Raw genomic sequence first — 57,470 nt, forward strand, 5'->3', positions numbered from 1 at the left:
GATTATGTCACGCTGGGCGGTGAAGCGCGGGCCCGCGAGGCAGGCAAGCTACGCGCCGAGGGCAAAGCCTATGTCGTGCACGACGGCGACGTCATGCACTTCCTGCACAGCTAGGCCGTCGCTCTCCGCCGGGAGAGTCACGATTCAAACGCGGCCAATATCGGGCACGGCCCCTTGTCGCTCGCCGCACATTGGTCGGCGAGGCGCGCCAGCGCGGCGCGGGTTTCGGTCATCTGCGCGATCTTCTTGTCCAATGTTTCGATCCGCTGGCGCGCCAGCGCGCGGACACGGACGCGGTCGTCGCCTTCCTCGAGCGCAAGAAGCTCGGAAATCTCTTCCAGCGTAAAACCCGACGCCTGTGCCGAGCGGATGAATTTGAGGCGCCGGAGATCCTGATCTCCATAGCGGCGAACTCCCCCGCCCCATCCGTCACCGCCGCTGCGCACTGGCGTGCCCATCAAACCGCGCCGCTGATAATAGCGCACCGTCTCGACCCCGACGCCGCCCGCGTCCGCCAATTTCCCGATCGTCAGTCGCATCGCTTGACTCCGTACCATGGTACAGACGCTATATGAGCGGCATGTCGAAGAAAGCCAAGAGCGCCACTCTTTATCGCATGGTCATGCCCGGCCATGTCTGCCCCTATGGCCTGAAGGCCAAGCATCTGCTCGAAAGCCGAGGTTTCGCAGTCGATGATCATTGGCTGACGACGCGCGCAGAGACCGACGCCTTCAAGGCCGAGCAGGACGTCAAGACCACGCCCCAGACCTTCATCGATGGCGTGCGCATCGGCGGACACGACGATCTTCGCCGTCATTTCGGCCTGAAGGTCGCCGACCCGGATGCGGCGAGCTATACGCCGGTGATCGCCCTCTTCGCGATGACGGCGCTGATGGCGCTCGCCGCAAGCTTCGCGGTGGACGGGAATGCCTTCACGACCCGCGCAGCCGAGTGGTTCATTTCGTTCAGCATGATCGTCCTCGCGCTGCTCAAGCTTCAGGATCTCGACAGGTTCGCAACGATGTTCCTGAACTATGACCTGCTCGCGCGCCGCTGGGTTCCCTATGCCAGCCTCTACCCTTTCGCCGAGGGGCTGGCGGGCGTGCTGATGACCGCGCGAGTCCTTCCATGGTTGTCGATCCCCGTCGCGCTGTTCATCGGCGGCATCGGCGCCGTATCGGTGTTCAAGGCGGTCTATATCGACAAGCGCGATATCAAATGCGCCTGCGTCGGCGGCAGCAGCAAGGTGCCGCTTGGCTTTGTCTCGCTGACCGAAAACCTGATGATGATCGCGATGGCGCTGTGGATGCTGCGGATGGGCCTGTGACGTCCGCACCTTTTCCCCTGGCTATACGCCGTGCTAAGGCCGTGGCGATGTTGCGCCACTTGTCCCTGCTGTTGTTCCTGCTTGCGCTGGCGTTGCCGGCCCTGACCCCGTCGGCGCAGGCAGAGGCATCGACGCCTGCCGCGAATTGTCATGATGCGATGCCGGCAGGCGCACCGCATCAAAGGCCCGATGGCGACGGCGGCAAGGCGTCGGGCCATGTCTGCATCGGCTGCGTGGCCCATCCGGCCGCCGGAGCGCTCGTTGCGCCGCCTCGCTTCGGTTCGATTTCCCCGCATATCACCACCATCGCGGCGCTCGCCGGAGCCGACATCATGCCAGGCACACCTCCCCCACGAACCTGACAAGCCGGAATTTCCCATTCTCGCTTTTGTCAGGATATCAAGATGTTGAAATTGCCTCTGTTGGCGGGCGCGGCCGCGTTCGCCGCCCTTCCCCTGTCCGTGTCCGCGCAGGACCATGGCGGCCACGATCCCCACGTCGATCATCAGGAAACGGAACCGCCCTCGCCGCCGCCTGCCGAACCTGAGGGCAGCGACGATATATTCATCATGCACCATCCGCCGCGGCCGCCGATGACGATGCAGCCGGTGACGGTCGTCGGCGACGCGCACGGGAGTCATGGTGCGCGCGCCGATGTCCCCGGCGAAGGTTCGGGCACCGCGCGCCTGCCCGCCAATGAAGGCGGCCACAGCGGTTTCCATATCGATGGCGGCGACGACTGGATGCTGATGGCGCACGGCTTTGCCTGGGGCGTCTATAGCGACCAGTCGGGTCCGCGCGGCGATGACAAGGCCTATATCCAGTCCATGCTGATGCTCTCGGGCGAGAAGACCACCGATTGGGGGCGCATTCAGTTCAAGTCGATGATGAGCCTCGAGCCGCTGATGTCGAATCGCGGTTATCCCAATCTTTTTGCAACCGGCGAGACAGCGGGTGGCGAGCCGCTCGTCGACCGCCAGCATCCGCACGACCTGTTCATGGAATTGACCGCACGCATCGACGTCGATGTCGGCGCCAATGGCGAACGGCTGTTCCTGTATGGCGGTCCGGTCGGCGAGCCCGCGATCGGACCGAGTGCGTTCATGCATCGGGGCAGCGCGCGCTATAATCCCGAAGCGCCGATCACCCATCATTGGTTCGATTCGACGCACATCACCTATGGTGTTGCGACGGCGGGCTTCCAGAACCGCCAGTTTCAGCTGGAGGGATCGGTGTTTACCGGGCGCGAGCCCGACGAGCGGCGCTGGAACATCGAAAAGCCCCGCTTCGATAGCTGGAGCGTCCGCGGCACCTGGACGCCCTCCCCCGCATGGGCGCTTCAGGTCAGTCACGCCCGGCTGAAGGAACCCGAGGCCCAGCATGCGGGCGAAAACGAACATCGCACGACGGCGAGCGTCCAGTTCGCAAACGGTCACGGCCTGTCGGCGACCGCGGCGTTCAGCGCCAAGAACCGCGACCCCGGCGACACGCTCACCGCGTGGCTTGCCGAAGTGAACTGGGATCTGGACGATCATCACACGCTGTTCGGTCGGATCGAGAATGTGAAGAACGACGAACTGTTCATCGACCATCACGATCCACTGCACGACGTGCCGTTCCGCGTGACGAAATTTCAGGCTGGCTACGCTTATCGCGTTCCGCTCGCTGGCCCGCTGAATCTTGCGTTCGGCGGCACGCTGGCGGGGTTCGACAAGCCACGATTGCTCGACACCGCCTATGGCAAGAGCCCGATCGGTGCGACGGTCTTTGCACGGCTGAGCATCGGTCATTGATGTAACGCATGGCTGGGCTATCTGGGGGTAGCCGATTCGCCCCAACGGAGCCCAGCCATGCTGAACCGCCGCCATTTCCTTGCCACCGCCACGCTGGCGGGCCTGTCAGCCCCCGCGATCCTGCGCGCCGAGGCGGGCTTTTTTCGTGACTTTCCCTTCAGCCTTGGCGTCGCGGCGGGCGATCCGGCGAGCGATGGCTTCGTCATCTGGACGCGCCTCGCGCCCGACCCCATGGCACCGCACGGCGGGATGCCGCTGGTCAACATCCCGGTCGAATGGGAAGTGTCCCCCGACAGCGGCTTTCGCGAAATCGTGGCGAAGGGCACCGAACTCGCGCGGCCCGAGCTGGGGCACAGCGTCCATGTCGAGGTTGCCGGCCTGCTGCCGGCCCGGCCCTATTATTATCGCTTCACCGCCGGCGGCGAACGCAGCCTGCGCGGACGGGCCCGCACGCTTCCCGTCGTCGGCGCCGAGGTCGACGCCCTGAAGTTCGGCGTCTGCGGATGCCAGCATTATGAATCGGGATTCTACGGCGCCTATCGCCATCTGGCGCGCGAGGACCTGGCCTTCGTCTACCATTATGGCGATTTCATTTATGAGTATCAGCAGGATTACCTGTTCCCCGACGGCCTTCCCGTCCGCCCGGTCCGCAAATATGCGCTTCGCGGTTTGCAGGACCTTGGCGATTTCCGCACCGCTTACACGCAAACTTTGCTCGACATCGACATGCAGGCGGCGCGGTCGGTTCATGCCTTCGTTTCCAGCTTCGACGACCATGAAATCCGCAACGACTGGGTGTCGGTCTATGACGACTGGAAGCTCGACCTCGACGGCAACGACCCCGACGCCCCGCCCCCCGAAGTGTTCATGCTGCGAAAGCAGGCGGCCATGCAGGCGTGGTACGAACATATGCCGGTGCGCAAGGCGTTGCTGCCGCGAGGCGGGATGATCAACGCCCACCGCGAGCTGCGATACGGCAACCTCGTTTCGATGCAGGTGCTCGATACGCGGCAGTATCGCGACAACCAGCCATGCGGCGACGGCTTCAAGCCCGCCTGCCCCGAAGTCTATTCCAAGGACGCGCAGGTGCTCGGCAAGGCGCAGGAAGACTGGCTCGCGAAAAACCTGGGCAAAGGCGGCGCGACGTGGAACGCGATCGCGCAGCAGGTGACGATGATGGCGCTCGACCGCCGTCGCCGCGAGGACGAACCGAAAAAGATACTGAACCTCGATAGCTGGCCGGGTTATGAGGCGCCGCGCGAACGCATCCTGTCCCGTTTCGCGGGATTGAAGAACTGCGTCGTGCTGACCGGGGATGAGCACCAGAATTTCTGCGGCGACCTGGTCCTGAAGGACAAGGTGGTCGGCGCCGAATTCGTCGGCACCTCGATCTCCAGCGGTGGCGACGGCAGCGATCTGCGCAAGGGAACCGACGTGTTCCTGAAGCTCAACCCCGAGCTGAAGTTCGCGAACGACCAGCGCGGCTATGTCGTATGCGACGTCAATCGCGAGGCGTGGCAGACGCACTTCATGGTCGTCGACAAGGTGACGACGCCGACCAACACATTGTCGAAACGCGCCACGGGCGTGGTCGAAAATGGCGTCGCGGGGATCAGGATGGCCTGACGTCCGCGCGACGCGCCGTCAGCGGAGCAGCGCCATCGCGCGTATCTTGTCCGACGGCGCGTTGGCGATCTGCAGCAGGTAGCGGCCCGGCGTCACATCGAATTCCACCATCTTGCGGATGCCCGAGCAGGCAGGTCCGTGCCCATGCGTCACCGATTTCACGATCGCGCCCTCGTGCACCAGATCGATCCAGGCCCCGCCGTCGAGCGCGACGACAAGGCGTCCGGCCTTCTTCACGTCGATCGGAACCATGCCGCCGAACTTGGACACCTCGGGCTCCCGTTCGGGCGCGACCCAATAGCGCAGGCTCTCGGTCCGGTGCAGCGACAGTTCGGTGCGCGCGGCACCGAGTGCCGGCCAGCCGATGTCGCGCGGTTCGCCATAGCCATAGATGGTCTTGCCCGACACGTTCCGCGACCAGTCGGCGAGATCGGGCGGCAGGACGGGCTTCGCCGGACAGGCGGGCCCGGCGTTTGCCGGCGCCTTTTTGGCCGGCGCCGCGAACGTCGGAAGCGCAACCGAAACGGCCAGCATCAGGGCAGCAACGCGAAGCTTCATCCTATTTCCTCCCGAACAGTTTCTCGACATCGTCCATCGCCAGCTTCACCCATGTCGGCCGGCCGTGGTTGCACTGCCCCGAATGCGGCGTCACTTCCATCTGGCGCAGCAGCGCGTTCATTTCCGGCACGCTCAATGTCCGTCCTGCGCGTACCGAACCATGGCAAGCCATCGTCGCGGCGACAAGCTCCAGCCGTTCGGTCAGGCCGAGCGCGGCGTCATAACCCGCAAGGTCGTCGGCGATGTCCGTGACGAGCTTGCGACAGTCGATCGCGCCGAGCATCGCCGGCGTTGCCCGGACCATCACCGCCGCCGGTCCGAAGCGTTCGAGTTCGACGCCCAGCGCCGCGAGTTGCGGGGCGGCAGCCTCGAGGCGGTCGCACGCCGGTTCGTCGAGTTCGACGACCTCGGGAAGCAGCAGCCCCTGCGAAGGAACCGCCTGCCCGCCCATCCCGCGGCGCAATTGTTCCAGTACCAGCCGTTCGTGCGCCGCGTGCTGGTCGACGATGACAAGACCATCCTCCGCCTCGGCGACGATATAGGTCCTGGCGATCTGCCCGCGCGCGATACCCAGCGGATGCTGTTCGACTTCGGGAGGCGGCGCGACCGCGACTTCGGCGCGGCCTGCCAGCGGCGCCGCCGACGCGAAGGGGACGAGACGGTCGTAGACGCGCGCCACATCGTCCGCGGGGGGAGCAATGTCGGTACCGAATAGATGCACCGCAGGCTCGGTGCGGCGGCCAAACAGGAAACCCGTCGCGGGATCCGGGGCGACCGGTTCCTGCTGCCAGGCCGCAAGGGCCGCCTCGGCAGGGCGCTGGACACTGCGGAAACCCTGTTCGTCGAGCGCGCGGCGGAGACCGCCGACGATCATGCCGCGAATAAGCTGGGGATCGCGGAACCGGACTTCGGTCTTGGCAGGGTGGACGTTCACGTCGACCTCGGTCGTCGGCACGTCGAGAAACAGGGCGACGACGGGATGCCGATCGCGGGCCAAGAGGTCGGCATAGGCCCCGCGCAGCGCACCGACGAGCAGCCGGTCCTTCACCGGGCGTCCGTTGACGAACAGATATTGATGATCTGCGATGCCGCGATTGTAGGTCGGCAGGCTGATCACGCCGCCAAGATGCACCTCGCCGCGGTCGAGATCGACGCCGATGCTGTTCGTGGCCAGTTCGCGCTGGGTCAATGCCGCGACGCGCGCCAGCCGATCCTGCCCGCCCTGCACGTCGAGCACGCGGCGCCCGTCATGTTCGACCACGAAGGCGATATCGGGCCGCGCCATCGCGAGCCGCCTCACGACGTCGAGGCAGGCGGCATATTCGCTGCGCCCACTGCGCAGGAACTTGCGCCGCGCGGGCACGCGCGCGAACAGATCCTCGACGACGACGCGCGTTCCCTTCGCCAGCGCAGCCGGGCCTTCGGCGGCAACCGCGCCATTGTCGACGACCCTCCTCCAGCCATCGCCGCCCGCCACCCGGCTTTCCAGCGTCAGCCGCGCGACGCTGGCGATCGAAGGCAGCGCCTCGCCGCGAAAGCCCAGCGTGGTCACGTCTTCGATCGCATCGTCAGGAAGCTTCGACGTCGCGTGCCGTTCGAGCGCCAGCGCCATGTCGGCGGCGGTCATCCCGCACCCGTCATCCTCGACTTCCAGCCGCGAAATTCCGCCTTCGGCGATTCGCACCGAAATGCGAGTCGCACCGGCGTCTATGGCGTTTTCAACCAGCTCCTTGAGCGCTGCGGCGGGTCTTTCAACCACTTCACCGGCTGCGATCCGATTTACGAGCTTTTCCGGCAGGCGGCGTATTGACATAAACGCTCTCCTAGCGCAGTCGGACGCAAATCGCGACCCACCCGCACAGCCTGATCATTTTGTCCAGCCAGCCCCTAGCGGACGAGCCGGAATCTCCCTCCCCGATTGATGCTGTCGCCGGCCGGACACGCGGATGAAATCACGACTGGGGCGTGTCCGTCAGGGACGCAGCTTCGATGACAGGAAGCAGTATAGATGTCCTTCTTTTCCCGCTGGCTCAAATTCAATTCCCAAGACATGGCGATCGACCTCGGCACCGCGAACACCGTTGTTTACGTGCGCGGCAAGGGTATCGTCCTGAACGAACCCTCGGTCGTCGCGGTCGAAACGCTGAACGGCATCAAGCGCGTGAAGGCGGTCGGCGACGACGCGAAGCTGATGATGGGCAAGACCCCCGACAGCATCGAGGCGATCCGCCCGCTGCGCGACGGCGTGATCGCCGACATCGATGTGGCCGAACAGATGATCAAGCACTTCATCACCAAGGTGCATGGCGGCAAGCCCAACGCCTTCCGCAGCCCCGAGATCGTGATCTGCGTGCCTTCGGGCTCGACAAGCGTCGAGCGCCGCGCGATCCGCGACGCCGCGTCGAACGCGGGCGCCAGCGAAGTGTGGCTGATCGAGGAACCGATGGCAGCCGCGATCGGCGCCGACATGCCGGTCACCGAACCGATCGGGTCGATGGTGGTCGACATCGGCGGTGGCACGACCGAAGTCGCGGTGCTGTCGCTGCGCGGCCTCGCCTACACCACCTCGGTCCGCGCGGGCGGCGACAAGATGGACGAGGCCATCGTCTCTTATGTCCGCCGTCACCATAATCTGCTGATCGGCGAATCGACGGCGGAGCGGATCAAGAAAGATTTCGGCATCGCGCGTATTCCGGCCGACGGCACGGGCATGACGATCCACATCAAGGGCCGCGACCTTGTGAACGGCGTTCCCAAGGAAATTTCGATCAATCAGGCGCAGATCGCCGAGGCGCTGTCCGAACCGATCGGCACGATCGTCGAAGGCGTCCGCATCGCGCTGGAAAACACCGCGCCCGAACTGGCCGCCGACATCGTCGATCAGGGTATCGTCCTGACCGGCGGCGGCGCACTGATCGCGGAACTCGACGAACTGCTGCGCGATGCCACCGGACTTCCCGTCACGGTGGCCGAAGACCCGCTGACCTGCGTCGCGATCGGCACCGGCCGCGCGATGGAGGATCCGGCCTTCCGCGGCGTGTTGCAGCAAGCCTGATACGCTAGGCCTGCATCATGGTCCGCCCGGCACATCGGCGTCCGGGGCAATCCCGAAAGGCCCAGTACAGCCTGTTCGTCGCCTATGTCATCGCGGTGACAGGGGCGGTAGCGGGTTTGTTGCTGGCTGTCCTTTCGGTGGTCGATCCCGTGGGTTTCGCCCAGTTGCGCGTCGCCAGCCACGAGGTGACCGCGCCGATCGCGCGCGTCAGCCGTTCAGCGATCGGATCGATCTCGGGAATCGACGATGCCGTGTCGGCCTATGTCGGTGCGGGGTCGCAGAACAGGCGCCTGCGCAAGGAACTGGCCGCAACGCGGCGGCAACTGGTGGCCACCAGTTCGCTGCAGGAAGAGAACCGCCAGCTCAAGGCGCTTTTGAAGCTGCAGGAAACCGACAAGACGGCGATCGCCAACGGCTATCTGCTGACCTCCACCTCGACGAGCAGCAAGCGGATCGCGCTGCTCAGCATCGGACGCAACCTCGGCGTCGCATCGGGGCAGCCCGTGCGCGGCGCCGACGGGCTGATCGGCCGCATCCTCGGATCGGGTCCGTCGGTGTCGCAGGTGCTGCTGATCACCGACATCGACAATATCGTCCCCGTTCGCCGCGCACGCGACGGCTTGCCTGCGCTGGCCTATGGCCGCGGCAACGGTGATCTCGACATCCGGACGCTCAATATCGCCAACAACCCGTTCAAGCCCGGCGACATTCTTGTCACCTCGGGTACCGGTGGCCTGTATCCGCCGAATATCCCGGTCGCGATCGTCGTGCGCCGACAGGACGACGGCGCGCTTGCCCGCCCGCTCGCCGATCCGGCAAAGGTCGATGCAGTATCGGTGCTGCGCCCCTACACACCCGAAAATGCCGAAGCCCAACTGGCGCCGGCCCCCGACGCCGTCCCGGAAGTCCCGAAGGCACCATGAACCAGAAGGGGCCGCGCCTTGGCGAACCGGCATCGCTGTGGCGGATGCGTCTGGTGCCGATCATCACCGTGATGCTTGCATCAGCGCTTCCGCTCATGCTCCCGCTTGTCGCGAGTTCCCCGGTATTGCCGCCGCTTGGCCTGTTGTTTTTTCTAAGCTGGCAGTTGCTGCGGACCGAAATGTGGCCGGTATGGGTCGGGCTGCCGCTCGGCCTGTGGGACGATCTGTTCAGCGGTGCGCCGATCGGTACCGCAGTCTGCCTGTGGACCGCAGCGAGCATCGCGATCGCATACGCCGCGCAGCGCATCTATTGGCGTGGCTTTTTCCACGATTGGGCGATCGGGGCGTTGCTTGTCGCGATCATTCAGGCGCTCGCCGCGCTGCTCACGCACCCACATGCCTTGACTGGCCGCGTTGTGGCGCTCGTCGCGCCGCAGATCATCGTTTCCATTCTCCTCGTCCCGCTCTTCCTTCGCCTCACCGGGAAGTTTGACAATTTCCGCCTGAAACGTCGATAAAACGCCCCCACATGTTCGGTAAGAAAAGCCCCCCCATTACCGAAGCCTGGCGAGGCTTCACCTTCACCCGCCGCGCACTCGTCGTCGGCGGGGCGCAGGCGGCGGTCGGCGTCGCCCTCGCGGCGCGGATGACCTATATCTCGGTCATCGACAACGAACGCTATGTCCTTGAATCGGAGAGCAACCGGGTCAATCTGACCCTTGTTCCCCCACGCCGCGGCTGGATCGTCGACCGACACGGCAAGGCGCTTGCCAACAATCGCGTATCGCTGCGCGTCGACATCATTCCCGATCGCCTGCACAATAAGGATCTGGTGCTCGGGCAGTTGAGGACGCTGCTGCGGCTCGACAATGACGCGATGGACCGCATCGAACGCGACCTCAAGGCCGCATCGGGCTTTCAACCGGTCGCGGTCGCCGAGGACATGACCGAGCAGGAATATAGCTCGATCCTCGTCCACCTGCCCGAACTTCCCGGCATCGCGCCACAACGCGGCTTCGCGCGCAATTACCCGACCGGCGCTGCGGTCGGCCACCTCATCGGCTATGTCGGCGCTCCGACCGCAGAGGAATATGAGAAGGTAAAGGACCCGCTCTACATCACCCCCGGCTACAAGACCGGCAAGGACGGGCTGGAGAAATATTTTCAGGAGATGCTGCGCGGCAAGCCTGGCGCCAAGCGCGTCGAGGTCACCGCGCGCGGCAAGGTGGTGCGTGAACTTTCGACCCAGCCCGATACGCAAGGCAAGACGGTCCATCTGACGATCGATGCCGACCTCCAGGAGTTCGTCGCCCGCCGCATGGGTCCAGAATCCGGCGCAGCGGTCGTCATCGATACGCTGACCGGCGACATCCTTGCCTTTGTTTCGATGCCGAGTTTCGATCCGAACAGCTTTTCCGACGGCATCAGCAATTCGGAATATAGCTGGCTGCGCGCGGACGATCACCAGCCGCTGATCAACAAGGCCACGCGCGGCCTTTACCCCCCGGGATCGACGCTGAAGCCGATGGCGGCCATCGCGGCGATCGATCATGGCATCGACCCCAGCGAACGCCACACGTGCATCGGCGGCTATCGGCTCGGGAGCCGCTTCTTCCGCTGCCTCGGTACCCATGGCAGCGTCGACATGCCCACCGCAATCATGAAAAGCTGCAACAGCTATTTCTATTGGGTCGCGCACCGGCTGGGGTATGATGCCATCGCGCCGACCGCACGACTGACCGGCCTGGGCGAGGAGTTCCAGCTTGCCGGCAGCAACCAGCGCTTTGGCACCGTTCCCGACAGCGCGTGGAAGATGCGCAAATACGACCAGCCATGGTCAGCCTCGGATTCGCTGAATGCGGTGATCGGTCAGGGGTATGTCAGCGTGAATCCGCTGCAGCTCGCGGTCATGGCATCGCGCATCGCATCGGGTCGCAAGCTCTATCCGCGCCTCGTCAACCGGCATTTCAAGAGCGATCCCCTTCCCTTTTCCGCCGACGCGCTCGCAACCGCACGGCATGGCATGGATCTGGTCGTCAACGGACCGGGGGGCACCGCCGGGCGCAGCCGCCTGCCGCTCGACGGCATCGCAATGGCGGGCAAGACCGGTACCGCGCAGGTCAGGGGTCTCAATACCGGCAACGGCAAAGGCGGGACATGGCGGTTCCGCGACCACGGTCTGTTCGTGTGCTTCTGCCCGGTGGACAACCCGCGCTACGCCGCTTCGGTCATCATTGAGCACGGCATGGGCGGCAGCCGCGCCGCCGCTCCGGTCGCCAAGGACATCTTTACGTTCATCTACGACCGCGAAAAGGGCATGGAAGCGCTCGAAACCTTCGAGGCCGGCTGGGGCGGCACCATCAAGGAGCGCATGGACCGCAGCTATGCCGCATGGAAGGCCGGCATCGCGGCGCCCGATCCGGGGCTGGCGCAATGATCCCCGTTCCACCCGCCATTCAGCGCTTCCCCTGGAAGCTCATCGCGGTGCTGAGCGCCATCACCGGGTTCGGCCTGCTCGTGCTCTATTCGGCCGCGGGCGGCAACTGGTCGCCCTGGGCATGGCAACAGGGCGTGCGCTTTCTCGTGTTCCTCAGCGTCGCGCTGGTGATCGGGCGCTTTCCGATCCGGATCTTCGAGGATTTTGCCTATCTCGGCTATCTGGGTGTCCTGTTTTTGCTGATCGCGGTCGAATTGCTCGGTTTCGTCGGTGGCGGCAGCCAGCGGTGGCTCAACCTCGGCTTCATGAACCTTCAGCCGTCGGAGTTGATGAAGGTCGCCATCGTCATCGCTCTGGCGCGCTTCTACACCCAGCTTCCACCGGGAAATACCCGCACATTCACGGCATTGTGGCCAGCGCTGGCGGCGATCGGAACCCCGGCGGCGCTCGTGATGCTGCAACCCGACCTTGGCACCGCGCTCGCGATCTGCATTGGCGGCGTCGTCGTGATGTTCGTTGCCGGCCTGCCCTTCTGGTGGTTCGGTAGTGCCGCCGCCGCCGGGCTCGCCGCGCTGCCGATCCTCTTCTCGATGCTGCACGACTATCAGCAGAAGCGCGTCCTGATCTTCCTCGACCCCGAAAGCGACCCCTTGGGCGCCGGCTACCACATCAGTCAGTCGAAGATCGCGATCGGTTCAGGCGGAATCGGCGGCAAGGGGTTCCTGAACGGCTCGCAAAGCCATCTCGACTATCTGCCCGAGGGGCATACGGACTTCATCTTCGCTACCATGGCAGAAGAATGGGGATTGATCGGCGGGTTGGGGCTGCTCTTTGCCTTCTTCCTGCTGCTTCGCTGGTCGACGCGCGTCGCGATCAAGGCGCGCACGCGCTTCGGCCAGCTCACCGCCGCCGGGCTGACGATGACGATCTTTTTCTACATCGCGATCAATCTGTCGATGGTGATGGGAATGGCGCCCGTGGTCGGCATTCCGCTGCCGCTGTTTTCCTATGGTGGTTCGTCGATGCTGACGATCATGACCTGCGTCGGCATCATCCTGGCGATCGAGAACGACAGCAAAACCGGCACCCGCCGCTTTCACTGACAAAAAACTTGCGCCTGCCCATTGCCATCCCTGCAACACCATGATAGCGGGCCGCTCTCTTCACGAGACAGGGCACCACCCTCCCCTCGCAAAGAGTGCCGCAAACCGGCAGTGGACGCATAGCTCAGTTGGTAGAGCAGCTGACTCTTAATCAGCGGGTCCTAGGTTCGAGCCCTAGTGCGTCCACCATTTCATACCCGCTACAACAGATATTTGTTCGGGCACGAGCGATCCTGCATGCTGCCCATGAGCGCCTGATCTTGTCTTGCGGCGCGCTCCCCTCGCAAGTCATGGCGAGTGGTGACGGGATATAGGCGTGAGTGTCGAATATCCGTTCGCTTCGACTGCGATGCCAGATCACGCCCGATGGAAACCAGCCTTAGGCACTGCGGACAATGTCACCCGAAGAGAGCAAACAAAAGCGTCATTAAAGGGTCGCAGTCCCGTCGATCGGAGCGCGCCCCGCAAACTGCCGGATACATGCCGGTTTATTGAAGCTCTACTCATCATTTTCCGGATTTCCTCTTGTTTATCCTCTCCGAAACATGATTAGTGGGTTCGATGACGACGATGGAGCCAGGTGCTGGATTTTCTTCCCTGACCGACAAGCAGGCGGCGGTGCTCGATCTGCTGGCCGATGGCCGCACCTCAAAGGAGATTGCGACCGTTCTCGACCTCTCCGAATCCGCTGTCAATCGCCGTATCGAACTGTTGCGCACCCGCTTCGGCGGCATCACCCGGCTTGAGCTTGCCCGTCGTTATCGCGACTGGACCGTGACCGAAACCTCGCCGGAAACGGGCCTTGCGGGGGGTGTAGAAAGTGACAGGCAAAGTCTCCCTCTCGCCGCAATGGCCGTCAACGATCAGAAGCTGATCGAGGACGGCCAGAGTTCCGGGCTGGTATTCAGGGACTCGCTTGCGATTTCGGTCGATCAGTCTTGGAATCCCGCGACCGAACCGAAGGTTGTCCCCAGGGTGCTCGACGGCGAAGATGCCGTGCTGACCCGTGCTGCTGTCATCGCGATCATCCTTGTCGGGATCCTCGCGAGTCTTGTCCTCGGCCTCGCCGCCGCCGGATCGCTCACGGAAACGCTCGGACGCTAACCGCCCCTGCTCGACTGCAATGAGCCGGCGACGAGCGCCGGCTGCGGGGAAAAACGATGATAGCCGCTGTTTCAGCTTCGAATATCCGCGACCTGATTGATCCCGCCGACCCGGACAATGTCGGACACCCCCTGACGGCGACACGCCATCTTTCGTCAGGCATGGCGGCGCGGAATTTGCCGTCGCGCCGTACCTGACGCCGCCGCGACGCGAAGCGACCTTTCGACATGGGTTGGATGTGGATTTTCAGTACCGTCACGACGCTGCTGCTGGTCGCAGCGGCGCTTCGTTGGGGCGCCGGTCCGGAGCGCATCTGCGTCGCTGTCATCATCGCCACGAACGTCGGCGACCATATCTATCACTTCGTGGTCGCGCGCGACGCGATCTACACCTCGGTCGATATCGGTCACCTTGTTCCCGACCTGTTTGCCGCCGCCATCTTCACCGGCGTCGCGCTGCGGGCGAACCGGGTTTACCCTCTATGGATTTCCGCATTCCAATTCGTCTCCGTCATTTCTCATTTCGTCCGCGAAGTCGACGGACATATGGGGATTCTGGCGTATGCGATGATGAACTACATGCCCGCCAACTTCATCCTGCTGATCATGGCGGGGGGAATATGGGCACACGCGAGGCGCGAAAGGCGTTACGGGCCGTACCGGCAGTGGCGGACCTCATCGAACCCTTTGCCGGGGACGTCGCCGAAATCGCCGCCGACCGGTTGATCCGTCATTTCGGTACGCTCGCCCACGCACTCGCCGCCACGCCCGAACAACTGGCCAGCGCCCTCGAAGGCAATCGCCGTCTTGCGGTATCGATTGTCGCGGCGCGAACATTGTTCGAAGCCGGGCTGCGCGAGCGCGTATCGCGAGAGCCCGTGTCGGTCAGCAATCCCGCCTTCCGGAAATATCTGCGCTTCCTCATCGCCGGGTCGGCCACCGAGCGCCTGCACGCGACCTTTCTCGCGCGCGACTGCGGCTATATCGCCGACGAACAAATCGCCGACGGCACCACGGGCGAGGTCCAGGCCAATTTGCGCCGACTGCTTGGCCGCGCCTTCGATCTTGGCGCGCACGGAATCATCCTTGCGCACAACCACCCGTCGCAATCGGCCGAACCAAGCGTCGACGACATCGCACTGACGCGGACGATCGCACAGCTCACCAAATCCGTCGGCATCCAACTTCTCGATCACCTGATCGTCGGCGGCAAGGACATCGTCAGCATGAGGCAAAGGGGACTGATATAATGGGTCAACAGACATCCCAGCAGATGGACACGACACTGGACGCGCCACCGCGCACCGCCAATGCGCCTCCACTGCAGTCCGGAGGTGAAATCGATGAAAGCCGGCTCGCGGCGGTAGCGCAGGCGGAATATGCCGGGCGGCGGCGGCGCGACGGATTATTCCCTTCGGGTATCTTCGCCGAACCGGCGTGGGATATGTTGCTGGATCTTTACATCCAGGAGCATCTGAAGCGCCCGGTGAGCATCCACAGCCTGTGCATCGCGGCGGCCGTTCCCCCAACCACGGCGCTGCGCTGGATCGGCAGGCTGGTCGATTGCGGCCTGATGACGCGCGAGCCATCGCAGCGTGACAATCGGGTCGTCCATGTCGCGCTGACGGCCACCGGGCGCAGCGAAATGGTGCAATATCTGCGTAGCCGGCTTGCGTCGAATGACGCCGGGCAAACGCGGGGAGGCTGACGCCGCCCTCACAGGCTCCATCGGTCGGTGCTGGATTGCCGCTTGCCGCGTCGCACAGCACCGCTAAGGGCAATGGCATATTGCCGTTGCACGACAGGACAGGAGCCATATGCCCGAGCCATCGCACCCGGAAATCCGCGAGTCCGTCCGCCGCCTTTGCGCCGAATTTCCCGGACCCTATTGGCAGGATCTCGATCGCAGCCGTACTTATCCGACCGCGTTCGTGCGCACCCTCACCGAAGCGGGCTTTCTTTCGGTCCTGGTCCCCGAAGAATATGGCGGCGCAGGTCTCGGCCTTTCGGCGGCAACCGCAATCCTAGAGGAAATTCACCGATCGGGCTGCAACGGCGGTGCCTGCCACGCGCAGATGTACACGATGGGCACGATCCTGAAGCATGGATCGGCCGACCAGAAGCAGCGCTACCTTCCCAGCATCGCCAGCGGCGCGCTTCGCCTCCAGGCTTTTGGAGTTACCGAACCCACCAGCGGCACCGACACGACCCGGCTCAAGACCTTCGCGCGCCGCGACGGCGACGATTATGTCGTGAACGGCCAGAAAATCTGGATCAGCCGTGCGGAACACAGCGACTTGATGGTCCTGCTCGTCCGCACCACGCCGCGCGAGGATGTCGCCAAATCGTCGGATGGCATGAGTGTATTGCTGGTCGATATGCGCAACGCGGTCGGCAACGGGCTGACCATCCGTCCCATTCGCACGATGCTCAATCATGCGACGACCGAACTGTTCTTCGATGATCTTCGCGTTCCGGCAGCCAACCTGATCGGCGAAGAGGGCAAGGGATTCAAATATATCCTCGACGGCATGAACGCCGAACGCATCCTGATCGCGAGCGAATGCATCGGCGACGGGCGCTTTTTCATCGACCGTGCCGCCGCTTATGCCTCCAGCCGCGAGGTGTTCGGGCGCCCGATCGGTGAGAATCAGGGCATTCAGTTCCCTATCGCGCGTGCGCACGTCCAAATCTCCGCGGCGGCGGCGATGGTCGATCAGGCGGCCGCGATGTTCGAAGCGGGGGAGCCCTGCGGGACCGAAGCGAACATGTCGAAGATGCTCGCGTCCGAAGCGAGCTGGTATGCCGCCGACATGTGTGTCCAGACGCACGGCGGCTTCGGCTTTGCCGAAGAATATGACATCGAGCGCAAGTTTCGCGAGACGCGGCTCTATCAGGTCGCGCCGATCAGCACGAACCTGATATTGAGCCACGTCGCGACGCACGTTCTGAAGCTCCCGAAGAGCTTCTGACGCGCGCTTCGGCGGCGCCGATCAGTGCCGCGACAACTCGTCGCGGCCGACGACCATGTAGTGGACTTCGTCAGGACCGTCGGCGAAGCGCAGGTGACGCACGTCGGCATAGAGTTCGGCGAGCGGGGTCCAGTGCGAGATGCCAGTCGCGCCGTGGATCTGGATCGCCTGATCGATGATCTGGCAGACCTTTTCGGGGATCATCGCCTTTGCCATGCTGACCCACACGCGCGCCTCACGGTTGCCGAGCAGGTCCATCGCCTTTGCGGCCTTCAGCACGATCAGGCGCATCGCCTCGATATCGCAGCGCGCGCGTGCGATGACTTCCAGATTCTTGCCGAGTTGCGACAGCGGCTTGCCGAAGGCGACACGTGAGTTGCCGCGCTTGACCATCAGGTCCAGCGCGACCTCGGCCTTGCCGATCGTGCGCATGCAGTGATGGATGCGGCCCGGCCCGAGGCGCAGCTGCGAAATTTCGAAGCCCCTGCCCTCGCCGAGCAGGATATTCTCGCGCGGAACGCGGACATTATCGAAGCGCATGTGCATATGACCTTGCGGCGCGTGATCGGCGCCGAAGACGCGCATCGGCCCGAGCACCTTCACGCCGGGCGTGTCCATCGGCACGAGTATCTGGGAATGCTGGCCCTTGCGCGACGCTTCGGGGTTGGTCTTGAGCATACAGATCAGGATTTTGCAGCGCGGATCGCCGGCCCCGCTGATGAAATATTTCTCGCCATTGATGACCCACTCATCGCCTTCAAGACGCGCGCTCGTCTCCAGATTGCTTGCGTCCGACGACGCGACGCCAGGTTCGGTCATGACATAGGCCGAACGGATTTCGCCATTGAGCAACGGCTTTAGCCAGCGCTCCTTCTGTTCGGGCGTGCCGACCATTTCGAGCACTTCCATATTGCCGGTGTCGGGCGCCGAGCAGTTCAGCGATTCGGACGCCAGCGGCGATTTGCCGAGTTCGGCGGCGATATAGGCATAGTCGAGATTGCTGAGCGGGGTGCCGGTGTCGCCGTGCGGCAGGAAGAAATTCCAGAGACCCGCAGCCTTCGCCTTGTTCTTGGCGCCTTCGAGAAGTTCGAGCTGGCCCGGCGCCCAGCTCCAGCGGTCCGCGCGGTTCTCGCCCAGCCGGAAGAACTCCTCGGTGATCGGTTCGACATTCTCGGCAATGTGGCGCTTCACGGCATCGAAGAGCGGCTGCGCTTCCTTCGACATGCGCAGGTCGTTGAGCTCGGCCTGAAGTTCGATTTCGGTCATGGACTATATCTCCGCTGAAAGTTGCGGCGATGCTAGCGTCGCTCTATCATCGAAGAAAATGATAGGGTCGAATATCTGATATTCAGAATTCGAATGACTATGTCGCCGTCAGTTCATCGACGATGATCGTCCTCAGCCAGGCGAGACCGGGGTCGGCTGTCGCGGCCTGGTGCCAGTAAAGATAGCTTCCCCCCTGCTCTACCGGCAGCGGCAAGTCGAGAAGCTGCATCGGCCACATCGCATGGAGTACCCCGGCATGCGAACGCGGTAACGAAAAGAGCATGTCCGATGCAGCGATGATCTGCCACGCGGTAATCGCGTGCTGGCAGCGTACCGCGACGCGGCGGCCGAGGCCCATACGCTCCAGAGCCATATCCTCGATCCCCGGGCCGTGCGGACGTGCAGTCGCGACGACGTGATCGAGCGCCAGATAGGTATCGAGATCGATGGCGCCGTCCACGCGCGGATGCCCCCGGCGCGCGACCACGACGAGAGGTTCGGTGCCGAGATAATGGCGGCTGAGGCGGTCGTCCGCAGGCAAACCCACGTCGAGCGCCAGATCGAGATCGCCGTTCGCGAGCGCCATCACGAGATCGCGGCGCCGGAAGGTCACGCTGGCGAGCGCGACATGCGGCGCTTCGCTCCGGACGCGCCCGACAAGCGACGAAAAGCGCGGCATCTCGCCGGAGAGCCGGACGCCGATGCGGAACTCGCGCGTCGATTGCGCCGGATCGAAGGATGCCGCCGCATCGAGCGCAGCGTCGAGCCCGCGCAGAGCCTCGCGCACCGGCCCGGCGATCGCACGCGCCGCCGGCGTCGGCACCAGCTTGTTGCCCTGCCGCACGAAAAGCGGGTCGTCGAACGCATCGCGCAGCTTTGCCAGCGCATGGCTGATCGCCGGCTGCGACAGGTTCAGATGTCGCGCGGCCGCCGACACACCGCCCTTCGCGTGAATGGCGTCGAACACCTGCAACAGGTTGAGATCGAAGCGCGCCAGTCGCCGCATCATTTCACCTGCCGTTTCTCGAGCTTCCGCGCCAGCGTGCGGCGGTGCATGCCCAGCCGCCGCGCGGCCTCCGAAATATTGAAATTCGCTTCGACCAGCGTCTGGTGGATATGCTCCCACTCCACGGTCTTGATCGACGAGGGCCGCGCGTCGAGCGGGGTGTCGACGTTGCCCTCGGCGCGGTCGAACGCGGCTTCGATATCGTCGGTATTCGACGGCTTTGCGAGATAATAGGATGCGCCCAGCTTGATCGCCTCGACAGCGGTCGCGATGCTCGCAAAACCGGTCAGCACGACAATTCGCATCGCGGAATCGGCCGCGCGCAACATGCGCACACACGTCAATCCCGATGCGTTGCCCAACTTCAAGTCGACGACCGCATAGGCGGGCCGCCAATCCGCCAGCAGCGCCTCTGCTTCATCGGGGCTTGCCGCGACCCGTACCGCATATCCCCGCCGTTCGAATGAGCGCCGCAAGGTTCGCGCAAAGATGTCGTCATCCTCGACGATCAGCAACTGGCGCTGTTCGCTCATACCCGCCCTCCGTCCGCGGACACCGCGGCCAGCGGCAACATGATACGAACCACGGCTCCCCCGGTATCGCGGTTCTCGGCGCTCGCCCAACCGCCCAGTTTGCGCAGCACATTGACGAGCAGGAACAGTCCCAGTCCGCCCCCCGGTCGACCTTTCGTCGAACGATAGGGCTGGCCGAACCCCTCTAGCATGGTCGGGCCGAACCCGGGACCGCGATCGGCAACCTCGATCACGGCCGTGTCGCCATCCCGCGATGCGGCGAGCCCTATCCATTCGGGAGACACTTCAGCGGCATTGTCGATCACGTTGCCGATCACCTGACGCAGCGCCGGGTCGGAAACGATCGCGACGTCCGCGCCGAACCGGTCGTTGAATTCGAAGGTTCCTGCGAAGCGGCCTGCATAATCTCGGATGATCGAATTGAGAAACCCCCGCATCGTCGTCATTTCGGGGGCGATACCGCGCGCTTCACCCGCCGACATCAATATTCCGCTGACGATCGTCTTGCAGCGCCGGACCGCTGCGTCCATTTCGGCGAGATCGTCCTGAAGCTCCGGCGCCCCGGCGGGGCCCTGCGCGCCCTTCCAGTCGCCGATCAGCACCGACAATGTCGACAAGGGTGTGCCCAATTCATGCGCAGCGCCAGACGCGAGAAGTCCCATACGCACAATATGGTCCTCCTCGGCCGCGCGCTGGCGACTGGCGGCGAGCGCGGCGTCGCGATCGCGCAAATTGCGGCTGATCCGCGTCACGAACGCGACGAGCAACACGGCGATCAGCAGGAAACAGACAAGGCTGCCCTTGAGATAGAGCGCCATGGGATCGGCGGCGTAGGGCGGCGGCAGGACGAGCGGCGTCGGATCGATCGCGAGGACGCCGATCGCGACAATCGCCGCAGCGACGATCGCCCATGACGAAGCCGGCGCCAGCAGGATCGCGCCGATCACCACCTGCAGCAGGAAGAGCGACGCGAACGGGTTCGCCAGCCCACCGCTGTGATAGAGTTGCCAGCCCAGCGCAGCGACGTCGAACAGCAACGCCGCCGTCAATTCGGCATTGGTCACGGCGCGGCCTCGTCGCAGCAATTCGAGGCTTGCGAAGTTGATCGCGATCAGCACCGCGACGGCGGCGATCAACGGCGCCAGCGGCAGGCGAATGCCCATCAGGTCCAATACCACGGCGATCGTCAGGAGCTGCCCACCAACGGCGAGCCAGCGCAACTGGATCAGCAACGCCATGTTGCGCCGACCGGCATGCGCCTCGGCAGGGACGGTCGGCAGGGTCGTCGGACGGATCATCAATCCCGCATATGCCAGAGCCGTCCCACGAAAAACAGGCAGAGCGCACAAAGCGTAAACCAGGTGAGCGCATAGATCATGTGATTGTCGGGAAAGCGCACCACGGTCAGCCCGCCGACCGGATACCCGCCAGGATTGGGTGCGGCGTCGGCATCGATGAAGTAAGGCGCGGTACGGCGCAGTCCGCGCGCCTTGGCTATGGCGGCAACATCGCGCGAGTACCACCGCCCCGCCGCCGGGTCGTTCACGCGCAGAAACGCTCCCCCCGGTTCGGACACGCGCAGCAGTCCGGTCACCTTCGTCAGGCCGGCGGCATTGCCCGGACGGCGCGTTGCCGGGCTGCGCTTGTCCCCCGGAACGAATCCGCGATTGACGATCACGGTAAAATCCGGCGTCTCAAATGGCGTCAGGACCCAATAGCCCGCGCCGCGATCGGTTACTGCCTGCACGAAGGTTTCGCGATCGTGCCGGAAACGTCCGGTCGCGCCGACCCGGCGGTAGGCATCGTTCGCAGCCGTGATCCGCGGCCATAACGCGGGGCCCGGCGCCGCGACCGGCACGGCATGGATGCGCGCATCGACCGCCGCGATCAGGTCATGCTTCCACGCCCGCCGTTCGAGCTGCCAGACGCCGAGCGCCGCCAGGCAGGCCGCTGCGACAAGCGCCGCGGCGGCAAAAGCCGCGCGGCGGGCGCGCTTCACGGCAACTGGCTCGTGTCGTGCATCGGCGGCATCATGTTGGTGTTGAGGTGATGCATCACCCAGAGCGACCCCGCGAGCATGATGACGACGACGATCACGGTGAAGAGCAGCGAAGTCAGCGACCAGCCGCCTTCTGCCTTTGGCGTCATGTGGAGAAAGAAGACCATGTGGACGACGATCTGGACCATCGCGAGGATCATGATGATCGTAGCGGTCGCAGCCGCGCCGAGCGGACGCTCCATCACCAGCCAAAAGGGTATCGCGGTCAGGATCACCGAAAGGACGAAGCCGATGGCGTAGTCGCGCATCGATGCGTGCGGCATCTCGATCTCGTGATGCCCGTGGGCCGCGTGATCGCTGGGATCGGCGCTCATCTTAGCACTCCCATCAGATAGACAATCGTGAACACGCCGATCCAGACGACGTCGAGGAAGTGCCAGAACATCGAAAGACACATGACGCGGCGTCGGTTCGCGGCCCCCAGCCCATGCTTGCCTAGCTGAACCATCAACGTCACCAGCCAGATGATGCCAAAGGTGACGTGCAGTCCGTGCGTACCCACAAGCGTGAAGAAGGCCGACAGGAAAGCACTGCGCTGGGGCGTCGCGCCGATCTCGATCAGATGGTGGAATTCATACAGTTCGATCCCGAGGAACGCGAGGCCGAACAGCCCGGTGACGGCGAGCCATATCTGCGTGCCTTTCACCCTTCCCCGCTGCATCTGAAGAACCGCGAAGCCATAGGTGATCGAAGAGAAGAGCAGCATCGCGGTGTTGAGCGCGATCAGCTTCAGGTCGAACAGATCCTTGGGCGCCGGTCCGGCAGCATAATTGCCGCCCAGAACCGCATAGCAGGCAAAGAGGATCGCAAAGATGAGGCAGTCGCTCATCAGGTATATCCAGAAGCCCAGCATCGTGCTGTGCCCTTCGGGATGCGGGTGTTCGTCGAGGTTATAGAACTCGACGGATTGGTCGGCGGCGATCGTCCTGGCAGTCATCGGATCAGGCTCCCGCGGCAAGTTGACGGGTCCGCGCATCCTCGACCGCGGCCACGGTCGCCGCCGGGATGTCGAAATCGCGCTTGTAGTTGAAGCTGTGATAGATAGCGCCGACGATCGTCGCGGCAAAGCTGACCGCCGCGAGCCACCATATGTGCCAGACGAGTGCGAACCCCAACACCAGGCTGAATCCGGCAAGGATGATCCCCGCGCCGGTGTTGCTGGGCATGTGGATGTCGCGGAAGCCCCCGACCGGACGCCGGTGCCCGCGCCGCTTCATGTCGTGCCACGCATCGAGGTCGTGGATCACCGGCGTGAAAGCGAAGTTATAATCGGGTGGCGGCGAACTGGTCGCCCATTCCAATGTGCGGCCGCCCCACGGATCGCCGCTTTCGTCTGCCAGTTCCTTGCGCCGCCAGATGCTGACGCCGAACTGGATCAGCATCGCCGCGATGCCCACCGCTATCACGGCTGCGCCGATCGCGGCGATCACGAACCATATCTGGAGGCTCGGGTCGTCAAACACCCGCATCCGTCGCGTCACGCCCATCAGGCCGAGGATATAGAGCGGCATGAAGGCGAGCCAGAAGCCGACCACCCAGCACCAGAAGCTGATCTTGCCCCAGAAGACATCGAGCTTGAAGCCGAACGCTTTCGGCCACCAATAGTTGATCGCCGCGAACAGGCCGAACAGCACGCCGCCGATGATCACATTGTGGAAATGCGCGATCAGGAACAACGAATTGTGCAGCACGAAATCAGCGGGCGGCACTGCGAGCAGGACGCCGGTCATGCCGCCTACGACGAAGGTCAGCATGAAGGCGATCGTCCACATCATCGGCAGTTCGAAGCGGATGCGGCCGCGGTACATGGTGAACAGCCAGTTGAAGAGCTTTGCCCCGGTCGGGATCGAGATGACCATCGTAGTGATGCCGAAGAAGCTGTTGACGCTCGCCCCCGATCCCATGGTGAAGAAATGGTGCAGCCACACGATGTACGACAATATCGTGATGCAAACGGTCGCATAGACCATCGACGTATAGCCGAAGAGCTTCTTTCCCGAGAAAGTGGATGTGACTTCGGAATAGACTCCGAACAGCGGCAGCACGAGGATGTAGACCTCCGGATGCCCCCAGATCCAGATCAGGTTCACATACATCATCGGCGATCCGCCGAGGTCGTTGGTGAAGAAGTTGGTGCCGACATAGCGGTCGAGCGTGAGCAGCGCGAGGGTCGCGGTCAGGATGGGAAAGCTCGCCACGATCAGGATGTTCGAGCAGAGGCTGGTCCAGGTGAAGACAGGCATCTTCATCAGCCCCATGCCCGGCGCGCGCAGCTTCAGGATCGTCACGATCAGGTTGATCCCCGACAACGTCGTCCCGACACCGGCTATCTGGAGGCCCCAGATATAATAATCGACGCCGACGTTGGGGCTGTAGGCGATCCCCGACAAGGGCGGATAGGCGAGCCAGCCGGTCTGTGCATATTCGCCAACGAACAGCGAGATCATCGTCAGCACCGCGCCCGACGTCGTCATCCAGAAGCTGAAATTATTGAGGAAAGGAAAGCTGACGTCGCGCGCGCCGATCTGGAGCGGAACGATGTAATTCATCAAACCGGTGATGAACGGCATCGCGACGAAGAAGATCATGATCACGCCGTGTGCGGTGAAGACCTGGTCATAATGGTGCGCAGGCAGATATCCCTCCGATCCGCCGAACGCCATCGCCTGTTGCAGGCGCATCATGATCGCGTCGGCAAAGCCGCGCAGGAACATGACGAGGCCGAGGATCATGTACATGATCCCGATACGCTTATGATCGACGGTCGTGAACCATTCGGTCCACAGATAGCCCCAAAGGCGATAGCGCGTGATCAGGGCCAGCACGACCAGACCGCCAACCGCGACGCCAAGGAAGGTAAAGATCAGGATCGGTTCGTGGAGCGGCAGGGCATTCAACGACAGCTTGCCGAGGAAAGGACCAGCTTCGGGTGCAGGATGCGGGGTCATGGCGGTCTCTGGCTCGCGTTCAGGACATCGGACGGGGCGAAGGGCTGGACAGTGCCGTACGCTCTGCCGCCTTGTTCGGATGCGGCAGCCCCTCGCCCTTCAGCGGCGCCGGGTTGACGGGCGTTGCATCGGGGCGGTCGGCCGACACCATCGCGGCGCTGCACAGGGCAGCGACATACCGAATGCTCCATCCGACAGAGCCGGGATGTCCGCGACCCGCATATTTGTCATAGGTGACGTTGCGGACATTGCCGATGCCCGCGACGCCGGCGCCGCCCTTGGCGTCGATCGCCATCATGTCGTGCATGCACATCTTGCCGGGTTCGACGCACATGTTGACGACGGCGTCAAAGAGTTGCGGATCGACGGCGGCGAAGCGACGCACCGGCTCCTTCTCGCTCGGCTTTTCCAGCTTGAGATAAGTCCTACGATCGAGCTCGCCCTGCGGCGAGGCCTTGGCGGCCGCGATCCATTGGTCGAACTCGCTCATGGGAAGGCTCTTCACCTTGAAGCGCATGTTCGAGAAACCCGCGCCCGAGTAATTGGCCGAAAAGCCGTCGAAATTCCCGGTCCGATCGAACACGCCATGAAGCTTTGTTTCCATGCCCGGCATTGCGTAGATCTGGCCCGCAAGCGCCGGAATATAAAAGCTGTTCATCACCGACGAGGAAGAAATGCGGAAGCGAATGGGGCGATTCACCGGCAACGCGAGTTCGTTCACCGTCGCAACCCCCTGTTCGGGATAGATGAACAGCCATTTCCAGTCGAGCGCGACGACCTGAACGTCGAGCGGCTTGACGTCCGCGGCGATCGCCTGCCCCGGCCCCGTGCGCGCCAGCGGCCGATAGGGGTCGAGCAGATGCGTGGCGACCCAGGTGACCGCGCCCAGGCAGATGATGATGAGCAGCGGCGCCGACCAGATCACGAGTTCGAGCTGGGTCGAATGATCCCAGTCGGGTTTGTAGGTCGCGTCCTTGTTCGCCGCGCGATAGCGCCAGGCAAAGAAAATCGTCAGCGCCATCACCGGAAGGATGACGAGCAGCATCAGCACGGTCGAAATGACGATCAGGTCGCCCTGCTGGCGCGCGACGTCACCCGCCGGATCGAGCACGACCAGATCGCAGCCGGCAAGTAGCGGCAGCGTGCCGAGCACCGGCAACCACCGGAGTCGGGTCCATGAAGGGGAGAGCTTCGTTGGCATGGTGCGCGCCTAGGCCTCCTTGATTTCAGTTCACATAGGACATTTTGTCCAATCCACTCGCCGCCGCCAATCGCGCAGGGGCGATTTCATAAAGGGCGCGTTTGCCCTATGATCGACTCGTGCCGCGCCCTTCTCCGCTTCCGGGGGCGCGTCCGCTGCAGGACCTGTACCATGTCTGCCGAAACCGCCACGACCGAAGCCGAACGCGATGCCCGCGCATTGCACGACGACGGCCACCCCATTGCGCCGGCCGAAATCGCGATCGGGGTCATCATAGGGCGGACGTCGGAGTTTTTCGACTTTTTCGTTTATGCGATCGCATCGGTGCTGGTTTTCCCGAAGCTGGTGTTCCCCTATCTCGACCCGCTGACCGGAACGCTCTGGTCTTTTGCGATATTCGCGCTCGCCTTTGCCGCGCGCCCGGTCGGCACGATGATCTTCTCGTCGCTCGACCGAGTCTATGGTCGCGGTGCGAAGCTGACCGTCGCGCTCTTCCTGCTCGGCGGATCGACCGCCGCAATCGCATTTGTGCCCAGCTATGAGTCGGCCGGAATCGGTGCCGCCTTGCTGCTGGCGCTGTTCCGCATGGGTCAGGGCGTGGCGCTTGGCGGGTCGTGGGACGGGCTGGCGTCCCTGCTCGCCATCAATGCACCGGAAGGAAAGCGCGGCTGGTACGCGATGATTCCCCAACTTGGCGCTCCGCTCGGCCTGATCGTCGCCAGTCTGCTGTTCATGTTTCTGATCGCGGCGCTGCCGGCCGAAGATTTCCTCGACTGGGGCTGGCGCTATCCCTTCTTCGTCGCGTTCGCGATCAACGTCGTCGCGCTCTTTGCGCGCCTGCGCATCGTCGTCACGCCCGAATATGCCCGCTTGTTCGAGGATCGCGATCTCGAACCCGCCCGGCTGACCGAGACGCTGCGGTCCGAATGGCGCGTCATCATCATGGGCGCCTTCGCCCCGCTCGCCAGCTTTGCGATGTTCCACATGGTGACGGTGTTTCCGCTATCGTGGGTGTTCCTCTTTACCGAGGAAACCCCGGTGCGTTTCCTGATGATCGAGGCGGTCGCGGCGATGGTCGGCGTCCTTGCCATCATTGCGTCGGGCTATCTTGCCGACCGGGTCGGACGCCGCACGCTGCTTGCGGCAACGGCCGCCGCGATCGCCGCCTTCAGCGGTTTCGCGCCGCAGTTGCTCGCCGCCGGCGAAACCGGCGAAGCGGTGTTCATGATCCTCGGCTTCCTGATCCTCGGCCTGTCCTTCGGCCAGTCATCGGGCGCGCTGTCATCGAACTTTTCGCCGCGCCATCGCTACACCGGGTCGGCGCTCACCACCGATCTTGCCTGGCTGTTCGGGGCAGGCTTCGCGCCGATGGTCGCGCTCTGGCTATCGAGCGAATTCGGACTCCTCGCAGCGGGGGCCTATCTGTTGTCGGGAGCCGTTTGCACGCTCGTCGCACTGTGGCTGAACCGCGAACTGGCGCGAACGATTGACTGATACCGCGAAGAGGATCGCTGGCGTTGTGCTGGCCGGCGGCCGCTCGTCGCGCTTCGGCAGCGACAAGGCCGAGGCCGTGTTTCGCGGGCGCAAGCTGATCGACTGGTCGATCGCCGCTCTGAACCCGCATTGCGACATGATCCTCGTGTCCGGACGCGACCATTCCGCCTGTCGGCGCGTCTCCGACCGACCCGAAAATGGGCTCGGCCCGCTCGGCGGACTGGCGGGTGCGATGCAGGCAGCAGGGGCCGCCGGCTTTACCCACGTCCTGTCGCTCCCCTGCGACACCCCCGACGTACCGGAGGCGCTGCTCGAAGACCTCTGCCGATCGAACGGCGCCTATGCCGCCGCCTCGCCGGTGATCGGGCTGTGGCCAACGGTCGATGGCGAACGGCTGGAGGCGTGGCTGGCCGAGGGGCGGCCCAAGGCCGTGCGTGCCTGGGCCGAAGCAAACGGTTATGTGGCGGTTGCCTCCGGCCCGATCCTGAACATCAACCGCATCGCCGACATGCCGGACCGTCAATAGGCGGTCGGGGGAATTTATCGGCCACCCGGGCATAGCCGGTTGCCCCGAATCATGCGCACCGATAGGTGCGGAAGCCGTGAACAGCAGCATCGAAATTGGAACCGACGACCGGGGCGCAGCCGTTCACGTCAATGTGCAGGAACTCCTCGCGACGCGCCTGCTCGTCCAGGGTAATTCGGGATCGGGAAAATCCCACCTGCTTCGCCGACTCCTCGAAGAAAGCGCCGGCCTCGTCCAGCAGATCGTGATCGACCCCGAGGGCGATTTCGTCACGCTCGCCGACCGATACAGCCACATCGTGGTCAACGCCGGCGACTATAGCGAGCGCGAGATCGCGGCGGTCGCCGCGCGCATTCGCGAACATCGGGCGTCGGTGATCGTCGCGCTCGATACGCTCGACATCGAGGCGCAGATGGGGTGTGCCGCGATCTTTCTGAACGCGCTGTTCGATGCCCCGCGCGAGCACTGGTTTCCCGCCCTCGTCGTGGTTGACGAAGCGCAGATGTTCGCCCCGAGTGCGTCGGGAGAGGTGTCCGATACCGTTCGCCGTGCGTCGTTGGCGGCGATGACGAACCTGATGTGCCGCGGGCGCAAGCGCGGCCTCGCGGGCGCGATCGCGACGCAGCGGCTGGCCAAGCTCGCGAAGAATGTCGCCGCGGAAGCAAGCAATTTCCTGATGGGCCGCACCTTTCTCGACATCGACATGGCACGCGCGGCCGACCTGCTCGGCATGGAACGACGGCAGGCCGAAGCGATCCGCGACCTTGAGCGCGGGCATTTTCTGGGGCTCGGTCCCGCGATCTCGCGGCGTCCGGTCGCGGTGAAGATCGGATCGACCGAAACCGCGACGCGCGCGGGAACGCACAGCCTGCTCCCCCTTCCCAGCGCCGAACCGCAGGACATGCGCACGATGCTCTTCGCCGAGTTGGAGACGCAGGCGCCGCCCGCGCCGTCCCCGCCCTCGAAGCCCGTGGCGGCCGACGATCTCATCCGCCAGTTCGCCGAACGCGAGCTGGACGAGGATATTGCCGCAGGCGAGCCGCCGCAGGCGGTTGACGCGCACGATACCGAGCCGGTGATCATAACCGCGCTGGCAGAGATGCTCGCCGACCCCGATTGCGCCTTTCACCCCGAATCCTTTCTCTATCAGGACTTCTCGGTGCGCTGCCGGATGCAGCGGCTGGCCAAGGTTCCGCTCGATCTGGCGCAATTTCGCAGGCGCTTCGCACTTGCCAAAGGCGGCGTCTTCGACCCCGCCGACGAAAAATGGCGCGAGCTTCTCGATGCCGCAAGCCGACTGCCCGACGACATGCTGGCGCCCTTCGTCGCGATCGCCCGCGCGGCCATCGAGGGCGCAGCCTGCCCCGACGACGACGCGCTCGGCCGCGCCTATGGCACCCGGTCGCCGGGCCGTATCCGCCGCCTTGTCGAATATATGGAAAAGCAGGGCGCCATCGTCGTGCGGTCGGACTTCGGCGGCAGGCGATCGATCGGCATCCCCGAACTCGGGCTCAGCACCGAAGCCGAGTGAGACCTATCCGAGGAGCCCGGCCACCTGCGCCAGCACCCAGAGGCCGATCACCAGAAACAGCGCCGCCGCAACCATCCGCACTTTCTTGAGGTCGACGCGCTTCAACAGCTCGTTCCCAAGGAAAATCGCCGGAACGTTGGCGATCATCATGCCCAGCGTCGTCCCAGTCGTGACCGCCAGCACATTGTGATATTGCGCGCCGAGCGCAATCGTGGCGACCTGGGTCTTGTCGCCCATCTCGACCAGAAAGAAGGCGACCAGCGTGGTCAGGAATGCGCCGAAGCGCGGCTTCGGCGCTTCGTCATCCTCGAACTTGTCGGGAATCAGCGTCCACGCCGCCATCGCCACGAACGACAGTCCGATCGCATAGCGGAACACGGGGCTGTCGAGGAACGCCGCAGCAGACGCACCGAGCAGCGCGGCCAGCGCATGATTGGCAAGCGTCGCGAACAATATGCCGAGGATGATCGGTACGGGTCGGTTGAAGCGCGTGGCGAGCAGGATAGCAAGCAACTGAGTCTTGTCGCCGATCTCGGCAAGCGCCACGACGGCGGTCGAAGTCAGGATGGCTTCCATGGGATCTGGTACTCCGGGGCCGGGCGGCAGGCAATTCCAACGGACATCGTACCCTGCCGCCCGGCCCGGACAGAAGGTTCGATGCCATTGGTCTCGCCCAAACGGTCTCCCGTTTCCACCGCACCACGGCCTCTCGACCGAGTATGTTGACGCGATGGCCCGTCCCTGACGGACGGCTGGCTACTCCCCAGATGACGCAGGCGGGTTAGACGCCTTCGCGGGTGCTGGCAAGCTCGAAGCGGCGGCTGCCTTTTCGGATTCGGCGATGTCCGCATCCATCGCCTTCGCCCGAAGCTCGATATCCTTTGCCGCCTTGTCGTAGCGTTCGTCGAACGACGGTGCCTCGTGACAAGCGGCGAGCAGGAACGGCAACAGAACGACGAGCCGACGCATCAATAATCCTTGCGATATCGGACGCTGAGGTTCGACTGCCCGCCCGCCGCGCCGGTCTGGCTGAGGATCGACAGCGCCGGCGTCAGGCTGATCTCGAGCTGGGTCGCGGTGTAGCCGCGGGCATCGGTGATCACCTCGAGGTAGATGTCCTTCGAGATATATTGCCCGGCAGCCAACGCCGTTCCGCGCCCGATCGTGTCGTCGGGGCCCAGAATACGCAGCCGATCGATCCCCGTCGCCGAACGCAGGGCGCCCAGCGGGCTGAGACCGCCGCTGCCCCCGCGCAACGAGTTGAGCGATGCGGCAAGCTGAACCGCCTGAAGCGGCGAGAGCGTCGTCACCGAATCCCCGAACAGAATGCGGGAGACGATTTCGTCCTGCGGCAACCCGGGCACGCTGGAGAAGGTGATCTGGGGGTTTTGTGCACGACCGGAAACGTTGATCGTCACCGTCACTTCCTCGATCGATTCGCTCGCCACCAGCCGGAGCGTCGGATCGAAGGCGTCGCCTGTGGGGAAGCTGACGCGCCCCTCTTCCAGTTCGAACGACCGGCCCGCAAAGCCCAGGGTGCCGCGCACCAGTTCGATCTCGCCGCTGACGCGCGGCGCCAGGGTCGTGCCCGTCAGCGTGACATCGGCCTGCCATTCGGATTCAAGACCCATGCCGCTGACATAGATCTCGTCGCCGGCGCGAAGATGAATGTTGAGCCGGATCAGGTCGAACAGGCTGCCACCGACCGCCTCCAGCCCGTCGCCGCTGATGCGCCGTCGTCCCGTCGGCGGCTTGCGGCGAACACCGGTCAGCACAGGCACGCTCGCCGCCCCTTCGCGCACGATGCGATAGCGGGTTTCGGGCAAGCGAAGGTCGCCCGACAGCAGCGCTGCCTGTCCGGCGACCTTTTCGAGCGTCAGGTTGCCGGTGGCGCGCGCAGCGAGATTTTCGCTCCGCGCCAGCCGGGCATTGTCGAGCGTCACCGCGATGTTCATTGGATAACCGTCGGCTTCGGCCAGGCTGACATATCCCTTCGCCTTTACCGTGCCGTCGCCGGCCGTCGCGGTCAGGTCATCGATCTCCAGTCGATTGCCGGTGAAGCGGCCGTTGACGACCATGTTGGTGAGCCGGGTGCCGTAGGTCTGATTTTCGTAAATCATGCCGTTGCCGCGCACGACACCTTCAAGGCACGGGTCGCTGACCCGGCAGCTGAAATCGGCCGCCACCGCGATCGGCCCCGACAAGCCCTGATCGGCGGGGCCGAAGAAGGAATAGAGCGTGTCGGCGGGGCCGTTGTAGCGTACTCCGCCGCCGAGCGGAGCCGCACGAAGCCGCGTCGTCCAATCGCCCGCTCCCGGTCCAAGCGGGCGCAGCGACGCCTGCATACGGCCAATCACCGAACCGCGCTTGCGGATCACCGCGCGCGCCTCGCCGCCGTCGCTGAGCAGCTTGCCCGCAAAGGTGATATCGACGGGCTGGCTGACCGACGCCGCCGTGGTGCGCGTAAAGCCGTCTATCGTCAGCCGTGCATCGGCCCGTGGAAAGGCGTCGGAGTTCGCCTGCTCGAAATCGATGCTGCCCGTCGCGCGGCCACCGAGACCAAGACCCGGGTAAACCGAATTGACCAGCGCCATGTTCGCGCGGTCGAGGCGGCTCTGGATCATGATACCCTCGCCAAAGCGGCCCGCGACGCGCGCGCTGCTGCCCCGGCCCAGATCGACGGTCGTCGGCAACAGTTCATATCCGTCGCGACCGGGAATGATCCGGGCGGGCGTCGTGGTGCGGAAATTCACCCCCGTCGCCCGGCCCTGCACCGATGCGCGCCAAAGTTCGGGAGTCAAGTCGGCATTCGCGGCGATCCGGAACGGCACGCCGCTTGTCCCTTCAACGAGGGCCTGCGCCTGTCCCCTGCCATCACGATAGTCGATCTTCACGCGCCCCACCGCAATGTCATAGGTGCGGATTTGGGTGTCGGCGATCTGGATATCGGCAACGACATGCGGCCGGTCATAAAGCGTCACGTCGGCATCGACGATCGCCGACCCGATTGCGAGTTTGGCGGCACCGGGTAGCACGACATTGTTGGCCCGCACGTTGATCGCCGCGGCCTGATATTGCCCTGCCGCGCTGAGGCGGACGATCCCGCCAAGTCCCTGTCCAGCCGCGTCGAGCTGTCCAACGAACGGGCCGGCGCCGCTTTTCACGAGCCGGCCATAAAAACCGATCCCCGACAGATCGCCGCGCTGGATGTCGATGGTAAGCGGTCCCGCCGCGGTCAGCAGCACGACGTCGGCGGACAGCGGGCCATAGTCGGTCTCGCCCGTCGCCGCGAGGCGATACCCGTTCGGTGCGCCGTTGATTTTTGCCACCAGATTGGCGAGCCCGATGCCCAGGCCGGGACGGTCGGCCGTTACCACTGCCTGCGGGTCGCTGATCGTCCCGGCCAGCTGGACGCCAATGGGACCATAGTCGGTCGAATTGGCACGCGCCGTCAGGTTGATCTGGCCGCTGGGTGCATAACTGCCCTGCCCGCCGCTGACGCGAAGCCGCGGCGCCGTAATCCGCAGATTCTGAAAACGAATGATGCCGTCGGTTCCGTATCGCACGTCGCTCGACGCCGTGGCATTACCACCCAGGAAGTCGCGCACCCCGGAATTGAACAACCTCGTCGAACGGGCCCGGACACGGCCCGCGATCTCGAACCCGCCGCGCGGCGCGGTCTTGAGGTCGGCGTCGGTATCGATGTCGAAAACGCCAACGCTCTCGACCCGGTAGTCGTTGATCCGTCCGTCGATCGCGCCGGTGTAGAAGCCCTTGTTCAGGTCGGCGATCACGATCGCCTTGGCGTCGATGCGCGGCGAGCGGAGGCGGAGATTGTCGCTGAGGACGCGGCCGTTCGCATAGGCCAGATCACCGTCCAGTCGCACCTGAACCAGCGTTCCGCCCGCGACGGTGTCAAGCCCGCGAATGCGCGCCGCCCGGCCCGCAACCGGGATGACGATCTGATCGGTATCGACGCGCGCCTTGCCTGCAAGGCTCAGCGTCTCGACGACGATGTCGTTGACCGTGAGACTGTTGGCATTGGCCTGATAATCGACCCTCGGCAGGTCGAAGGCGCCGTCGAGCGTCGCGGTCGCGCGCAGACCGTTCGCGCGAACGGTGGGCGCAATCGCATTCGGGCGCAGTATGTTGAGCGCGAGCTTCAGCCCTTCATAGCGACTGTTGCCGAGATCGATCCGGCCGCTGACACCGAGCTGGGCCGCGTCGGATGCAAAGCGGCCGTCGAGATCGGCCTTGCGCTCGTTCAACCGGGCGGAGAGGTCGATCGCGGTTTCGGGGCCGAGGACACCGGCGACCGGCCCATCGGCGATCAGGCGCGATGCCTGTGTGCTACCCTTGATCGCGAAGGTCCCGTCCCGCGCGGTCAGCGCAAGCCGCGCCAGCGGGTCGGCGCCGAGATTCGCGACCAGCTTGCCATTCCACGCTTTCCAGTCGCCCCGTCCGTCGAGCGTCGCGGTCAGCGGTTCCTTGAACCCGCCCAGCGCGGCCAGCACGCCACCCTTCGGCGCCGTCATGTCGAGCTTCATCGCAAGCCGGTTTTGGTCGGGCACGGCGTCAAGCAGAAGGTTCAGCGTATCGCCCTCGCCGCCGCCGCCCGCAATCGTCCGGGCATCGGCGGTAACCTGTGCGCGGCGATCGGCGATGGCGACCTTGCCGCTGAGCGTCGCGACCTGCCGTCGGCCGGCGACTGCTGGTGCGAAGACAAGACGATCGACCTGAACACGCGCAATGTCGATATCGAGATCGGGAAGCAGCGGCTCACCCGTGTCAGGCACAGGCTTGAACGCCGGAATCTTCTCCATCACCAGCGTTTTTGCGGTTGCCGAACGCACGTCCACGTGGTTCGACAGATACGCGAACGGCCGCCAGTCGATACGCAGTTCGGGCGAGCGCAAAAAGACGCCCTGCGGATCGGACAGCGTGAAATCGCGAATGACCATCTCGCCATATAGCGATCCGTCGAGCCGGCCGATGCCGATCCTCATCCCGTTTTCGAACCGATATTTCTCGATCTGGTTGGCCACGAACCGCCGCCCGGCGTCGCTGTTCAGGCCGACCATGAACAGCGCAACCAATGCGACGAGGCCGAGGATCGCGATGCCGACCCACCTTGCCACACGCCGCGGCCACGACGGCTTCGTCGTCGTCGGCTCGCTTTCGGCCGCCGGGGCGCTGCCTTCCGCCATCAGAACGCTTGTCCGATCGAAACATAGACGCTGATCCGGCCTTCGCCGGGTTGCCGGTCGATCGGTGTGGCGACATCAAGCCGCATCGGACCGAAATTGGTGTAGAAACGTCCGCCGATCCCGGCACCGAAACGCAGGTTGTCGAAGGTCGGGGTCGATCCGCGATAGACCTGCCCGGCATCGACGAAGCCGACGATCCCGAAATTCCCGAAGCGATAGCGCGCCTCGAACGCCGCCTCGTTCAGGCTGCGGCCGCCGATCGGATCGTTGTTCGGGTCCTTGGGGCCGAGCTGCTGGTAACCGAAGCCGCGCACCGATCCGCCGCCGCCAGCATAGAAGCGCCGCGAGGGGGCCAGCCGCTCGCGCGCGGCACCGAGGATCGATCCGACCCGCACCCGTCCGGCAAGCACAATATTGTCGGCGACGGGATAATAGCCGCTGACATCGACCTGCGAGCGCGCATAGGGTGAAAAACGCCCAGCCAGCGAACCCTCGGGCTGAACCCGGGCCGTGACCCGGAACCCTCTGGTCGGGTCGAGCAGACTGTCGGTGCGATCGATGCCGACCTGACCGAGCAGGCCGAAGATCGTGTAGAAATCCCGGTTGCGCGCTCCAAGCGCAAAATCATAATCATCCTCGCTCGTCGCGAGCAGCTCGGCGCCAAAGGCATAGGTCAGCTTCTTTTGCCAGATCGGCGTCGAATCGTAACTGATCTTCGCCGCGACGCGGCCGGTGATCGCCTCGAATGCGTTGTAGTTGCTGCGCGTCGCTTCGGACACTAGCTCGAAGGTGCGATCGCGCCGACCCGCGTTCGACCGGCGCAGCGTGACGCCGACACCCTGTTCCTGCGTCCCCACCACCGCCCGCGCGATCAAGGCACCTTCGGGCGGGAAGAAATTGCGATGGGTCCAGCTCCCCTCAAGCCGCAAACCCTCGCCGGTCCCATAGCCGGCCGTCGCTGCGATCGTGCGCGGGGGCCCCGCTTCCTGCGTGACCATCATCGTCACATATTCGGTACCGTCACCCGCGCTTTCGCCCGTCTTCTGCGGTTCGACGGCCACAGCCGAAAAGAGTCCGGTGGCGACGAGGGCCTGGCGCAGATCGTCGGCCATGCGGCTGTCATAAAGGTCGCCGCGCTTGAACCGGGCCAGTACGCCGACATGCTTCGCATCGAATGCAAGCTTTCCGGTGGTTTCGATCCCGCCAAAGCGGCCGCGCGGTCCGATTTCGATTGGCAGGGTGTAGACACCGTCGCCCGTTGCGCCGTCGAGCAGGATATCCCGCTGTCCGACAATCGCGAAGGGATAGCCTTCCTCGGGCAGTTTCAACGCGATCGCAGCCTCGGCACCCTGCACGCGCTGCGCCACGATCGGTTCACCGACCGCAAGCGGGAAATTGTCCTGAACCAGCGTCGGCGGGACCGTCGGCGCGGCGTTGAGAATGATATCCGAGAATTTGTAACGAACACCCGGCTTTACGTCGATGACGGCGGTGACCGGCTGCCGTCTTGCGTTGGCGCCTTGCGCCTGATCACTGCCCGCCGCATCGCGGTCACTGCGATCGATCCGCGTTTCCACAACGCCGTCATAATAGCCCTCCGACGCCAGGATGCGCTGCATCAGGTCGGCGTCGGCGGAAAGACGCGCGCGCACCATCGCGATATTGTCCGCCTTGCCATCACCGTCATAAAGTGCCGAGAGGCCGCCAAACAGGTCGGCCAGATCGACGTCGGTGCTGTCGTCGGCACTTGCGAGCCCGGTAACCTGAACGCTGTAGGGTACGGCGCGATTATCGCCGGCATCTTCGGGCTCGGCGAATTCCACCGGGACGATGTTGAAGCTGTCCAGCGGCGGCAGCGGCGCCGCCAGCTCGGCGTCAGTGATCGGTGCATCGCCGATCGCCTCGACCGCGTCTCCATCGGCAAGTGCCGGAACCGGCGCGCCGTCGATCGTGGGCACGTCTCCACCCGTTGTCGAATCGGCGGTAGACACGCCATCCGATTTCGCCACACGCGCCTTGGCCGCTTCGGCCTGCCGCTTTTCGAATTCCGCGATTGTTTCGAGCGGCTTGTCGAGTTCGGGGTCATTGTCGGCGCTGATTGCCGGTATCGCATCCCTGAATTCATCGTCCGGGATGATCGGCGCCACTTCGGGAAGCTGCGCTCCCGGCGGAGGCGGCGTTGGCGCGGCGATATCCTCCACCGGCGAGGCCGCGACGGTCGGCACCACCTTCGGAGGCTCGACCTGCTGTGCAGACACAGCGGCGGTATGAACAAGACAGAGAAAGGAAGCCGAAAGCGTCAAAAGCCGGCGAATCGGCCGGCCACGCCGATACACGGCACAGGATGGTTCAGGACAGTACATCAGTCGGCAGCCGCTTGCGCATCTGTGGCTTGCCCGGCTGGAGCGCGCAACCCGTTTTTGTAGCGGTAAAGTCCCGAAACGACGCCATATAGCCGGCTACCCCATCCCGTTGCTGGTCAACCAACCAACGAGCATGGGCCCGTGCAGTTCCGTAGGGCAACGGCATGGCGGGCGAATTGCGGGGCGACGCGCGGGAGCTCGACCCTGGGGTCAGGACCCTAGCTGTCGGCTCCGAACAGGTCGCGGCTATAGACCTTGTCGGCCACGTCATCGAGTTCTTCGGACATGCGATTGACGATGATGACATCGGCTTCGGCCTTGAAGGCCGCAAGATCGCGAACGACGCGCGAATTGAACAGATGATCCTCGTCGAGCAGAGGCTCGTATACGATCACCTCGATGCCCTTGGCCTTGACGCGCTTCATGATGCCCAGAATGCTGCTCGCGCGAAAATTGTCCGACCCCGACTTCATCGCGAGACGGTGGATACCCACGACCCGCGGACGACGTTTCAGGATTTCCGACGCGATGAAATCCTTGCGTGTCGTGTTCGACGACACGATCGCCGCGATCAGATTCTGCGGCACTTCCTTGTAATTGGCCAGCATCTGCTTCGTATCCTTGGGCAGGCAATAGCCGCCGTAGCCGAAGGACGGGTTGTTGTAGAAGCTGCCGATGCGAGGATCGAGGCACACGCCCTCGATCACCTGGCGCGAATCCACGGCATGCGCGGCGGCATAGGTATCGAGTTCGTTGAAGAAGGCGACGCGCATCGCAAGATAGGTGTTGGCGAACAGCTTGATCGCTTCCGCCTCGGTATTGCCGGTCTGCAGCACCGCCGCATCGGGTTTGAGCGACCCCTCCAGCAAAAGCTGCGCAAACTCGCTCGCGCGCGGATGCGTGTTGCCGACGATGATACGCGAGGGATAAAGATTGTCGTGCAGCGCACGCCCCTCACGCAGGAACTCGGGTGAAAAGACGATCGAGTCCGACCCGGTCTCGGCGCGCATCCGCTCCGTAAAACCAACAGGAATCGTCGATTTTATGACGATCAGCGCCTGCGGCGCGAGCTTCAATGCGTCGGCGATAACCGCCTCGACCGTGGTCGTGTTGAAATAATTATTGTCCGGATCATAGTCGGTCGGCGTCGCGACGATGACGAAATCGGCGCCAGTGTAAGCCGCCTCGCGGTCGGTCGTCGCGATCAGGTTCAGGGGTCGGTTCGCTAGATAATCCTCGATCTCAGGATCGGCGATCGGCGATGTCTTCGCGTTGAGCTGTTCGACCTTGCGCGTATCGATGTCGAGCGCGACGACCGCGTTACGCTGTGCCAGCAGCACGGCGTTGGACACTCCGACATAACCCGTTCCGACGACGGTGATCTTGACTGGGGGCAATGATGTTTCCTCTGAAGGCTGGTGCGGCGCCGTCCCTAGCAGGGGGGCGCGTTCGGCTCAACCGATCAGGTTCCGCAAAAGGTCTTGTAGGGCCCGAATTCCGACGGTGCAGCACCTGCGAACAAGGCCCAGACGGGGCGCGGAACATAGGGATGACGCACGACCTCAAGCAATTCGAGCCATGGCGCGAGGTCGCCGGCTTCGGCCGCGCCCAGCGCCGCTTCGACCAGATGGTTGCGCGGAATATAGACCGGATTCACCGCATCCATCGCGTCGGCGATTTCAAGCGGGCCGATCTCCTCACGTTCGATATGCTGCCACCATTCCGCGATCCACGGCGCCATCGCGTCGGGCGCCGACGACAGGCGTTCGAGCAGGCTGCCATCGCCGCGCAGCAGCATCGCAAGCGCGCGAAAGAAGGACGTAAAATCAATACCCTGAACCTCCAGGGCGTCGAACAGATTGTCGATCAGGGCGGCGGTATCGGTCCCCTCACCCAGCCCCAGCTTGCGGCGGAGGCGCGCGTGCCAGACCGCACGGAACCGGTCCGGAATCTCGTTGACCAGATCCTTCGCGGTTTCGACATCCGCCGGATCGACCGCATGGATTGCCGGCAGCAGAGCCTCCGCAAAGCGCGCCATGTTCCAATGGAGGATCTGGGGCTGTCTGCCATAAGCATAGCGACCATTGGCATCGATCGAGCTGAAAACGGTATTGACGGAAAAGCGATCCATGAAGGCGCATGGCCCGTAGTCGATGGTTTCCCCGCTGACCGCGACATTGTCGGTGTTCATCACGCCGTGGATGAAACCGATGCCGAGCCAGCGCGCGACGAGATCGCATTGCAGGCCGATGACGCGATTGAGCAAGGCAAGATGCGGGTTTGCGGCCTCCGACAGGTCGGGGAAATGGCGGCGGACAACATAGTCCGACAATTGCACCACGTGATCGACACCGAAATGGGCGGCAAAAAACTGGAAGGTTCCAACGCGGATATGGCTGCTCGCGATACGCGTCAGCACGGCGCCCGGATGCGCCTGTTCGCGCTGGACCCGGTCGCCGGTCGCGACCGCCGCGAGCGAGCGCGTCGTCGGAACATCCAGCGCCGCCATCGCTTCGGACATCAGATATTCGCGCAGCACCGGTCCGATCGCCGCCTTGCCATCGCCGTTGCGTGAAAAGGGCGTGGGCCCCGACCCCTTGAGCTGCACATCGAACCGGGCGCCATCAGGGGCGACCAGTTCGCCAAGAAGCAGCGCGCGGCCATCGCCAAGCTGCGGCGAAAAATGCCCGAACTGATGCCCCGCATATGCGAGCGCGAGGGGATTTGCGCCTTCAGGCGCCTCCTCACCCGAAAATATCCGCGCGAGCTGTTCATCGGCGGCGGCGCCAACCTCGATGCCCAGCCGCTCCGCAAGCGCATGGTTGAAAATCAGGAGCTTCGGCGCCGAAGGCTTGGCCGCTTCGGCGGGCGCATAGAAGCCCTCCATGCTGTCGTGAAAGCTGTTGTCGAACGCGAAATCCATGACGCCCTATTTCGAGCGTCGGCGCCGTTTATGCAAGAGGCTGGACGGCTTGTCCGGACGGACTCAAATAGCGGCGTCCTGCCTCGTTCTGCCCTCAGCGGGGCGCAAGACCGCCCCTGACGCTGTCGAATTCCGCCGCGACGTGCCGGGCGTAGGGCAATCCGTCGCGGCAGATCGAGAGTGAATGTTCGTCCCATGCGACGAGGCCACGGCGTTCGAATTCGGCGACCGCGTCGCGCACATTCGCAAATTCGGTCTGCTCCACGATGGTGCGGCCCGCGCACAGCAGGTCGCGAATGTGCCGAGCCCGCCGTTGCTGGCCGCCATCGACCCGAACCCCGCGCGCGGCGGCGAAGCGGCCTTCGTTGACAAGGTCGCGATAATGGCCCGAACGCTTTTCGTTCTGGACCAGAAGGTCGGGAAATTTGCTGATCGCACTCGCCCCAAATCCCAGCAGAACGGGGGCGTCATCATCGGTAAAGCCCTGAAAATTGCGGTTGACCCGCCCCTGTTCCGCCGCGGCCGCAAGCGGATCGTCGGCCCGCGCGAAATGATCGAAGCCGACAGAAACATAGCCCGCGTCGGTCAGGCGCCGATATCCCAGTTCCGCCTGTTCGAAGCGTAACCGGGCGTCGGGAAGGTTGCGGTCGTCGATGCGGCGCTGGCGTGGGATCATCTGCGGAAGATGGGCATAACCGAACAACGCGATCCGGCTGGGCGCCAGTCGGATGGCATCGTCGAGTGTCGAATCGAGGTCATCCAGCGATTGTTCGGGCAACCCGTACATAAGGTCGAAGTTGATCGCTTCGATATCGCGTAACCGCAGCGAGGCCACGACACGTTCGATATGCGACAGTGGCTGGATCCGACCGATGGCCTGCTGGACGTGCGGCGCAAAGGTCTGAACGCCCAGGCTGACCCGCGTCACATTTGCCGCTGCAAGGACGAGCGCCCATTCGGACGAAAAGCCTCTGGGGTCGAGTTCGATCGAAATTTCAGGCCGATGCGCGTCGAACACCGTCAGGGTACGATCGAGCAGACGGACGAATTCGACCGGCGCGAGCGCGTTGGGGCTGCCGCCGCCAAAAGCGATGCGCCCGACCCGGCCCCGCCCGCCCAGACGTTTCGCGACCATGGCGATTTCCGCGCGTAGCACCGTCAGATAGTCGGTGAGCCGCTGGCTGCGGCCGGCGGCGCCGGTGTTGCATCCACAGTACCAGCAGATCTGTTCGCAGAAGGGGATATGGATGTAGAGCGAGACGGGCGTCGCTGCCCCGACGGTATCGAGCGCGCGGGCATAGTCATCGGCGGCGACCGCCTCCTCGAATTCCATCGCGGTGGGATAGCTGGTGTAGCGCGGCACCGGCTTGGCGAGCAGATCGGGATGATAGGACCACATGCGATGTTCTTATGCCGGGCGGCACGGGGCAACATTGATCGGGATCAACGCGATGCACATTCAGCAACAGTTACGGCGAGGATCGCCGTTCTTTCCGCGTCGTTCCGCGACGACGTGACACGCCTTCGCGCATTCGCGCCGCGGCTGGGGAGTCAGGGGCGACCCCGGCACGATCATCAGGTGCATGGCACCCCCGCACGCCCGGATCGTCAGCGCGCGCGCCTCGCCGATTGTCGGCGACTGCATCAGCGCAGCCGCTGCCAGCATGGCGGCGCTCCGGCGAACCGTCATGCCTCCCCCTCCTCTTCGTCCTCGACAAAAATGCGCAGCGCTGCACCGTCGAGGTCCTCAAGTTGTCCCGATCGCAGCGACCAGAAGAAGGCGACGAGGCCCAACAGGCCGAGGCCGAGCGCAATCGGGATCAGGAAGACGAGGCCATTCACCGGATTGCTCGTTTCAGTCGCAGGGCGTTACCGACCACGATCAGCGACGAACCCGACATGGCGATTGCCGCCACAAGCGGCGTGACAAGACCCATGAAAGCCAGCGGAACCGCGACGACGTTATAGCCGATGGCCGCCATGAAATTCTGCCGGACGATCGCCTGCGTCCGCCGCGCCATGCGTATCGTATCGACCACGGGCATCAGCCGGTCGCCAAGGAAGATGCAGTCGGCGGCATTCTTTCCCACATCGCTTGCCGATCCCGGCGCCATCGAAGCATGGCCTGCGGCCAGAGCCGGTCCGTCGTTGAGACCGTCGCCGAGCATCAGGACCTTGTGCCCCAGGCCGGCCTGACGTTCGATTGCGGCCAGCTTGTCCTGCGGGCTCATCGCCGTCTGCGCCGTAAGGCCCAGCGCGCGCGCGACGGGCGCAACCGCTTCGGCCCGATCGCCCGACAGGATCATCGCATCGAGCCCCTCGCCGCGCAGAGCGTCAATCGCCGCGTGGGCGTCAGGACGCAGGCGATCGGCGAAGCGAACGACTGCGACCGACTTGCCATCGACGGCAAGTTCGGTCGCAAGCGCATCGCCGACATCGCCGCCTTGCGGGCGCCCCAGCGTCACGATGCTGCCGGCCCACCGCGCCTCGACCCCGAACCCGGGAGTTTCGCGAAGCGATGTGACCTCGACCGGCCGCGTATCGCCCGCCGATATCCCCCGCGTCAGGGCTTCGCTGAGCGGGTGACGGCTCGCCTGCGCCAGAGCGAGGATCAGCGACTTGATCCCGATGTCGAACCGGTCAAGGTCCACCGCCTCCGGCCGGCCCAGCGTCAATGTGCCGGTCTTGTCAACCAGCGCAAGATCGACCTCGGCCAGCCGTTCGAGCGCCGAACCGTCCTTGATCAGTACCCCGCGTCGCATCAGGGCGCCCGCTGCGACGATTTGTGCCGCAGGTACGGCAAGGCCGAGCGCGCAGGGACACGTGATGATAAGGACTGCCGCGGCGATCAGCAGGCTGTGATGCCAGCCGGCGCCGGCGATCATCCACCCCGCGAACGCCATGATGGCGAGGCAGTGCACCGCTGGCGCGTAGAGCCGCGCCGCGCGGTCGGCGATGCGGACATAGCGCGATTTTCCCTGTGCGGCTTCGCCCATCAGGCGCGCGATGTCGGCGAGCGCGGTGTCGCCCCCCGCCGCGGTGACGCGAACATGGACGGGCGCATCGAGGTTGAGCGTACCCGCATGAACGCGGTCGTCGGGATGAACCGCCTGCGGCGCACTTTCGCCGGTCAGCAGCGAAAGGTCGAGCCGACTGGATCCACCGACAACAACCCCGTCCGCGGCCAGTCTTTCCCCCGCGGCGACGAGCATCACCATGTCGGGTTCGATGACGGTCGCATCGACCCACCGGCTGCGGCCGCCGCCGTCGATCACCATCGCCCCGGTTCCCATGTTGCGAAGCAGCGCCGTGACGCCGCCCCGCGCGCGGTCGCGCATCACGCTGTCGAGCCATCGCCCGCAAAGAAGGAAGAAGAGCAGCATCGCGGCACCGTCGAAATAGGCGTGCGGGCCGCCTGTCGCGGTTTCATACAGACTGATCGCGCAGACAAGCAGGACGCCGATGCTGATCGGCACATCCATGTTGGTCCGTCCGTGCCGGACCGCGCGCCAGGCCGAACGAAAGAAGGTCCGTCCCGCGTACGCCACCGTCGGCAGGGCGATCAGCGCCGACAACCAGTGAAAAAGATCGCGCGTCGCACCCATCGCGCCCGACCAGACCGACACCGACAGCAACATGATATTCATCATCGCAAAGCCCGACACGGCAACGGCGCGCAGCAATTCGCGGCTGGTTTCCGCACCGGGATCGGCGTCGTCCGGCGTCTTGCCGATCGGGTGCGCCTCGAAGCCCAGCGTGGTGAATGCCCCGATCAGGTCGGGCATCTCGGCATCGGGAAGGCACGACAGATGGACGCGCTTTTCCGTGAAATTGACGCGCGCTGCCGCAATGCGCCGGTCGCGCAGCAATCCCTGCTCCAGCTTCGCGATACAGCCCGCGCAGCGGATGTCGGGGACGGCGAAGTCGCGTTCGATCAATACTGCGGCCGTCATTGCAGTTCCTCCCGATAACGGGCCTCTTCATTGCCGTGGCGGATCGTCAGGTCGAGCCGCCAGCGCCCGGCGGGAATGGCGGTACGCGAGCGCAAACCGCCGTTCGGTTCCAGTTCGAAATGCATGGCGCGCGGCTGGACGCGGCCGAGCGGATGACTGAGCGTCGCGACGACCTGCAGCGGATGGAGCGGAACGCCATCCTTTACGATCAGCAGCTTGACGTGGCGGTCTGCATCCACACCCACCGACCGCTCCCAGCCGAGCCGATCCTGCGCCGCAGCCCGTGCAAGCCATTCGTTATAGTGCTGGCTCGCGACATAGCTGTTGTCGACCACCGTGCCGCCGAAGGTCGACAGCGCATAGCTTGCCATGATGATGTTGACCGTGATCACCACCCCGAAGAAGGCGACCAGAATCGCGGCCATATGCCGACCGGTGAATATCCGTTGCGTGCGCTTGTCCGTCATAGTCCCGTCTCCGGCCGGTCGAACTGGATGATGTCGTTATCGCCGCGCGGATCATCGTCGAGCCCGCGCACCGCGATGGTGAAGTCCTGCCGTTCCGGCCCGGTGGCCGGCGCGGCAACGAACAGCTTCACCGGCGTGACGCTGTCGGGCGCAAGCGAGAGGCGCAGGCTCTGCCGTGCGGTCTCGCGTGATCCGGCCGGAGTCCAGAGCTGCGCGCCGCGCAGCCCGCTGACGCGGATCTCGACGTCGCGCGGACGAAGCTCCATGTTGCGCAGTTTCAATGTATAATTGTTGCGGATCGATCCGTCGGAAAGCTGGATGTAAAGCGGGCTGCGCTCATGCTGGACGGCAAGGTCCAGCCTTGTCCGCTGGCCGAGCGTGAACAGCATCGCGAGCCCGATCGCTCCCCAGATACCGAAATAGACGAGCGTGCGCGGGCGCAGCAACGTCTTGCGGATCGGCGGAGCAACCCCGCCCGCCTTCTCGATCGCCGCATCATCGAGCGTGCAATAATCGATCAGCCCGCGCGGACGACCGACCTGCGCCATCACGCTGTCGCAAGCGTCGATACAAAGCGCACAGGTGATGCAGCCGATCTGCGGTCCTTCGCGAATGTCGATCCCCGTCGGGCACACCGCGACGCACTGGTTGCAGTCGACGCAGTCGCCAAAACCGCCGGGCTTCTTCTCGGCCTTCTTGACGCTGCCGCGCGGCTCGCCGCGCCAGTCCTTGTAGGTCACGAGCAGCGATTTTTCATCCATCATGGCCGTCTGGATGCGCGGCCACGGGCACATATAGATGCACACCTGTTCGCGCAGGAAACCGCCGAGGACAAATGTCGTCGCGGTCAACACCGCCACGGTGACATAGGCGACCGGCGCAGCCTGCCCGGTCCAGAAATCCTGCGTCAGCGTTGGCGCGTCGGCGAAGTACATGATCCACGCGCCGCCGGTCCAGAAGGCCACGATCAGATAGATCGCATATTTGAGCACCCGCTTCGCGATCTTTTCGACCGTCCACGGCCCGTTCGCGAGGCGGATCTGCGCGTTTCGGTCGCCGTCGATCAAACGGTCGACATGCTGGAACAGGTCGGTCCACACCGTTTGCGGACAGGCATAGCCACACCACGCACGCCCGACCGCGCTGGTAACGAGGAACAGGCCGATCCCCGCCATGATGAGCAGGCCCGCGACGTAATAGAATTCATGCGGCCAGATCTCGATCTGGAACATGTAGAATCGGCGATTGGCCAGATCGACCAGCACCGCCTGATCCGGCGCATGCGGACCGCGATCCCAGCGGATCCACGGGGTCGCGTAATATATGGCCAGCGTGACCGCCATGATCGCCCATTTGAAGCGCCGGAAGGGACCGTCCACCTTCTTGGGGTAGACGCCCTTCCGTGCTTCATAGAGCGCGGCAGGCGGCGGGACCTCAGGGTTGGCCATCGACCTTCTGCCCTTCAGGAGCCGGCACCGGCGTCTTTTCCCCGCCGCCTAGCGAATAGACATAGGCGGCGAGCATCTTGATCGTCACCGGATCGAGCCGTGCGCCCCAGCGCGGCATCACGCCGTTGCGGGGTTGCGTGATCGTCGCGGTCAGGCTGGCGCCGTCGCCGCCATAGAGCCAGATCGCGTCGGTCAGCTTCGGCGCGCCGACCTGACGTCCACCCTGCCCTGCCGGCCCGTGACAAACCGAACAATTGGCCTCGAAGATCGCGGCACCTCGCGCAGAGGACGCACCGGGCTTTTCCTGATGGCTGATCGTGCGGACGAAGCTGACGACGTCGGCGATCTGTGCGGGTTCCAGAATGCCGTCGCGGCCAAAGGCCGGCATCTGGCTGGTCCGGGTCGCCTTGTGATCGGGATTCCGGATGCCATGGGTGATCGTATATTCGATCGTGGCGAGATCGCCGCCCCACAGCCAGTCGTCATCGGTCAGGCTGGGATAGAGCTTCCTGACCCCCGCGCCGCCGGCACCATGACACTGAACGCAATGCACGCGAAAGGCCGCGCCGCCACCCTGCACGGCAGCCTGCATGAGTTCAGGCTTCGCGGGCAGATCGGTGATCGCGGTCGCGGCAATCGCGTTCATCACCGGCGCGCGGCGCTTGGCATCGGCCTGCATCTCCTGCTCCAACTGGCCGCGGCTGCTCCAGCCGAGCACGCCCTCGGTCGCGCCATGGACCATCGGCCAGGCGGGGTAGAGAATGACATAGGCGATACCCCAGACGATGGTCGCGTACAGCGACCACAGCCACCAGCGCGGCATCGGCGTATCGAGTTCCTCGATCCCGTCCCATTCGTGCCCGACCGTGCTGGTGCCGGTCGCTTCGTCGATGCGCTTTCCTCCGGCGGATTTCAAAAGATCGTTGGTGTCAGCCATGGTCGTCGTCCTTGAAAATTATCATTGCGGCTTCGTCATGGTGACGACGGGCGCCCTTGCGGAAGGGCCAGGCGATGAAGACGACGAACATCAGGACCATGACGAGCAGGCCCCAACTGTCGGCGAAATGCCGGATTTCATCGTAGCTCATCGCGCGGCTCCCGATACGGCGTCGGGGGCGTGCGCCTGCTCTTGCGGCGCGGCCTTTTCGACATCGACAAGCGTGCCGAGCATCTGGAGATAGGCGATCAGCGCGTCCATCTCTGTCACCCGATCCGGATTGCCGTCGAAATCGCGCACCTGCGCCTTGGGATAACGTTTGACGAGATCGCCAGCGCCCGCCTCCGGATCGGCCTGCGCCCGGATATCCTCGTTCGCCTTCGCGATGTCCTGCTTCGAATAGGGAACGCCGACGCGGTACAGCGCGGTGAGGTCGCGCGCCATGTCTCCGGCCGCCAGATCGCGATCGGCGAGGAAGGCATAGCCGGGCATGATCGATTCCGGAACGACGCTGCGCGGATCGATCAGATGGGCCTTGTGCCATTCATCCGAATAGCGTCCGCCGACGCGGGCGAGGTCGGGACCGGTGCGTTTCGAGCCCCATTGAAACGGATGGTCGTACATGCTCTCGGCGGCGAGACTGTAGTGGCCATAGCGTTCGACCTCGTCGCGAAACGGACGGATCATCTGGCTGTGGCAGGTGTAGCAGCCCTCGCGCATATAGATATTGCGGCCAGCGAGTTCGAGCGGCGTATAGGGCCGCATCCCGTCGACCTTCTCGATCGTGTTATCGATCCAGAACAGCGGCGCGATCTCGACGATGCCGCCGATCGCGACCGCAACGAGCGAGAAAAAGCCAAGCAGAGTGATGTTGCGTTCCAGCTTCTTGTGGCTGAAGCGTTTTTCGGCGGGTTCGGTCGCCATGTCTCCGGCTCCTTATTCAGCGGGAACGGGCGCCAGCGGACGGTCCGCGGCGGCGTTATAGGGTGTTTCGGTCATGGGCTTTTCGTCGCGGACCTTGCCTGCAAGCGTCGCCCAGACGTTGTAGACCAGGATCAGGAAGCCAGCGAGATACATGGCCCCGCCGGCGGCGCGGATCAGGTACATCGGGTGCATCGCCGCAACGCTTTCGGCGAAGCTGTAGACGAGATAGCCGTCGGCCCCATATTCGCGCCACATCAGCCCCTGCATGATGCCGGCGACCCACATCGACGCAGCGTAGAAGACGATCCCCAGCGTCGCGAGCCAGAAGTGCCAGTTGACCATGCGCAGCGAATAGAGACGCGGGAGACCCCACAGGCGCGGGACGAGGTAATAGACCGCCGCGAAGGTGATCATGCCGTTCCAGCCGAGCGCGCCGGCGTGGACATGGGCAATCGTCCATTCGGTATAGTGGCTGAGGCTGTTGAACGCCTTCACCGACAGCATCGGCCCTTCGAAGGTCGCCATGCCATAGAAGGCGAGCGCGACGACCATCATGCGGATGATCGGGTCGGTCCGGATCTTGTCCCACGCGCCGTTCAGCGTCATCAGACCGTTGATCATGCCGCCCCAGCTCGGCATCCAGAGGATGACCGAAAACACCATCCCCAGCGTCTGCGCCCAGTCGGGCAGCGCGGTATAGTGAAGATGGTGCGGCCCCGCCCAGATATATAGGAAGATCAGCGACCAGAAGTGGATGATCGACAGGCGATAGCTGTAGACCGGCCGCTCCGCCTGTTTCGGGACGAAATAATACATCATCGCTAGGAAGGGCGTCGTAAGGAAGAAGGCGACGGCATTGTGGCCGTACCACCACTGGGTCAGCGCGTCCTGCACCCCGGCGAAGGCCGAATAGCTCTTCGACCCGAAGATGGTCACCGGCACCGACAGGTTGTTCACGATGTGCAGCATCGCGATGGTGATGATGAAGCTCAGGTAGAACCAGTTCGCGACATAGATATGCGGTTCGCGGCGCTTGACGATCGTGCCGACGAAAACCGTCAGATAGACCACCCAGACGACCGTCAGCCACAGGTCGACGTACCATTCGGGTTCGGCATATTCGCGCGCCTCGGTGACCCCCATCAGGTAGCCGGTCGCGGCGAGTACGATGAAGAGCTGATAACCCCAGAAAACGAAACGGGCAGCGGTCGGAAAGGCGAGCCGCGCGCGGCAGGTGCGCTGGACGACATAATAGCTTGTGGCGATCAGCGCATTGCCGCCAAAGGCGAAGATGACGGCCGAGGTGTGCAGCGGGCGCAGCCGACCGAAACTGGTATATTCCAGCCCCAGGTTGAGGACGGGAAAGGCAAGCTGCAACGCGATATACAGGCCGACCGCCAGCCCCGCGACGCCCCAGAATATGGTCGCGATGACGCCCCAGCGCACCGGGTCGTCGTCGTAGGCTCCCTGGTCGGCAGGCATCTTCAGAAGCCCGCGCAAGAGCCCTGAATAGTCCGCGCGCGTCAGCGTAACGCACAGCATGATGAGCGCCGCCAGTGCGACGATCATCATATGAACCGCAAAGGGCGCATCGACGGCAAGTGCCGCCATGACCAGCGCCAGCAGGGTCAGGGCCAGCCATCCCCCCGCCTTCGTTACCAGACCGTCCATATCGCATGCCCCTGTTTGGCGCGGCCGTTTACCGCGCGGTTCGGGATCGCCATGGACGCGCGCCGACGACGAAACATTGATCGGGATCAACAAAAACCTTGTGCCGCATCAATGCCCGCCCGGCGCCGTCGGCGCAGGGATGGCTCCGCAAAAAAAGGAGCCAAAACCATGACCAAGCATCTCTCCCTCGCCGCACTCGTGATTGCCCTCGCGCTTCCGGGACAAGCCCTTGCAAAGGCCGGCGACGTCCAGTTCAAGATATTCGCCACCTATGTGGCGCCCGATGGCAAGATATCGAAGGTCAAGACCGACAGGATCGGGTTGCCGGCGGGAACCCAGGCCGGCGCGGACGACAATGTCACGCCGACCGTCGCGATCGAGTCTTTCGTCAGCGACGCCGTCTCCCTGGAAACCATCGCCGGGGTGACACAGCATGACGTCAATGGTCGCGGCGCTATCGACGGCGCGACGCTGGTTTCCGACGCCAAGATCGTTCCCGCGACGCTGACGATCAAATATCATTTCGGAAAGGACGGCGGCGTCCGTCCCTATATCGGTGCCGGTCCCAGCTATTTCATCTTCATCGATGAAAAGCCGGGTGCGACGACGCGCGCGCTGGGGGCAACGCGGCAAAAGATGGGCGACAAGCTCGGGGCGGCGCTGCAGGCCGGGATCGTCATCCCGGTCAATGACAGCGGGCTCGCCCTATCGCTCGACGCCAAGCGCTATTTCCTGAGCCCGACCGCGACATGGTATGCCGGCACGACCGAAGTGCTGAAGACGCGGCACAGGCTCGACCCCTGGGTGATCAGCGCGGGAGTCGCCTTCCGCTTCTAGTTCCCCAACTGGCGCCGACGGCCTGTCAGCCTGCCATATCTTCCATCGCGGCACGATCGTTGATCACGATTTCGCGACGGGACGGCAGGTCGAGCACGCCGTCGGCGCGCATTTTGGTAAGCTGGCGGCTTGTCGTTTCGATCGTCAGACCCAGGATATCGGCGATCTGCTGCCGTCCGAAAGGCAGCTCGAAGCCCCTTTGCACGCCCGCATCGCAGCCCTGCCCCGAAAGTCTTTCGGACATTTCGAGGAGGAAGGAGGCCACCTTCTCCGACGCAGACTTGCGTCCCAGCAGCATCATCCAATGCCGCGCCCGATCGAGTTCGTCGAGCGTGCGGCGTAGCAGCTTCTGCTGGAGATCGGGATGGCTGCTCGCGAAATCGTCGAAGCTGTTGCGATTGAAGATGCACACTTCGGCGTCCGTCATCGCGGTGGCGCTGTACGGGCTTTCCTTACCGAAGGGCCGACCGATGAAATCGGACGGAAAAACGAGTCCGACGATCTGCTCGCGCCCCTCCGTCGCCGCCACGACAAGCTTCAGCACACCTTCAAGAACGTTGGCGACAACCGGCGCGTCGTCCCCTTCCCACAACAGCGTATGGCCGGCCTTGACGCGCTGCCGACGCCCCATTCTGCCGAGAATCGCCAGTTCCTCCGCGTCAAGGCTGGCGCAGATCGCACGGTTGCGGACAATACAGGAGGCGCAGTCAGTCACCTGTCCCGTCTAATCGACTAAACCGCGAGTGGGAATAGATAAGGCCTTTAGGGCCACGATTCTCTTTCCGTCCGCGCCGGCGTTGGCATCAGGATGAACCGTCCCGCATTTTTCTTTTCGGGCGGGGACGCCGTCCTTTCGAGACCTGGTGAATGTTTGCACGGTGCGCGGGGCCAGATCGGGCAATCGCGAGCTCTGCTCCCCACAGCGCACGGGCGGCGCTGCGCAAGGAGGCGGGATAGCGGGCCAGATCCGACAGGTCGGATTGGGTCAGTAAGGGCATAAGTCACCTATCGTCAGCGCATTGGGCGCCGGACGCGAAGCCGAGGGCATCTCGTGGGAGATGCGCGGCCGAGGAAAGAAATGACCGAAGGAACGGCGCCCGGGGGCCGATCTGTCCGGCCCCAGGCGCACGATATCGTCGGCGTCCGTTTATGAACTGGTGCTACACATATGCATCGCAATACCCCTGCTGGGGGAACGCAATGCCTGGCGATGTCGCCCGAGCATCACGCGCTTTAGCCGTTGGTAACGCGGAGCAAGCTGCTTCCCGGTCAAAAGCCGCGGGTCGAAGGAGGAGAGCCTGTCATTCGTTTCGACCAACTCCGAACGACAATCTCAACTTAAAAGATTGATATTGGATTCGTCAATGGAGATCGATCGATTTTGCGATGAAGAAAATCTATCAGACGGCAAGCGGGCCGTTGCATCGGCGCCGGACGCCCGATCGCAGGAAATCGGTGCGGGGCCGGATAATGCCGCTCAGGCCATCGCCGTGTCGCGCGGGGAGGCATATCCCGCCTTCATCCGCGCGAACATCATCACCTGCCCGGTCATGATGTCGAGTTGCATGGCGATGCCATCGTCGGTCAGCAGCCCGTCGGGATCGAACAGCGGCTGACTGCTGTTGGCGGTGACCGCCATCGGGGTCGGCCATCCACGCAGCGCATGCGTGATCGAACGCAGAGTCGCGAGCGTGCTACCGGCCGCCTGCCAGCCGCCGGCAACGGCAACGAGTCCGACAGCGCGGCCGTCGAAATAGGGCTGCGTATCCGAAACCAGGTCCTGCGCATAATCGAGTGCGTTCTTGACCACGCCTGACACGGTACCGTGATAGGCGGGTGAAGCGACGATGACCCCGTCGGCCTCCCGCAGCGCCGATATCAGCGCCCTCGCCTTTGCGCAGCGATTGCCGTGGTGGGGGGCATAAAGCGGCAGGTCGATCGCGTCGCCAGCGAAGAGCTGCGTATCGGCACCCTGCGCTTCGCAGCGCGCAAGCGCATGGCGGAGCAGACGTTCGGCCGAACCGCCAGCGGTAGCATTACCGCCAAGTGCGACGATGCGCGGTCGACCGGACGTTGCACGATGATCGATCATGGCGCTCTCCCTCGGTGTTGTGGCTCAGTTGAAAGTCACCTGGCTACCGCCGCGCAAAAAGGCGATCGCGTTGCGACGGAGGTGATTCGTGCCGGGATTCAGGATCGGCTCGGGCGAATATTGCGCAAGATAGACCCGGCGCATGTTCGGCGTCGAATTCGATCCGGTTGCGTGGAGCGCGAGGCTGGAAAAGGCGACGATGCTCCCCGCCGGCACCTCGAGCGTCACGCCCTCGCTGTCGCCGGTATAGCCAACAAGGTCGTTGCTGCCCGGCTGGCGCGTATGCGGAACGATGCCGTCGCGCGTGTCGGGTGCCTGCGAAAATGGCAGGATACGCACCGTGCCATTGGCAACCGTCGTATCGTCCAGCGTGCACCAGCAGGTCAGGTACGGTTTATGGTCGACAGGCCCTCCGTTACCGACGACATAACCCGAATCCTGATGCCAGCTGAACGGCATCCCCTCGCTCGCGCCTTTCACGACGTATTGGTCGTAGAAGAAATAGGCATCGTCGCCGATCGTGGCGCGGCAGACGTCGGCCATCGTCTCGCTGAACAGCATGTTGCGCAGGTCGGGCTGCTTCCGCTGGCATTCGCCGGCGAAATAACGCTTGCCCTTGTGGCTGATGCCGTCGACTTCGACGCCAAGGCTGTCGAGACGGGCATCTTCGCGTTCGATCACGCGGCCGCATTCTTCACGAAGCAAGTCGAGCAGCGGGCCTTCGAGGATGCGTTCGAATACCGCATAGCCTTCCGTCGCAAATTGTTCGCGCTGCGCCGAATAATCCATGTTGCGTCTCCCGGATTGGTCAATGACGACTCGATACCTCCAAAACATCCATCGCATCCAATCGAATTGCATCGTACGATCATACGTCTATACTATGACCTATGCGAATGAGACAGGTCGAGGCGTTTCGCGCCGTCATGATGAGTGGTGGGATTACCGCTGCCGCAACGATGCTCAACATCAGCCAGCCGTCGGTAAGCCGGCTGATCGCCGACATGGAGCGTGCGGTCGGCTTTCGCCTGTTCGACCGGCGCGGGGCGCGCGTACATCCGACCGCGCAGGCGCAGGCCCTCTATGAAGCGGTACGGCGAAGCTACGCAGGCCTCGACCTGCTCGATCAGGCCGCGCGTCGGATTCGCGCGCATCCGGTAGGCACGGTGCGGATCGCAGCGCTGGCTGCGATTGCGATGACCATCCTCCCCGCCGTGATCGCGCGCTTTCGTATCCTCTATCCCGACATCAAGATCACGGTGGAATCGCTCGGACAACGGGCGATCGAGGAGCGCGTCTTTCTGGGTCAGGCGGACCTTGGAATCGGGGTCGAAGCGCAAGGGCGCGAGGGCATCCGATCGACCTTGCTCGCGCGCGCCGACTATATCTGCATCCTGCCCGCCAACCACCCCCTGGCGCACCGTCCGCAATTGTCAGTGGAGGATCTCGCGGGCGAGGAATTCATCGGCCCGATGCACGAAGCCGACGCGCTGTGGAACGGGATCGACGCGGTATTGGAAACTTCCGGCATCCCGGTGTCCCGACGGCTGGAGACGCAGCATTCGCAGATCCTGTATGCCTTTGTCGAAGCCGGCCTCGGGGTATCGATCGCCGAGCCGTTCAGCGCGCCGCTGTTTCACCGGCTCGGTGTCGCGATCCGACCGATTGCCCCGCCCGTCTATCTGGACTTCGCGCTGCTCGAACCGGACATCGGTCCGACGCCGGAGATCGTTGCCTGGCTGAACGACGATGTGCGACGCGAAACCGAAGCATGCCTCGCGCATGTGAAGCGTGTCGTCGCGTCGAAGTAGGACCGCTCGCTTTTCCATTCAGCCCGGAGGCAGGTCGGGGTCCGCCCCGCGAGGTTGGCAGGCATCTTTAAGGCTTGCGCATACGCCGGAGCCATCCCCCGCCTTGTCGCCATCGAGCAAGTCATAGCATTTGGACATACTATCACGACATTTCTCGATTGGACTGCGATGATTTTGCCGCGCATCCCTATGCATGGCGGGTTAGCCCTCGGGCCGACCGGATGATTCTCGGCCGATATCCGCGGCCGCGCCACGGTTCCAGGATCCAGGCGGACAGATGATCCGCCGGACGCGAGTGGGGAGGTTTTCGATGACGACGACATACAAGCTGGCTTTGGCGCTTTCGACGACGATGGCCGCGGCTCTGATCGCAGCAGCCCCCGCCCGCGCGCAAGAAGCCGCCGCCGACGCGCCCTTCGCGACCACCGACATCATCGTCACCGCGCAGAAGCGCGAACAGAATCTGCAGGATGTCCCGGTGGCGATCTCGGTCGTTTCGGGTGGCCAACTCGAGCGAGCGAACATCAATTCGGCCGAACAACTTTTCCAGCGCGTCCCCACGCTGACGTTCCGCAAGGGCAACACCAACAAGGATTCGGCGCTGTCGATCCGCGGCGTCGGCACGATCAGCTTTTCCGCCGGCGTCGAACCGTCGGTATCGACCGTGATCGACGGCGTCGTCTATGCCCGTACCGGCCAGCAGACCTCGGATTTCCTTGATGTCGAGCGCATCGAGGTGCTGCGCGGCCCGCAGGGCAGCCTTTTCGGCAAGAATGCCAGTGCCGGGGTGATCAACATCGTGTCGCGCGAACCGGGCAATGAACTGGGCGGCTACGTCGACGCCGCCTGGTACGAGGGCAATGAATATCGCATCCGCGGCAGTGTCGGCGGCCCGCTCAGCGACAGCGTCCGCGCTTCGCTCACGGGCTTCTGGTCGCAGTATGACGGCAATGGCCGCAACGTGTTCAACAACCACAAGGTCAACGGCTATGAACATTGGGGCGTGCGCGGCAAACTGATCGCGGAGCCCAGCGATGCGCTGAAGATCACGCTGATCGCCGATTATTCGAAGGGAAGCGATAATGGCTATGCCGACAGCATCGGCACCGTCTTCTCCTCCGCTTTCAACAATGCGGTGTTCATCCCGAGCCTCGCGCCGCTGACGCTGGACGGCAAGAACAAGGACATCGACAACGACCTCGATCCCTATACCAAGGACAAGAACAGCGGCGTGTCGGGGCAGTTCGACCTCGACCTCGGCGGCGTCACACTGACGTCGATCACCGCCTATCGTCATTGGTACAACTTCCAGCAGCGCGACGGCGACTTCCGGTCGGACGCGCCGAAATATGTCAATACCGGGACCGCTTCGGGCGATGTCCGGTCGCATGATCGTGGCGATCTGACGTTCGACCAGTTCACCCAGGAATTGCGGATCGCATCATCAAATCCACAGTTTTTCGAATATGTTGCGGGCCTTTATTACTATCACACGAAAGAAGTCGACTTCTTCAACCGCACGGTCACGAGCTGCACCGCCTCGACGCTGCCGACGGTAGGCGGCCTGACGCCCTGCGCCGCGGGATCGTCGACTTACCTCACCAACGAAGGCAACGCCGACTTCACGACCACGCTGACCAGCTATTCGGCTTTCGGTCAGGGGACGTTGAACTTCACCGATGCGTTCCGCGGCATAGTCGGCTTGCGCCATACGAACGACAAGGTCGCCTATGACTTCGTCCGTCGTTCGACTTCGCTCGCGGCCTTCTCCGGCGTCAATCCGGCTTTTGCGTCGACGGGGTCGATCAAGGACAATGGCTGGTCGGGCAATGCCGGCCTGCAATATGACGTGACCGACGATGTCATCGCCTATGCAACCTATACGCGCGGTTACAAGGGCCCGGCGCTCAACATCTTCTTCAATATGCTGGCACGCGATACCGGCCGGATCGACCCCGAAAAGTCGAACGCCTATGAGGCCGGCCTGAAGATGCGGCTGTTCGACCGCCGCCTGACGCTGAACCTGGCAACATTCTATGCCAAGTACGACAATTATCAGGCGAACTTCCTCGACATCGTCGCGGGCCAGGTCGTCACCCGCCTGACCAACGCGGGCAGCGTTTCGACGCGCGGCATCGAAATGGACTTCAACGCGGCGATCACGGACGATTTTTCGCTGTCGGGCGGCTTCAACTATACCGATGCCCACATCAACAAGTTCATTTGTCCCACGGGGGCTGCGGTAACCTGCGCCGATGCGATCAATGGCAAGCCACTGCCCTTTGCCCCCAAGTACAAGGGTACGGTGACGATGGACTGGCGCTTGCCGCTGAACATCGAGGGCTTCAACGTCGATCTGAACAGTTCGCTTGTCTATCAGAGCAAGACCAACTTCGACATCAACCAGAATCCGAATGCGTTCCAGAGCGCCTATGCGATCTGGGATGCCGGCGTCCGCGTCAGCACATCGGACGACAAGTACAGCCTGTCCTTCATCGTCAAGAACCTGACCGACAAGCAGTTCGTGACGCAGCGTATTCCGAACGGCACCTCTTTCATGCGCCAGATCACGCCGCGCGACGCAGAGCGTTATTTCGGGATAACGGGCCGCGTGAACTTCTGAGGCTGAAAAGCCCTCCCCGAGGATTTCGATGGGGAGAGCGCAGCGCGAAGCGTTGACGGAGGGGCCGTGACGGGCCGCCGCCGCCCCTCCATCACGCCCCGCGCGCGCCCTCCCCATCGCCTCGCGGCAGGGAAGATTGTATGAGGAAAGCGAAAGGATCCCCGCATGGCGCTTGACGCGCTCGATACCGGCTTTGCCCTCCGCCTCGACGGGCGAACGATCCTGACGCACGGCAAGGATGCACCCTGTTTCTCGGTCGGGCGCGGCGTGCCGCATGTCCGTTCAAAGTTGGGCCACTTCGATGTGGCAGAAGAGGTGATCGAACGGATCGCGCTGACGCATGCCGAAGTCGACGGCGATGCCGTTCGCTTTGCCGAAGCGCCCGGCGCGGCATGGCTGCTCGAGGCGGAGGTATCGGGCGACGGTGACGATGCGGTGATCGCGCTGACGGCACTTGATGCGACACTCAATCGATTGTGGCTGCGTGTACCGGCGCAAGCGAGCGAGCATGTGTGGGGCGGAGGCGAGCAATTCTCGTACTTCGATCTGCGCGGCCGGCATTTCCCCCTGTGGTCGAGCGAACCCGGCGTTGGGCGCGATCCGGCATCACCGCTGTTCCAGCAGGTCGAGGCGCACCGCAAGGGCGGTGGCGGCAGTTATGCGCACACCAATTATCCCCAACCGACCTATGTGAGCTCGCGGCGCTATGCGCTCCATGTCGACAGCTTTGCCTATGCGGCGTTCGATTTCAGG

At 63.9% G+C, this 57,470-nt stretch carries 53 protein-coding genes and 1 tRNA gene (2 of these 54 cut by a window edge); 23 read left to right on the forward strand and 31 right to left on the reverse strand.

Features of this window, described 5'->3' with window-relative positions; all coding sequences use genetic code 11:
• Positions 1–114, forward strand: partial view of a redox-regulated ATPase YchF gene (gene ychF / locus JNM03_RS15095; protein WP_294037775.1) — the final stretch only. The gene continues 984 nt to the left of window position 1, outside the view; the window shows 114 of its 1,098 coding nt (coding positions 985–1,098); its start codon lies beyond the left edge, outside the window; its stop codon occupies positions 112–114.
• Between the two features lie 23 nt (positions 115–137).
• On the opposite strand, the gene JNM03_RS15100 is transcribed toward ychF, so the two are convergent.
• Positions 138–539, reverse strand: coding sequence for a MerR family DNA-binding protein (locus JNM03_RS15100; RefSeq protein WP_294037776.1), 402 nt, complete (start codon positions 537–539; stop codon positions 138–140).
• A gap of 41 nt (positions 540–580) precedes the next feature.
• On the opposite strand from JNM03_RS15100, the gene JNM03_RS15105 reads away from it, so the two are divergent.
• The 4 genes from JNM03_RS15105 to JNM03_RS15120 are packed head-to-tail and all read left to right on the forward strand — an operon-like array spanning position 581 to position 4,746.
• A complete protein-coding gene (locus tag JNM03_RS15105) occupies positions 581–1,327 on the forward strand; it encodes a glutaredoxin (RefSeq protein WP_294037778.1) in 747 nt (248 codons plus the stop codon).
• A gap of 47 nt (positions 1,328–1,374) precedes the next feature.
• On the forward strand, positions 1,375–1,689 hold the full coding sequence (locus JNM03_RS15110; protein WP_294037779.1) for a hypothetical protein: 315 nt from the start codon (positions 1,375–1,377) through the stop codon (positions 1,687–1,689).
• 42 nt (positions 1,690–1,731) lie between these two features.
• On the forward strand, positions 1,732–3,120 hold the full coding sequence (locus JNM03_RS15115) for a hypothetical protein (RefSeq protein ID WP_294037780.1): 1,389 nt from the start codon (positions 1,732–1,734) through the stop codon (positions 3,118–3,120).
• A gap of 57 nt (positions 3,121–3,177) precedes the next feature.
• Complete coding sequence (locus JNM03_RS15120) at positions 3,178–4,746, forward strand: alkaline phosphatase D family protein (protein ID WP_294037782.1); 1,569 nt, start codon at positions 3,178–3,180, stop codon at positions 4,744–4,746.
• Positions 4,747–4,764: 18 nt separating this feature from the next.
• Here JNM03_RS15120 and JNM03_RS15125 read toward each other — a convergent pair whose 3' ends face one another.
• Both JNM03_RS15125 and mutL read right to left on the reverse strand, forming a co-directional pair.
• Positions 4,765–5,304 (reverse strand): homogentisate 1,2-dioxygenase, encoded by a 540-nt coding sequence (locus JNM03_RS15125; protein WP_294037784.1) that lies wholly within the window; start codon positions 5,302–5,304, stop codon positions 4,765–4,767.
• 1 nt (position 5,305) lies between these two features.
• Positions 5,306–7,117 (reverse strand): DNA mismatch repair endonuclease MutL, encoded by a 1,812-nt coding sequence (gene mutL, locus JNM03_RS15130; protein ID WP_294037785.1) that lies wholly within the window; start codon positions 7,115–7,117, stop codon positions 5,306–5,308.
• A 195-nt stretch (positions 7,118–7,312) separates the two neighbouring features.
• On the opposite strand from mutL, the gene JNM03_RS15135 reads away from it, so the two are divergent.
• The 11 genes from JNM03_RS15135 (at position 7,313) to JNM03_RS15185 (ending at position 16,897) form a co-directional block, all read left to right on the forward strand.
• Positions 7,313–8,359: a rod shape-determining protein gene (locus JNM03_RS15135; protein ID WP_294037787.1), complete on the forward strand. Its 1,047-nt coding sequence runs from the start codon at positions 7,313–7,315 to the stop codon at positions 8,357–8,359.
• Between the two features lie 17 nt (positions 8,360–8,376).
• Entirely contained in the window at positions 8,377–9,282 is a 906-nt protein-coding gene (gene mreC / locus JNM03_RS15140) for a rod shape-determining protein MreC (protein WP_294037789.1), read from the forward strand.
• A complete protein-coding gene (gene mreD / locus JNM03_RS15145; RefSeq protein ID WP_294037791.1) occupies positions 9,279–9,800 on the forward strand; it encodes a rod shape-determining protein MreD in 522 nt (173 codons plus the stop codon). The genes mreC and mreD overlap by 4 nt, the downstream gene beginning before the upstream one ends.
• Before the next feature lie 11 nt (positions 9,801–9,811).
• On the forward strand, positions 9,812–11,719 hold the full coding sequence (mrdA, locus tag JNM03_RS15150) for a penicillin-binding protein 2 (RefSeq protein ID WP_294037793.1): 1,908 nt from the start codon (positions 9,812–9,814) through the stop codon (positions 11,717–11,719).
• The gene (gene rodA / locus JNM03_RS15155) at positions 11,716–12,822 is read left to right on the forward strand and encodes a rod shape-determining protein RodA (RefSeq protein ID WP_294037794.1); all 1,107 of its coding nucleotides are present in this window, start codon (positions 11,716–11,718) and stop codon (positions 12,820–12,822) included. Before mrdA ends, rodA begins: the two co-directional genes overlap by 4 nt.
• A gap of 113 nt (positions 12,823–12,935) precedes the next feature.
• Positions 12,936–13,011, forward strand: a tRNA-Lys gene (locus JNM03_RS15160).
• Between the two features lie 372 nt (positions 13,012–13,383).
• Positions 13,384–13,926 carry a helix-turn-helix transcriptional regulator gene (locus JNM03_RS15165; RefSeq protein ID WP_294037795.1) on the forward strand — a complete coding sequence of 181 codons (543 nt, stop codon included), beginning with the start codon at positions 13,384–13,386 and terminating at the stop codon, positions 13,924–13,926.
• A 236-nt stretch (positions 13,927–14,162) separates the two neighbouring features.
• Positions 14,163–14,651 (forward strand): hypothetical protein, encoded by a 489-nt coding sequence (locus JNM03_RS15170; RefSeq protein WP_294037796.1) that lies wholly within the window; start codon positions 14,163–14,165, stop codon positions 14,649–14,651.
• Complete coding sequence (locus JNM03_RS15175) at positions 14,591–15,175, forward strand: JAB domain-containing protein (RefSeq protein ID WP_294037798.1); 585 nt, start codon at positions 14,591–14,593, stop codon at positions 15,173–15,175. Before JNM03_RS15170 ends, JNM03_RS15175 begins: the two co-directional genes overlap by 61 nt.
• Positions 15,175–15,633: a winged helix DNA-binding protein gene (locus JNM03_RS15180; RefSeq protein WP_294037799.1), complete on the forward strand. Its 459-nt coding sequence runs from the start codon at positions 15,175–15,177 to the stop codon at positions 15,631–15,633. Before JNM03_RS15175 ends, JNM03_RS15180 begins: the two co-directional genes overlap by 1 nt.
• Before the next feature lie 109 nt (positions 15,634–15,742).
• Positions 15,743–16,897 (forward strand): acyl-CoA dehydrogenase family protein, encoded by a 1,155-nt coding sequence (locus JNM03_RS15185; protein WP_294037801.1) that lies wholly within the window; start codon positions 15,743–15,745, stop codon positions 16,895–16,897.
• Between the two features lie 21 nt (positions 16,898–16,918).
• Here JNM03_RS15185 and JNM03_RS15190 read toward each other — a convergent pair whose 3' ends face one another.
• The 9 genes from JNM03_RS15190 to cyoA form a co-directional block, all read right to left on the reverse strand.
• A complete protein-coding gene (locus JNM03_RS15190) occupies positions 16,919–18,163 on the reverse strand; it encodes an acyl-CoA dehydrogenase family protein (protein ID WP_294037802.1) in 1,245 nt (414 codons plus the stop codon).
• Between the two features lie 97 nt (positions 18,164–18,260).
• The gene (locus JNM03_RS15195; protein WP_294037803.1) at positions 18,261–19,172 is read right to left on the reverse strand and encodes a LysR family transcriptional regulator; all 912 of its coding nucleotides are present in this window, start codon (positions 19,170–19,172) and stop codon (positions 18,261–18,263) included.
• Entirely contained in the window at positions 19,169–19,702 is a 534-nt protein-coding gene (locus JNM03_RS15200; RefSeq protein WP_294037804.1) for a response regulator transcription factor, read from the reverse strand. The genes JNM03_RS15195 and JNM03_RS15200 overlap by 4 nt, the downstream gene beginning before the upstream one ends.
• The gene (locus tag JNM03_RS15205) at positions 19,699–21,000 is read right to left on the reverse strand and encodes an ATP-binding protein (protein ID WP_294037806.1); all 1,302 of its coding nucleotides are present in this window, start codon (positions 20,998–21,000) and stop codon (positions 19,699–19,701) included. The genes JNM03_RS15200 and JNM03_RS15205 overlap by 4 nt, the downstream gene beginning before the upstream one ends.
• Positions 21,000–21,701 carry an SURF1 family protein gene (locus JNM03_RS15210; RefSeq protein WP_294037808.1) on the reverse strand — a complete coding sequence of 234 codons (702 nt, stop codon included), beginning with the start codon at positions 21,699–21,701 and terminating at the stop codon, positions 21,000–21,002. The genes JNM03_RS15205 and JNM03_RS15210 overlap by 1 nt, the downstream gene beginning before the upstream one ends.
• On the reverse strand, positions 21,698–22,075 hold the full coding sequence (gene cyoD, locus JNM03_RS15215) for a cytochrome o ubiquinol oxidase subunit IV (RefSeq protein ID WP_294037810.1): 378 nt from the start codon (positions 22,073–22,075) through the stop codon (positions 21,698–21,700). Before cyoD ends, JNM03_RS15210 begins: the two co-directional genes overlap by 4 nt.
• Positions 22,072–22,698, reverse strand: coding sequence for a cytochrome o ubiquinol oxidase subunit III (gene cyoC, locus JNM03_RS15220; RefSeq protein ID WP_294037812.1), 627 nt, complete (start codon positions 22,696–22,698; stop codon positions 22,072–22,074). The genes cyoD and cyoC overlap by 4 nt, the downstream gene beginning before the upstream one ends.
• 4 nt (positions 22,699–22,702) lie before the next feature.
• Complete coding sequence (gene cyoB, locus JNM03_RS15225; RefSeq protein ID WP_294037814.1) at positions 22,703–24,709, reverse strand: cytochrome o ubiquinol oxidase subunit I; 2,007 nt, start codon at positions 24,707–24,709, stop codon at positions 22,703–22,705.
• Positions 24,710–24,728: 19 nt separating this feature from the next.
• Entirely contained in the window at positions 24,729–25,910 is a 1,182-nt protein-coding gene (gene cyoA, locus JNM03_RS15230; RefSeq protein ID WP_294037815.1) for a ubiquinol oxidase subunit II, read from the reverse strand.
• A 171-nt stretch (positions 25,911–26,081) separates the two neighbouring features.
• On the opposite strand from cyoA, the gene JNM03_RS15235 reads away from it, so the two are divergent.
• From JNM03_RS15235 to JNM03_RS15245, 3 genes are all read left to right on the forward strand, one after another.
• A complete protein-coding gene (locus JNM03_RS15235; RefSeq protein WP_294037817.1) occupies positions 26,082–27,404 on the forward strand; it encodes an MFS transporter in 1,323 nt (440 codons plus the stop codon).
• Positions 27,397–27,930 carry a molybdenum cofactor guanylyltransferase gene (locus JNM03_RS15240; RefSeq protein ID WP_294037819.1) on the forward strand — a complete coding sequence of 178 codons (534 nt, stop codon included), beginning with the start codon at positions 27,397–27,399 and terminating at the stop codon, positions 27,928–27,930. Before JNM03_RS15235 ends, JNM03_RS15240 begins: the two co-directional genes overlap by 8 nt.
• Before the next feature lie 76 nt (positions 27,931–28,006).
• Positions 28,007–29,461, forward strand: a complete 1,455-nt coding sequence (locus tag JNM03_RS15245) for an ATP-binding protein (RefSeq protein WP_294037821.1) — start codon at positions 28,007–28,009, stop codon at positions 29,459–29,461.
• 3 nt (positions 29,462–29,464) lie between these two features.
• Here the strand turns inward: JNM03_RS15245 and JNM03_RS15250 are convergent, their stop codons facing one another.
• The 16 genes from JNM03_RS15250 to ccoN all read right to left on the reverse strand — a co-directional run bounded on the left by JNM03_RS15250 (position 29,465) and on the right by ccoN (position 49,354).
• Positions 29,465–30,037 (reverse strand): TMEM165/GDT1 family protein, encoded by a 573-nt coding sequence (locus tag JNM03_RS15250; protein WP_294037823.1) that lies wholly within the window; start codon positions 30,035–30,037, stop codon positions 29,465–29,467.
• A gap of 180 nt (positions 30,038–30,217) precedes the next feature.
• Positions 30,218–30,430, reverse strand: coding sequence for a hypothetical protein (locus JNM03_RS15255; protein WP_294037824.1), 213 nt, complete (start codon positions 30,428–30,430; stop codon positions 30,218–30,220).
• Positions 30,430–34,668 carry a translocation/assembly module TamB domain-containing protein gene (locus tag JNM03_RS15260; RefSeq protein ID WP_294037826.1) on the reverse strand — a complete coding sequence of 1,413 codons (4,239 nt, stop codon included), beginning with the start codon at positions 34,666–34,668 and terminating at the stop codon, positions 30,430–30,432. Before JNM03_RS15260 ends, JNM03_RS15255 begins: the two co-directional genes overlap by 1 nt.
• The gene (locus tag JNM03_RS15265; protein WP_294037828.1) at positions 34,668–36,926 is read right to left on the reverse strand and encodes an autotransporter assembly complex family protein; all 2,259 of its coding nucleotides are present in this window, start codon (positions 36,924–36,926) and stop codon (positions 34,668–34,670) included. The genes JNM03_RS15260 and JNM03_RS15265 overlap by 1 nt, the downstream gene beginning before the upstream one ends.
• Positions 36,927–37,249: 323 nt before the next feature.
• Positions 37,250–38,428 carry a nucleotide sugar dehydrogenase gene (locus JNM03_RS15270; RefSeq protein ID WP_294037829.1) on the reverse strand — a complete coding sequence of 393 codons (1,179 nt, stop codon included), beginning with the start codon at positions 38,426–38,428 and terminating at the stop codon, positions 37,250–37,252.
• Between the two features lie 65 nt (positions 38,429–38,493).
• Complete coding sequence (locus tag JNM03_RS15275; RefSeq protein ID WP_294037831.1) at positions 38,494–39,954, reverse strand: YdiU family protein; 1,461 nt, start codon at positions 39,952–39,954, stop codon at positions 38,494–38,496.
• A 94-nt stretch (positions 39,955–40,048) separates the two neighbouring features.
• Positions 40,049–41,353: an oxygen-independent coproporphyrinogen III oxidase gene (gene hemN / locus JNM03_RS15280; protein ID WP_294037833.1), complete on the reverse strand. Its 1,305-nt coding sequence runs from the start codon at positions 41,351–41,353 to the stop codon at positions 40,049–40,051.
• 60 nt (positions 41,354–41,413) lie between these two features.
• Positions 41,414–41,644 (reverse strand): hypothetical protein, encoded by a 231-nt coding sequence (locus JNM03_RS15285; RefSeq protein ID WP_294037835.1) that lies wholly within the window; start codon positions 41,642–41,644, stop codon positions 41,414–41,416.
• Positions 41,641–41,796 (reverse strand): cbb3-type cytochrome oxidase assembly protein CcoS, encoded by a 156-nt coding sequence (gene ccoS, locus JNM03_RS15290; protein ID WP_294037837.1) that lies wholly within the window; start codon positions 41,794–41,796, stop codon positions 41,641–41,643. Before ccoS ends, JNM03_RS15285 begins: the two co-directional genes overlap by 4 nt.
• Positions 41,793–43,907, reverse strand: coding sequence for a heavy metal translocating P-type ATPase (locus JNM03_RS15295; RefSeq protein WP_294037839.1), 2,115 nt, complete (start codon positions 43,905–43,907; stop codon positions 41,793–41,795). The genes ccoS and JNM03_RS15295 overlap by 4 nt, the downstream gene beginning before the upstream one ends.
• Positions 43,904–44,374: a FixH family protein gene (locus tag JNM03_RS15300; protein WP_294037841.1), complete on the reverse strand. Its 471-nt coding sequence runs from the start codon at positions 44,372–44,374 to the stop codon at positions 43,904–43,906. The genes JNM03_RS15295 and JNM03_RS15300 overlap by 4 nt, the downstream gene beginning before the upstream one ends.
• Positions 44,371–45,822, reverse strand: a complete 1,452-nt coding sequence (gene ccoG / locus JNM03_RS15305; RefSeq protein WP_294037842.1) for a cytochrome c oxidase accessory protein CcoG — start codon at positions 45,820–45,822, stop codon at positions 44,371–44,373. Before ccoG ends, JNM03_RS15300 begins: the two co-directional genes overlap by 4 nt.
• The gene (gene ccoP, locus JNM03_RS15310; RefSeq protein ID WP_294037844.1) at positions 45,809–46,759 is read right to left on the reverse strand and encodes a cytochrome-c oxidase, cbb3-type subunit III; all 951 of its coding nucleotides are present in this window, start codon (positions 46,757–46,759) and stop codon (positions 45,809–45,811) included. The genes ccoG and ccoP overlap by 14 nt, the downstream gene beginning before the upstream one ends.
• A complete protein-coding gene (locus JNM03_RS15315; protein WP_294037846.1) occupies positions 46,752–46,910 on the reverse strand; it encodes a cbb3-type cytochrome c oxidase subunit 3 in 159 nt (52 codons plus the stop codon). The genes ccoP and JNM03_RS15315 overlap by 8 nt, the downstream gene beginning before the upstream one ends.
• Positions 46,907–47,683, reverse strand: coding sequence for a cytochrome-c oxidase, cbb3-type subunit II (ccoO, locus tag JNM03_RS15320; protein WP_294037848.1), 777 nt, complete (start codon positions 47,681–47,683; stop codon positions 46,907–46,909). The genes JNM03_RS15315 and ccoO overlap by 4 nt, the downstream gene beginning before the upstream one ends.
• Before the next feature lie 12 nt (positions 47,684–47,695).
• Positions 47,696–49,354, reverse strand: a complete 1,659-nt coding sequence (ccoN, locus tag JNM03_RS15325; RefSeq protein ID WP_294037850.1) for a cytochrome-c oxidase, cbb3-type subunit I — start codon at positions 49,352–49,354, stop codon at positions 47,696–47,698.
• Between the two features lie 168 nt (positions 49,355–49,522).
• Between ccoN and JNM03_RS15330 the strand changes: the two genes are divergently transcribed.
• A complete protein-coding gene (locus tag JNM03_RS15330; RefSeq protein ID WP_294037852.1) occupies positions 49,523–50,191 on the forward strand; it encodes an OmpW family outer membrane protein in 669 nt (222 codons plus the stop codon).
• Positions 50,192–50,216: 25 nt separating this feature from the next.
• Here JNM03_RS15330 and JNM03_RS15335 read toward each other — a convergent pair whose 3' ends face one another.
• The 3 genes from JNM03_RS15335 to JNM03_RS15345 form a co-directional block, all read right to left on the reverse strand.
• On the reverse strand, positions 50,217–50,906 hold the full coding sequence (locus JNM03_RS15335; protein ID WP_294037854.1) for a Crp/Fnr family transcriptional regulator: 690 nt from the start codon (positions 50,904–50,906) through the stop codon (positions 50,217–50,219).
• A 762-nt stretch (positions 50,907–51,668) separates the two neighbouring features.
• A complete protein-coding gene (locus JNM03_RS15340; protein ID WP_294037856.1) occupies positions 51,669–52,283 on the reverse strand; it encodes an NADPH-dependent FMN reductase in 615 nt (204 codons plus the stop codon).
• A gap of 24 nt (positions 52,284–52,307) precedes the next feature.
• Positions 52,308–53,072, reverse strand: coding sequence for a phytanoyl-CoA dioxygenase family protein (locus tag JNM03_RS15345; RefSeq protein ID WP_294037857.1), 765 nt, complete (start codon positions 53,070–53,072; stop codon positions 52,308–52,310).
• Between the two features lie 101 nt (positions 53,073–53,173).
• On the opposite strand from JNM03_RS15345, the gene JNM03_RS15350 reads away from it, so the two are divergent.
• From JNM03_RS15350 to JNM03_RS15360, 3 genes are all read left to right on the forward strand, one after another.
• Positions 53,174–54,094 carry a LysR substrate-binding domain-containing protein gene (locus tag JNM03_RS15350; RefSeq protein ID WP_294037858.1) on the forward strand — a complete coding sequence of 307 codons (921 nt, stop codon included), beginning with the start codon at positions 53,174–53,176 and terminating at the stop codon, positions 54,092–54,094.
• Positions 54,095–54,404: 310 nt separating this feature from the next.
• The gene (locus tag JNM03_RS15355) at positions 54,405–56,717 is read left to right on the forward strand and encodes a TonB-dependent receptor (protein ID WP_294037859.1); all 2,313 of its coding nucleotides are present in this window, start codon (positions 54,405–54,407) and stop codon (positions 56,715–56,717) included.
• Positions 56,718–56,882: 165 nt separating this feature from the next.
• Positions 56,883–57,470, forward strand: partial view of an alpha-glucosidase gene (locus JNM03_RS15360; protein WP_294037861.1) — the beginning only. 1,422 nt of this gene lie beyond the right edge of the window; the window shows 588 of its 2,010 coding nt (coding positions 1–588); it begins with the start codon at positions 56,883–56,885; its stop codon lies beyond the right edge, outside the window.

The organism is Sphingopyxis sp., assembly GCF_016793825.1.
Taxonomy (GTDB): Bacteria; Pseudomonadota; Alphaproteobacteria; order Sphingomonadales; family Sphingomonadaceae; genus Sphingopyxis.

What these genes read in the sequence shown, in the direction of transcription:
- rodA (WP_294037794.1), top strand. Translation starts at nt 11,716, where the DNA reads ATGATCCCCGTTCCACCCGCCATTCAGCGCTTCCCCTGGAAGCTCATC.
- JNM03_RS15170 (WP_294037796.1), top strand. Translation starts at nt 14,163, where the DNA reads ATGTGGATTTTCAGTACCGTCACGACGCTGCTGCTGGTCGCAGCGGCG.
- JNM03_RS15255 (WP_294037824.1), bottom strand. Translation starts at nt 30,430, where the DNA reads ATGCGTCGGCTCGTCGTTCTGTTGCCGTTCCTGCTCGCCGCTTGTCAC.
- JNM03_RS15200 (WP_294037804.1), bottom strand. Translation starts at nt 19,702, where the DNA reads ATGAGCGAACAGCGCCAGTTGCTGATCGTCGAGGATGACGACATCTTT.
- mrdA (WP_294037793.1), top strand. Translation starts at nt 9,812, where the DNA reads ATGTTCGGTAAGAAAAGCCCCCCCATTACCGAAGCCTGGCGAGGCTTC.
- JNM03_RS15345 (WP_294037857.1), bottom strand. Translation starts at nt 53,072, where the DNA reads ATGGATTATTCGGCGCAGCGCGAACAATTTGCGACGGAAGGCTATGCG.
- cyoD (WP_294037810.1), bottom strand. Translation starts at nt 22,075, where the DNA reads ATGAGCGCCGATCCCAGCGATCACGCGGCCCACGGGCATCACGAGATC.
- JNM03_RS15275 (WP_294037831.1), bottom strand. Translation starts at nt 39,954, where the DNA reads ATGGATTTCGCGTTCGACAACAGCTTTCACGACAGCATGGAGGGCTTC.
- JNM03_RS15135 (WP_294037787.1), top strand. Translation starts at nt 7,313, where the DNA reads ATGTCCTTCTTTTCCCGCTGGCTCAAATTCAATTCCCAAGACATGGCG.
- JNM03_RS15260 (WP_294037826.1), bottom strand. Translation starts at nt 34,668, where the DNA reads ATGGCGGAAGGCAGCGCCCCGGCGGCCGAAAGCGAGCCGACGACGACG.
- ccoG (WP_294037842.1), bottom strand. Translation starts at nt 45,822, where the DNA reads ATGGCCAACCCTGAGGTCCCGCCGCCTGCCGCGCTCTATGAAGCACGG.
- JNM03_RS15180 (WP_294037799.1), top strand. Translation starts at nt 15,175, where the DNA reads ATGGGTCAACAGACATCCCAGCAGATGGACACGACACTGGACGCGCCA.
- JNM03_RS15205 (WP_294037806.1), bottom strand. Translation starts at nt 21,000, where the DNA reads ATGATCCGTCCGACGACCCTGCCGACCGTCCCTGCCGAGGCGCATGCC.
- JNM03_RS15105 (WP_294037778.1), top strand. Translation starts at nt 581, where the DNA reads ATGTCGAAGAAAGCCAAGAGCGCCACTCTTTATCGCATGGTCATGCCC.
- JNM03_RS15235 (WP_294037817.1), top strand. Translation starts at nt 26,082, where the DNA reads ATGTCTGCCGAAACCGCCACGACCGAAGCCGAACGCGATGCCCGCGCA.
- JNM03_RS15350 (WP_294037858.1), top strand. Translation starts at nt 53,174, where the DNA reads ATGCGAATGAGACAGGTCGAGGCGTTTCGCGCCGTCATGATGAGTGGT.
- JNM03_RS15110 (WP_294037779.1), top strand. Translation starts at nt 1,375, where the DNA reads ATGTTGCGCCACTTGTCCCTGCTGTTGTTCCTGCTTGCGCTGGCGTTG.
- mutL (WP_294037785.1), bottom strand. Translation starts at nt 7,117, where the DNA reads ATGTCAATACGCCGCCTGCCGGAAAAGCTCGTAAATCGGATCGCAGCC.
- cyoB (WP_294037814.1), bottom strand. Translation starts at nt 24,709, where the DNA reads ATGACCCCGCATCCTGCACCCGAAGCTGGTCCTTTCCTCGGCAAGCTG.
- ccoP (WP_294037844.1), bottom strand. Translation starts at nt 46,759, where the DNA reads ATGGCTGACACCAACGATCTTTTGAAATCCGCCGGAGGAAAGCGCATC.
- JNM03_RS15125 (WP_294037784.1), bottom strand. Translation starts at nt 5,304, where the DNA reads ATGAAGCTTCGCGTTGCTGCCCTGATGCTGGCCGTTTCGGTTGCGCTT.
- JNM03_RS15300 (WP_294037841.1), bottom strand. Translation starts at nt 44,374, where the DNA reads ATGACGGACAAGCGCACGCAACGGATATTCACCGGTCGGCATATGGCC.
- JNM03_RS15340 (WP_294037856.1), bottom strand. Translation starts at nt 52,283, where the DNA reads ATGATCGATCATCGTGCAACGTCCGGTCGACCGCGCATCGTCGCACTT.
- hemN (WP_294037833.1), bottom strand. Translation starts at nt 41,353, where the DNA reads ATGTGGTCCTATCATCCCGATCTGCTCGCCAAGCCGGTGCCGCGCTAC.
- ccoN (WP_294037850.1), bottom strand. Translation starts at nt 49,354, where the DNA reads ATGGACGGTCTGGTAACGAAGGCGGGGGGATGGCTGGCCCTGACCCTG.
- JNM03_RS15115 (WP_294037780.1), top strand. Translation starts at nt 1,732, where the DNA reads ATGTTGAAATTGCCTCTGTTGGCGGGCGCGGCCGCGTTCGCCGCCCTT.
- JNM03_RS15190 (WP_294037802.1), bottom strand. Translation starts at nt 18,163, where the DNA reads ATGACCGAAATCGAACTTCAGGCCGAGCTCAACGACCTGCGCATGTCG.
- cyoA (WP_294037815.1), bottom strand. Translation starts at nt 25,910, where the DNA reads ATGCCAACGAAGCTCTCCCCTTCATGGACCCGACTCCGGTGGTTGCCG.
- JNM03_RS15285 (WP_294037835.1), bottom strand. Translation starts at nt 41,644, where the DNA reads ATGACGGTTCGCCGGAGCGCCGCCATGCTGGCAGCGGCTGCGCTGATG.
- JNM03_RS15120 (WP_294037782.1), top strand. Translation starts at nt 3,178, where the DNA reads ATGCTGAACCGCCGCCATTTCCTTGCCACCGCCACGCTGGCGGGCCTG.
- JNM03_RS15185 (WP_294037801.1), top strand. Translation starts at nt 15,743, where the DNA reads ATGCCCGAGCCATCGCACCCGGAAATCCGCGAGTCCGTCCGCCGCCTT.
- JNM03_RS15330 (WP_294037852.1), top strand. Translation starts at nt 49,523, where the DNA reads ATGACCAAGCATCTCTCCCTCGCCGCACTCGTGATTGCCCTCGCGCTT.
- JNM03_RS15315 (WP_294037846.1), bottom strand. Translation starts at nt 46,910, where the DNA reads ATGAGCTACGATGAAATCCGGCATTTCGCCGACAGTTGGGGCCTGCTC.
- JNM03_RS15295 (WP_294037839.1), bottom strand. Translation starts at nt 43,907, where the DNA reads ATGACGGCCGCAGTATTGATCGAACGCGACTTCGCCGTCCCCGACATC.
- cyoC (WP_294037812.1), bottom strand. Translation starts at nt 22,698, where the DNA reads ATGACTGCCAGGACGATCGCCGCCGACCAATCCGTCGAGTTCTATAAC.
- JNM03_RS15195 (WP_294037803.1), bottom strand. Translation starts at nt 19,172, where the DNA reads ATGATGCGGCGACTGGCGCGCTTCGATCTCAACCTGTTGCAGGTGTTC.
- JNM03_RS15355 (WP_294037859.1), top strand. Translation starts at nt 54,405, where the DNA reads ATGACGACGACATACAAGCTGGCTTTGGCGCTTTCGACGACGATGGCC.
- ccoO (WP_294037848.1), bottom strand. Translation starts at nt 47,683, where the DNA reads ATGGCGACCGAACCCGCCGAAAAACGCTTCAGCCACAAGAAGCTGGAA.
- JNM03_RS15100 (WP_294037776.1), bottom strand. Translation starts at nt 539, where the DNA reads ATGCGACTGACGATCGGGAAATTGGCGGACGCGGGCGGCGTCGGGGTC.
- JNM03_RS15165 (WP_294037795.1), top strand. Translation starts at nt 13,384, where the DNA reads ATGACGACGATGGAGCCAGGTGCTGGATTTTCTTCCCTGACCGACAAG.
- mreC (WP_294037789.1), top strand. Translation starts at nt 8,377, where the DNA reads ATGGTCCGCCCGGCACATCGGCGTCCGGGGCAATCCCGAAAGGCCCAG.
- JNM03_RS15250 (WP_294037823.1), bottom strand. Translation starts at nt 30,037, where the DNA reads ATGGAAGCCATCCTGACTTCGACCGCCGTCGTGGCGCTTGCCGAGATC.
- mreD (WP_294037791.1), top strand. Translation starts at nt 9,279, where the DNA reads ATGAACCAGAAGGGGCCGCGCCTTGGCGAACCGGCATCGCTGTGGCGG.